Source organism: Acidicapsa dinghuensis (assembly GCF_025685685.1).
In the GTDB taxonomy this organism is placed as follows: domain Bacteria; phylum Acidobacteriota; class Terriglobia; order Terriglobales; family Acidobacteriaceae; genus Acidicapsa; species Acidicapsa dinghuensis.
On record NZ_JAGSYH010000002.1, the window covers coordinates 1,036,837 to 1,094,507 of the forward strand.

42 protein-coding genes (2 of these 42 only partly in view) are annotated in these 57,671 nt (G+C 57.7%); 20 read left to right on the forward strand and 22 right to left on the reverse strand.

Going from position 1 to position 57,671, the window contains the following annotated elements; genetic code table 11:
* Positions 1-923 carry the 3' portion of a PP2C family protein-serine/threonine phosphatase gene (locus OHL22_RS07985; RefSeq protein WP_263335192.1) on the forward strand. Its footprint begins 280 nt before the window's first position, so 923 of the gene's 1,203 nt are visible here — the last part of the coding sequence; its start codon lies beyond the left edge, outside the window; its stop codon occupies positions 921-923.
* Between the two features lie 13 nt (positions 924-936).
* Here the strand turns inward: OHL22_RS07985 and OHL22_RS07990 are convergent, their stop codons facing one another.
* Positions 937-3,924 (reverse strand): ligand-binding sensor domain-containing diguanylate cyclase, encoded by a 2,988-nt coding sequence (locus OHL22_RS07990; RefSeq protein WP_263335195.1) that lies wholly within the window; start codon positions 3,922-3,924, stop codon positions 937-939.
* A 353-nt stretch (positions 3,925-4,277) separates the two neighbouring features.
* Between OHL22_RS07990 and OHL22_RS07995 the strand changes: the two genes are divergently transcribed.
* Positions 4,278-5,360, forward strand: a complete 1,083-nt coding sequence (locus OHL22_RS07995) for an alpha/beta hydrolase (protein WP_263335199.1) — start codon at positions 4,278-4,280, stop codon at positions 5,358-5,360.
* Between the two features lie 192 nt (positions 5,361-5,552).
* On the opposite strand, the gene OHL22_RS08000 is transcribed toward OHL22_RS07995, so the two are convergent.
* Positions 5,553-7,673, reverse strand: a complete 2,121-nt coding sequence (locus tag OHL22_RS08000) for a beta-N-acetylhexosaminidase (RefSeq protein WP_263335203.1) — start codon at positions 7,671-7,673, stop codon at positions 5,553-5,555.
* 80 nt (positions 7,674-7,753) lie between these two features.
* Between OHL22_RS08000 and OHL22_RS08005 the strand changes: the two genes are divergently transcribed.
* Positions 7,754-9,538, forward strand: coding sequence for a sugar porter family MFS transporter (locus tag OHL22_RS08005; RefSeq protein ID WP_263335206.1), 1,785 nt, complete (start codon positions 7,754-7,756; stop codon positions 9,536-9,538).
* 168 nt (positions 9,539-9,706) lie between these two features.
* On the opposite strand, the gene OHL22_RS08010 is transcribed toward OHL22_RS08005, so the two are convergent.
* The gene (locus tag OHL22_RS08010; protein WP_263335209.1) at positions 9,707-10,834 is read right to left on the reverse strand and encodes a hypothetical protein; all 1,128 of its coding nucleotides are present in this window, start codon (positions 10,832-10,834) and stop codon (positions 9,707-9,709) included.
* A 186-nt stretch (positions 10,835-11,020) separates the two neighbouring features.
* Between OHL22_RS08010 and OHL22_RS08015 the strand changes: the two genes are divergently transcribed.
* The 3 genes from OHL22_RS08015 (at position 11,021) to OHL22_RS08025 (ending at position 12,863) form a co-directional block, all read left to right on the forward strand.
* Positions 11,021-11,515, forward strand: coding sequence for a MarR family winged helix-turn-helix transcriptional regulator (locus tag OHL22_RS08015; RefSeq protein WP_263335212.1), 495 nt, complete (start codon positions 11,021-11,023; stop codon positions 11,513-11,515).
* 2 nt (positions 11,516-11,517) lie between these two features.
* Positions 11,518-12,228: a pirin family protein gene (locus OHL22_RS08020; RefSeq protein WP_263335214.1), complete on the forward strand. Its 711-nt coding sequence runs from the start codon at positions 11,518-11,520 to the stop codon at positions 12,226-12,228.
* 80 nt (positions 12,229-12,308) lie between these two features.
* The gene (locus tag OHL22_RS08025) at positions 12,309-12,863 is read left to right on the forward strand and encodes a YceI family protein (protein ID WP_263335216.1); all 555 of its coding nucleotides are present in this window, start codon (positions 12,309-12,311) and stop codon (positions 12,861-12,863) included.
* A 76-nt stretch (positions 12,864-12,939) separates the two neighbouring features.
* Here the strand turns inward: OHL22_RS08025 and OHL22_RS08030 are convergent, their stop codons facing one another.
* The 3 genes from OHL22_RS08030 to OHL22_RS08040 all read right to left on the reverse strand — a co-directional run bounded on the left by OHL22_RS08030 (position 12,940) and on the right by OHL22_RS08040 (position 14,835).
* Positions 12,940-13,365 (reverse strand): PIN domain-containing protein, encoded by a 426-nt coding sequence (locus OHL22_RS08030; RefSeq protein WP_263335219.1) that lies wholly within the window; start codon positions 13,363-13,365, stop codon positions 12,940-12,942.
* Positions 13,362-13,631 carry a prevent-host-death protein gene (locus OHL22_RS08035; RefSeq protein ID WP_263335221.1) on the reverse strand — a complete coding sequence of 90 codons (270 nt, stop codon included), beginning with the start codon at positions 13,629-13,631 and terminating at the stop codon, positions 13,362-13,364. Before OHL22_RS08035 ends, OHL22_RS08030 begins: the two co-directional genes overlap by 4 nt.
* 64 nt (positions 13,632-13,695) lie before the next feature.
* Positions 13,696-14,835 (reverse strand): SIS domain-containing protein, encoded by a 1,140-nt coding sequence (locus OHL22_RS08040; protein ID WP_263335223.1) that lies wholly within the window; start codon positions 14,833-14,835, stop codon positions 13,696-13,698.
* A gap of 171 nt (positions 14,836-15,006) precedes the next feature.
* Here OHL22_RS08040 and OHL22_RS08045 point away from each other — a divergent pair, with 171 nt between their 5' ends.
* The 11 genes from OHL22_RS08045 to OHL22_RS08095 all read left to right on the forward strand — a co-directional run bounded on the left by OHL22_RS08045 (position 15,007) and on the right by OHL22_RS08095 (position 29,453).
* The gene (locus OHL22_RS08045; RefSeq protein ID WP_263335225.1) at positions 15,007-15,789 is read left to right on the forward strand and encodes a DeoR/GlpR family DNA-binding transcription regulator; all 783 of its coding nucleotides are present in this window, start codon (positions 15,007-15,009) and stop codon (positions 15,787-15,789) included.
* A 313-nt stretch (positions 15,790-16,102) separates the two neighbouring features.
* Positions 16,103-17,779, forward strand: a complete 1,677-nt coding sequence (locus OHL22_RS08050; protein WP_263335227.1) for an alpha,alpha-trehalase — start codon at positions 16,103-16,105, stop codon at positions 17,777-17,779.
* Positions 17,780-17,819: 40 nt separating this feature from the next.
* Positions 17,820-18,077, forward strand: coding sequence for a type II toxin-antitoxin system prevent-host-death family antitoxin (locus OHL22_RS08055; protein WP_263335229.1), 258 nt, complete (start codon positions 17,820-17,822; stop codon positions 18,075-18,077).
* Positions 18,074-18,493, forward strand: coding sequence for a type II toxin-antitoxin system VapC family toxin (locus OHL22_RS08060; protein ID WP_263335231.1), 420 nt, complete (start codon positions 18,074-18,076; stop codon positions 18,491-18,493). The genes OHL22_RS08055 and OHL22_RS08060 overlap by 4 nt, the downstream gene beginning before the upstream one ends.
* A 93-nt stretch (positions 18,494-18,586) precedes the next feature.
* Positions 18,587-19,297, forward strand: coding sequence for an MgtC/SapB family protein (locus OHL22_RS08065; RefSeq protein WP_263335233.1), 711 nt, complete (start codon positions 18,587-18,589; stop codon positions 19,295-19,297).
* A 307-nt stretch (positions 19,298-19,604) separates the two neighbouring features.
* On the forward strand, positions 19,605-21,803 hold the full coding sequence (locus OHL22_RS08070) for an alpha-galactosidase D (RefSeq protein ID WP_263335235.1): 2,199 nt from the start codon (positions 19,605-19,607) through the stop codon (positions 21,801-21,803).
* A 591-nt stretch (positions 21,804-22,394) separates the two neighbouring features.
* Positions 22,395-24,635, forward strand: coding sequence for a transferrin receptor-like dimerization domain-containing protein (locus tag OHL22_RS08075; RefSeq protein ID WP_263335237.1), 2,241 nt, complete (start codon positions 22,395-22,397; stop codon positions 24,633-24,635).
* Between the two features lie 159 nt (positions 24,636-24,794).
* Entirely contained in the window at positions 24,795-26,300 is a 1,506-nt protein-coding gene (locus OHL22_RS08080; RefSeq protein WP_263335239.1) for an anti-phage dCTP deaminase, read from the forward strand.
* A gap of 628 nt (positions 26,301-26,928) precedes the next feature.
* Positions 26,929-27,681, forward strand: coding sequence for an FkbM family methyltransferase (locus OHL22_RS08085; protein ID WP_263335241.1), 753 nt, complete (start codon positions 26,929-26,931; stop codon positions 27,679-27,681).
* 264 nt (positions 27,682-27,945) lie between these two features.
* The gene (locus OHL22_RS08090) at positions 27,946-28,914 is read left to right on the forward strand and encodes a heme-binding domain-containing protein (protein ID WP_263335243.1); all 969 of its coding nucleotides are present in this window, start codon (positions 27,946-27,948) and stop codon (positions 28,912-28,914) included.
* A gap of 107 nt (positions 28,915-29,021) precedes the next feature.
* Positions 29,022-29,453, forward strand: coding sequence for a cytochrome P460 family protein (locus OHL22_RS08095; protein WP_263335246.1), 432 nt, complete (start codon positions 29,022-29,024; stop codon positions 29,451-29,453).
* Here OHL22_RS08095 and OHL22_RS08100 read toward each other — a convergent pair.
* The 8 genes from OHL22_RS08100 to OHL22_RS08135 all read right to left on the reverse strand — a co-directional run bounded on the left by OHL22_RS08100 (position 29,417) and on the right by OHL22_RS08135 (position 42,733).
* Complete coding sequence (locus tag OHL22_RS08100) at positions 29,417-31,453, reverse strand: putative bifunctional diguanylate cyclase/phosphodiesterase (RefSeq protein ID WP_263335248.1); 2,037 nt, start codon at positions 31,451-31,453, stop codon at positions 29,417-29,419. The genes OHL22_RS08095 and OHL22_RS08100 overlap by 37 nt on opposite strands.
* 559 nt (positions 31,454-32,012) lie before the next feature.
* The gene (locus tag OHL22_RS08105; protein WP_263335250.1) at positions 32,013-34,781 is read right to left on the reverse strand and encodes an ABC transporter permease; all 2,769 of its coding nucleotides are present in this window, start codon (positions 34,779-34,781) and stop codon (positions 32,013-32,015) included.
* A gap of 2 nt (positions 34,782-34,783) precedes the next feature.
* A complete protein-coding gene (locus tag OHL22_RS08110) occupies positions 34,784-35,137 on the reverse strand; it encodes a PadR family transcriptional regulator (protein WP_263335251.1) in 354 nt (117 codons plus the stop codon).
* 117 nt (positions 35,138-35,254) lie between these two features.
* Positions 35,255-36,376: an alpha/beta fold hydrolase gene (locus OHL22_RS08115; RefSeq protein ID WP_263335253.1), complete on the reverse strand. Its 1,122-nt coding sequence runs from the start codon at positions 36,374-36,376 to the stop codon at positions 35,255-35,257.
* Complete coding sequence (locus OHL22_RS08120; protein ID WP_263335255.1) at positions 36,373-36,735, reverse strand: PadR family transcriptional regulator; 363 nt, start codon at positions 36,733-36,735, stop codon at positions 36,373-36,375. The genes OHL22_RS08115 and OHL22_RS08120 overlap by 4 nt, the downstream gene beginning before the upstream one ends.
* An 87-nt stretch (positions 36,736-36,822) precedes the next feature.
* Positions 36,823-37,623, reverse strand: a complete 801-nt coding sequence (locus OHL22_RS08125; RefSeq protein WP_263335257.1) for a lysophospholipid acyltransferase family protein — start codon at positions 37,621-37,623, stop codon at positions 36,823-36,825.
* Positions 37,620-38,993 (reverse strand): bifunctional folylpolyglutamate synthase/dihydrofolate synthase, encoded by a 1,374-nt coding sequence (locus tag OHL22_RS08130; protein WP_263335259.1) that lies wholly within the window; start codon positions 38,991-38,993, stop codon positions 37,620-37,622. Before OHL22_RS08130 ends, OHL22_RS08125 begins: the two co-directional genes overlap by 4 nt.
* Positions 38,994-39,100: 107 nt before the next feature.
* The gene (locus OHL22_RS08135; protein WP_263335262.1) at positions 39,101-42,733 is read right to left on the reverse strand and encodes a carboxypeptidase-like regulatory domain-containing protein; all 3,633 of its coding nucleotides are present in this window, start codon (positions 42,731-42,733) and stop codon (positions 39,101-39,103) included.
* Positions 42,734-43,423: 690 nt separating this feature from the next.
* Between OHL22_RS08135 and OHL22_RS08140 the strand changes: the two genes are divergently transcribed.
* Positions 43,424-47,224, forward strand: a complete 3,801-nt coding sequence (locus OHL22_RS08140) for a carboxypeptidase-like regulatory domain-containing protein (RefSeq protein WP_263335264.1) — start codon at positions 43,424-43,426, stop codon at positions 47,222-47,224.
* A gap of 424 nt (positions 47,225-47,648) precedes the next feature.
* Here OHL22_RS08140 and OHL22_RS08145 read toward each other — a convergent pair whose 3' ends face one another.
* The 4 genes from OHL22_RS08145 to OHL22_RS08160 all read right to left on the reverse strand — a co-directional run bounded on the left by OHL22_RS08145 (position 47,649) and on the right by OHL22_RS08160 (position 50,172).
* Positions 47,649-48,086 (reverse strand): hypothetical protein, encoded by a 438-nt coding sequence (locus tag OHL22_RS08145; protein WP_263335266.1) that lies wholly within the window; start codon positions 48,084-48,086, stop codon positions 47,649-47,651.
* A gap of 79 nt (positions 48,087-48,165) precedes the next feature.
* Positions 48,166-49,089: an acetyl-CoA carboxylase, carboxyltransferase subunit beta gene (accD, locus tag OHL22_RS08150; RefSeq protein WP_263335268.1), complete on the reverse strand. Its 924-nt coding sequence runs from the start codon at positions 49,087-49,089 to the stop codon at positions 48,166-48,168.
* A 116-nt stretch (positions 49,090-49,205) separates the two neighbouring features.
* A complete protein-coding gene (locus OHL22_RS08155; RefSeq protein ID WP_263335270.1) occupies positions 49,206-49,598 on the reverse strand; it encodes a cupin domain-containing protein in 393 nt (130 codons plus the stop codon).
* 91 nt (positions 49,599-49,689) lie between these two features.
* Complete coding sequence (locus OHL22_RS08160; RefSeq protein WP_263335272.1) at positions 49,690-50,172, reverse strand: HNH endonuclease; 483 nt, start codon at positions 50,170-50,172, stop codon at positions 49,690-49,692.
* 218 nt (positions 50,173-50,390) lie between these two features.
* On the opposite strand from OHL22_RS08160, the gene OHL22_RS08165 reads away from it, so the two are divergent.
* Together OHL22_RS08165 and OHL22_RS08170 are read left to right on the forward strand one after the other, a co-directional pair.
* Positions 50,391-50,669, forward strand: coding sequence for a DUF3303 domain-containing protein (locus OHL22_RS08165; RefSeq protein WP_263335274.1), 279 nt, complete (start codon positions 50,391-50,393; stop codon positions 50,667-50,669).
* Positions 50,670-50,861: 192 nt separating this feature from the next.
* Positions 50,862-51,779, forward strand: a complete 918-nt coding sequence (locus OHL22_RS08170) for a hypothetical protein (protein WP_263335276.1) — start codon at positions 50,862-50,864, stop codon at positions 51,777-51,779.
* 3 nt (positions 51,780-51,782) lie between these two features.
* On the opposite strand, the gene OHL22_RS08175 is transcribed toward OHL22_RS08170, so the two are convergent.
* The 4 genes from OHL22_RS08175 to OHL22_RS08190 all read right to left on the reverse strand — a co-directional run.
* Positions 51,783-52,580: a TIGR03435 family protein gene (locus OHL22_RS08175; protein WP_263335279.1), complete on the reverse strand. Its 798-nt coding sequence runs from the start codon at positions 52,578-52,580 to the stop codon at positions 51,783-51,785.
* A 106-nt stretch (positions 52,581-52,686) separates the two neighbouring features.
* Positions 52,687-53,241, reverse strand: coding sequence for a cob(I)yrinic acid a,c-diamide adenosyltransferase (gene cobO / locus OHL22_RS08180; RefSeq protein ID WP_263335281.1), 555 nt, complete (start codon positions 53,239-53,241; stop codon positions 52,687-52,689).
* A gap of 289 nt (positions 53,242-53,530) precedes the next feature.
* Positions 53,531-55,612 carry a PP2C family protein-serine/threonine phosphatase gene (locus tag OHL22_RS08185; RefSeq protein ID WP_263335284.1) on the reverse strand — a complete coding sequence of 694 codons (2,082 nt, stop codon included), beginning with the start codon at positions 55,610-55,612 and terminating at the stop codon, positions 53,531-53,533.
* 476 nt (positions 55,613-56,088) lie between these two features.
* Positions 56,089-57,671, reverse strand: partial view of a PP2C family protein-serine/threonine phosphatase gene (locus OHL22_RS08190; RefSeq protein ID WP_263335286.1) — the 3' portion only. The gene runs 406 nt beyond the window's last position; 1,583 of the gene's 1,989 nt are visible here — the last part of the coding sequence; its start codon lies beyond the right edge, outside the window; it ends in the stop codon at positions 56,089-56,091.

Here is a 57,671-nt window from a genome sequence, read left to right on the forward strand (position 1 = left end):
AATCCTGGAAAGCCGTCATCCCCATCTTTGCTGTCCAATACCTCGTCGCGTGGCTGCTCGGTTCGCATTACCATGACCTTCCGCAGCATTTGCCCATAGGCATTGCAGAAATCGCGCAGCTTCACTCGCGCCTCTCTCTCGACGCCACCGCCATCATCATTGCCGTGTCCCTGGGGTACACAGGCTTCGTCTGGGTCTCCGTCAGCGAAGGCCGCCGCTACGCCCGCGCCCGCATGGAGATGGCCGTTCTGGAAGCGGAAATGGCTGCTGCGCGCGAGATCCAGCAGGTCATGCTTCCCGAACACGGCGAATCCTTTCCCGGCTTCACCATCGACTCCATCTACAAACCGGCCCGCGAAGTCGGCGGCGATTTTTTCCAGATCCTTCCCGCTTCCGGCGGTCTTCTGATCGTCTTCGGCGATGTCGCTGGCAAAGGCCTTCCCGCCGCGATGCTGGTCTCCATGCTAGTCGGCTCCATCCGCTCCATCGCCGAAGACACAACCGATCCAGTTATCATCCTGCGCAAGCTGCATGACCGCCTGCTCGGCCGCGCCTCCGGCGGCTTTTCGACTGCCGTCGCCGCGCGCATCACCCCCGACGGAGCCATCACCATCGCCAACGCCGGCCACCTGTCACCTTATCTTGACGGCGGCGATCTCAACCTTCCCGGCGCATTGCCTCTCGGCATTCCCAACGCCGGGCAGTACGAGAACATCACAATGCAGCTTTATCCGGGCAGCAGGCTCACCTTTGTCTCCGATGGAGTCGTGGAAGCGCAAACCGCAACCGGCGAACTCTATGGCTTCGACCGCACCCGCGCCATCTCGATGAAGCCGGCTGCTGCTATAGCGCAAACTGCCATCGACTTCGGTCAAGCCGACGACATCACCGTCGTTACAATTCAACGCTTGCTGCAAGAGTAGCCCGGACGAGCGCTTATCCGCGCCTCACATCCTTGCTTCCATCCGATGCAGGCGCCTCCATCACCGTCAGCTTCTTCGACCGCACCGAAGCCCGCATCTCAAAGCTCGCCCGGTTGCGTCCCGCATTCTTCGCCGCGTACAGCTCGGCATCGGCGCGCCGCAGTATTTCAGTAGCATCGTGCGCATCGCGCTCCGGCAAAAAGTTCGCCACTCCAATGCTGCACGTCAGAAGGATTTCCGCTTCCTTCGTCTGCAACGCTCGCCCACTGATTGTGTGCAGCAGGTCTTCGATCCGGCCTGCACCCGTAGCCGCCTCCCATCCAGGAAAAAGCAATAGGAATTCTTCGCCGCCATAGCGTCCCACCATATCGTACCCACGCAGGCTGGCGCGCAGACGAGCCGCGCTCTCCTTCAGCACCGCGTCACCACACAGATGCCCATGCTCGTCGTTGACATTCTTGAAGTGGTCCAAATCTATCAGCACGACGCCCAACGGAGACCGGTCGCGCACAGCACGAGACAGCTCACGCTCCAGATGCTCCAGAATCGCTCCCCGGTTGGCAATCCCCGTCAGCGAATCGTGCGTAGCCTGTATCTGCAACTCGCGTCGCGCCGCCTCCAGCGCAGCCTTTTCTTTTTCGAGCTGCTGCGTCCGCTCTTCCACCATGCGCGCCAGCTCATACTGCCGCCGCACCAGCACACGCGTGCGCAAAGCCACAAATCCCCATCCCGCCAGCACGACAACAATGACGTACAGCCCATACGCCAGCGGCGTACCCGTCAACGGTGGCGCCACCGAAAACTCCAGTGACGATCCACTCTTGCTCCACAACTCGTCACTGTTCTCGGCCATCACTTCAAACCGGTAGCGGCCCGCCGGCAGGTTCGTGTACCAGGCTGTCCGTCGCCGTCCCGCATCCACCCAGGCCGAGTCGAACCCTACCAGCCTGTATCGATAACTCACCTGCTGCCCCGCATAAAAACTGGGTGCGGCAAACGAAATCTCCAGGTTCCCCGAGCCAGGCCCAAGCTGGATTCCATTGGTAAAGTCCACAGCATGCGAATCAAAGAGCACCCGCTCAATCCATGCCTTCGGCAGAATGCTGTCCATCCGCATGTCTGCGGGGTTCACAACCGCTGCGCCGTGGATCGTTGCGAACCAAAGCCGTCCGTCGCGTCCCTTCCACACGCACGGCGAGCTGCCATACAGCGTCTCCCGCGTCCGCAGTCCATCCGACAGGCCATACATCTGCGGATCGACTTTCATCCTCGGATCACCCGCGGAGCGATTCAAATCTGCCTTCGAGATCTGGAAGATTCCGTCATCGGTTCCAAACCATAGATAGCCCAGGTTGTCTTCTACAATCGATCCGATCGTGGTCTGCCGCAGCCCCTGGTAGCGTGTCCACGAAACCACCTGGTCGCCTCGAATCCGGCTCAACCCGCCACTCCCCGCTCCGACCCACAGATCACCGTCGGGGTCGGCATAAAGGGCCAGCGCGTGGTTGCTGGGCAATCCGTTTTTCGTATAAAAGCGCGTCATCTGGCCATTCCGGTAGCGCTCCACGCCATTGCCGTCCGTCGCTACCCACATCGCGCCATCCGGCGACTGCGTTATCTGCGAGACCCGTGTGGCTCCGTCCACATGCCGGAACTGGCCACTCGCAAGCTCCGCCAGACCTTTCCCCCAGTACCCCACCCACATGCGCCCATCGCGATCCTCAAACAGGGCGTTCAGTGAAACTTCTTTCACCGTCGGGTCGCTGTACAGCTTCACTTTGCCGTCGAAAATCCGCGCCAGCTCTCCGCTGCGATACCCCACCCACATCGCGCCATCCCGGGTCTGCAGTAGCGAATACACCGCATCGGCCGGCAATCCCTTGCTCTGGTTCCAGATCTCGACATGACCGTCTGGCAGCAGATGATTCAGCCCATTACTATCTGCGCCAAACCACATCGTCCCGTCCTTCGCCTCAAGAACGTTGCCGATATAATCGCCGCTCAGTCCCTCCGGCTTACCGAAAACTGCAAGCTTGTCGTCCCGCAGTTGCGCCACGCCCCCATCCACCAGCCCGAACCACAGGTCGCCTTCGCGATCCTCAAAAATGGCCTTGGTGCAACGTTCGCTGGGGAATCCATGCGCTGTATCCTGCAATTCCAGCCGCCCATTCGAGAGCCTTCCAATCCCCTGCCGGTCCAGCGCCATCCACAGATTGCCGTCGCGGTCTGAGAGCAGCCCAAGCACCGTCTTTGCCGGCAGCTTTACATCCGGCTTGATCAAATGCCCATCTGCGATCTTCACCAGCCCGCCAACCGGAAATCCAGCCCAGATCGAGCCATCCCGCGCCGCCGCGACGCTTGCCACCGAATCGTTCGGCAGCCCGTTTTGCGCCGTCCACCGCGCCTCTATTTCACCGCCTCGAATGGCGAACAGTCCGCTGGCCGTGGCCGCCCAGATAGTGCCGCTTCCATCCCGCGCGAGCGCATGAACCTCGACCTTGTCCAGAGACTCTGGCCTCAGCCACGTGCGCACTTCTCCGTTCTCGATGCGAAAAAGCCCCTGCGTCGTGCCAACCCACAACACGCCTGCGTCCATCCGGAGTGCCGTTACGTTCTTGCCCGTCAGTGCATCAATACGCGCAATCGTTTTCGGGTTATCGCTGGCGCCTCCGTCCGCTCTTGGACGAACCATCGCCAGGCCGCTGTCTGTACCCACCCACAGCACGCCATCTTTGCCGGCTTCCAGTGCCTGTATGAAATCCGAGGGAAGCCCCGGAAAATCTCCGTGGTTATATGTCTTGAAAGCTACGCCATCAAAGCGCGTCAGGCCCTCTTCGGTTCCCAGCCAGACATAGCCATTTGCCGTCTGTGCCACCGCATGCACTGAGTTCTGCGGAAGCCCCGACTCTGAATTCCAGGAGTTCTCAATATATTGGGTGATCGCACGATGCGGATCGAGCGCCCTTGCGCGCGTCCCAGACAGAATGCCGCACAGTAGCATAACTGCGCATAGCATCCTGCGAAGCGGGATTGCGTGCTCTCCGGTCATCATCTCCTGTGCATTAGACCCGGCTCGATGAGTGCCACACCTCTCCCGTCCCGATGGGGCTTGCGCAATCATGTCTCGTCAGAAAGAGGTATCCCTTATCTTATCGGCCTTCTTGTGAATTTCTGCTTCCACTTTGGTCGCAGACACAAAAAACTATGGTCCGTCATTTCGGTATCACCCGCCCCGGAAGGTGCTAACCACAGGCCCACTCTCGCCGTTCACGGTCTACTCGCCTCGTTCTGCTATCGTTGTCCCGTCCGACCCACGACCAGCAAGCGCATCCCAAAATCACTCCGGAGCCCATTATGCGCCGCATCGTTCTTGCCTTCCTGCTCTCTGCCGCAACCGCCAGTATTCCGCTCTTCGCCCAGCAGTCCGCGCCCCAGCCCACCACCGCAGCCAACGCAGCCCAGCGCGACTCCAGCTTCATCGATTCCGACGGCCGCGCCCACGTCACCCGCATCATCCCTGTTCCCAAAGATTTAAGCCGTCAATCGCAGTTTTGGCTCTCCGAGCCGGTTCCCGACGCAGGCCCGCCCGAATCCCTCGAGCACCGCCGCTCCGCCACCGACGCCTGGGCCGTCACCGCCCGCGATCAGTGGCTCCAGCTCTACCCCGCCAAAATCACTGAAGACAAAATCGCCGGCGTCCCCGTCCGTCTGGTCGTGCCCGACGGCATGCCCGACAGCAATAAAGACAAAGTCCTGCTCAATCTCCACGGCGGCGGCTTCAACTCCGATTCCGGCTCCTACACCGAATCCATCCCCACGGCCGGCATGACCAGGATCAAGTGCGTCGCCGTCCTCTACCGCCTCGCGCCGGAATACCCATTCCCAGCCGCCCTAGATGACTCCATCGCCGTCTACAAAGAGCTGCTCAAGACCTACAAACCCGACCACATCGTCATCTACGGCACCTCCGCCGGAGCCATCCTCACCGCCGAAGTCGCCGCCCAGATCAAGCACCTCGCCCTGCCCATGCCCGCCGCCTTCGGCGTCTTCTCCGGCATGGGAGACTTCGCCCGCGATGGCGACTCCACCGCCATGTATGCGCTCAAAGGCCTTTCCGGCCATCTCGACCTGCCCGACGAGTCCGGCCATCACGACCCCTACTACACCGGCAAAACCGACCCCGCCGATCCCATCCTCTCGCCCATCTACTCAGACCTGCACGGCATGCCGCCAACGCTCTTCGTCACCAGCGGCCGCGACCTGCTCCTCAGCGGCACCGTCAATCTCCAGCGCGCCTTCTACAACGCCGGCGACGACGCTCAGCTCCTCGTCTACGACGCCCTCCCGCATGCCTTCTGGTACAGCACCAAACTCCCCGAAGCCCTCGAAGCCAACCACGCCATGGCCAACTTCTTCCTGAAACACCTCTCAAAATGAGCCAGACAAAAAAGTAGGCCGGGGATTTATCCCCGGCACAGATCGATGACAAACCTCGGTTTTGAAAGGGCACGGATTTATCCGTCCCGTTAAGCAGTCTGGAATGAATACGGCTTTAGCCGCCGAGGGATGTATTTCTACTCCCACTAAACTTTGTCAGCAGCCCGACGGCAGCTTCCGGCTCGCCGTCAACTATGGATGCGTTCCTTGCTCCACATACCCCAGATCCCGCAGCGAAGGCAGATCCTTCTTCTGATCCATCGCGTGAATCGTCTCGTCTGAGAACTTCCATCCCCGCTCCTGCCACATCTGCGTCGCCAGGTCATAGCGCACCGTCACGTTGTCCAGCCAATAAGGCCGGTTCTCGCTCAGCCACACCTGCTTGAACTCATTCTTCGTCGCAGAATACGCATCGCGCAGATCCTGAATCAGCCCATTATTGCTGCTGATCTCATACATCAGCCCATACGCCTCATCGCGCTGCGTCTTGTCATACTGCATCGATACGGCACGGCGATAGTCGCTCACCATCTGCTGCGTCAGCTCCCACTTCATGCCGATCAGGTCCAGCCGCCGCGCGCCCAGATCCATCGCATCCAGCGCTTCCGGCTCTTTCAGATGCTTATTCTCGGCCCGCGCCTGTTCGATCAGCACAATTGCCTTCTCCGCATGCAACCTCAGCTCTTCCACATACGGCTGCAGCTTCGCGCCCACCGCCTGTCCGCGACCGCTCCACGGATCAAGCCAGAACAGCTCATCGCTGTTCATATTCGTCTTTGCCTTGCCCAGCGTCTGATGCGCCTGCATCAGCTCCTGCTCAGCCTGATCGATCTTGCCGCTCGTGTCTCCATGAAAGACCGTGCCATATGCAGCCTGGTATGCCGGAATGCTGCTCTCACCCTGCTGCCATGCAGCCGTAGCGCCAAACAACACACCATACCAGTCTTCGTTGAAGAGCCCTTCGCCATCATCGTTCCAAACCGTGATGTACACGCCCTTCGCGCCCATCTGCTGCCCCTCGCGAATGAATCCCTGAATATTGCCAAAGAAAACATTCGCGTCCGGATACACCTCATTCCAGTTCGCATCGCCCGGCGCAACCCACACTTCCATCCCCGCGTCGGTAAACGGCTTGATCATCTTCTCGAAGCCCTTGGTCTTGCCATACTCCCACGGCACCGCGATCATGTCCTTCGGCAACCCCGGCACAGCCTTGGGATCGGACCACGAAATATCGCCCCAGAAAAGCAGCTTCTTGTTCAGAGGCTCCAGCGCATCGTGAATCTGCTTCATGAACCCCACATACACCGGCCCATAACCCTGCTGCTTGACTGCATCCTTTGTGCGCCCGCGTCCAAGATCCGAAGTCTCATCCGCGCCCAAATGCACATACGGAGAAGGGAACTCCTTCGCAATCTGCGTAAACCAGTCCTTCACCAGCGGCAGGCTACCCGGCTGTCCCGGAGCCAGCACATTCCCATGCGGCGTCTCCGCCACATCGGAATAAATGTCGTACTTCAGCACGTGGTGCAGATGCCCAAACGCCTCCTGCTCCGGCAATATCGTCACGTGATACTTCGCCGCGAACTTCACCAGCTCCGCCACGTCATCCGGCGTCATTGCCGACCCCGGCGGCGCAGCCAGCGGCTCATTCGGATACTGCAGCGTGTGCTCGAAATACGGCGCATAGATATTCGCCTTGAACGATGCAATCACCTCAACCTGGTGCTCCTGAAACTTCAGCGTCGGAAAAGGCCCCCGCGAAAGATCGTCGTCAATCGCCCGATGCGGCATCGCCGGCCAGTCGCGAATCGTGCCCGTCGGAATCGCCTTTTTTTCACCCTCCAGCGGCAGCAACTGCTTAAAGGTCTGCACACCGTAGAAGATGCCCGCCCCAGACTCCGCCACAATCTCAGCGCGCTTCTCGCCGACAATCAGCACATATCCTTCGTCCGCCATCTCCGGCGTCAGCGTAAGATCGTGGTCTTTCAGCGCAGCCTTGCCCTCTGCTGAGGTCGCGCGCAACAGCACAACGGTATAGGTCCGCGCCGTGTGCTCACCCGCCGCATCATCCAGATCCTTCGCAGCAAACTCGTCCTCGGCATTATGTCCCGGCGCAACTGCATGAACACCACCGGAAATCTCCACCTGACCACTGAGCTTTACTTCGCGCGGCTGCGGCAGCAGATGCACATTGCTCTGCGCCTGCGCCGTCATTCCCGGCGTCAGCAGCGCTAACGCGGCTAATCCCGCTCCACTACAAATCGCTCCCGCAATGCGGCTCATGCCGCGTACCCCGACGCCCCGCACCATCGCAATCTCCCATTCACAAAAATGATCGTTTCAATTCAATACGCTCATTGTATGCTGATCCTGCGCAGCCCTTACCTGATATGACTTCGAACGCAACCACACCTTCCGCCCTCCGCCGCTACAATCTCTTCCTGCAACTCGTCGCCGGACTCGGCGGTCTGCTCTACGGCGTGGACGTAGGCATCATTGGCGGCGCGCTGCCGTACCTCAACGCGACCTCGCACCTCACACCCGGCCAGCTCTCCGCCATCGTCGCCGCGGTATTGCTGGGCAGCGTCTTCTCTACTCTCTTCGCAGGCATCATCGCAGACTTCATCGGCCGCAAGCCATTCATGATTCTCTGCGGCCTCTGTTTCATCGTCAGCATCCCCGTCATCGCGCTCTCGCAGAGCTATGAAGCGCTATTTCTCGGCCGCCTGCTGCAAGGCGTCAGCGCCGGATTCATCGGCATCGTAGTCCCCCTTTACCTCGCCGAATGCCTCTCCGCCTCCACGCGCGGAAAGGGAACTGCCATCTTCCAGTGGTTCCTCACCCTTGGCATCGTAGCCGCCGCGCTCGTCGGCATGTACTACAGCTACCGCGTGCAAGCTGTCACCGCCAGCTCCGATGCAACCACCATCTTCCACTTCAAAGACCAGGCATGGCGTCGCATCTTCTGGCTTTCGCTGCCCCCTGGCATCCTCTTCGTCCTCGGCGGCCTCATGGTCACCGAATCGCCGCGCTGGCTCTTCCGTCGCGGTAAAAAGGACGCGGCGTATCAGGCGCTCCTGCGTTCGCGTACTACCGAACAGGCCACCTCTGAGCTGCGCGAGATGGAAGAGACCGCCCGCGTCGCTCCCGGCTCGGGCGACAAGCCAAAGGACTCGCTCTTCAGCCGCAAGTACGTCATCCCCTTCATCCTCACCTGCGTTATCCTCTCCTGCAACACCGCCACTGGCATCAATTCCGTCGTCGGCTACTGTACCGCCACGCTGCTGCAGAGCGGTCTCAGCGATCTCGCCGCGCATTGGGGATATGTCATCCTCACCGCCACCAATTTCAGCATGACCATGATCGGCATGCTGCTCGTCGACCGCAAAGGACGCCGCTTCCTCCTCACCCTCGGCACCGCCGGCATCGTTCTGTCGATGATCTCCGTCGGCAGCCTCTTCCTCACCACCGAGAAGTACAACATCGATACCGCAAGTCTGCTGCAATCGCAGATCACGCCAACCCAGGAGCTGACGTATAAGTTCGACTCAGACTCCGCCGCAAAGCTCCTCGCCACCTCCGGCTACACCGGCCACGACATCGATGCGTCACGCGCCTCCCTCGGCATCATCTACGCCTATGGCGACTACCCATGCTCTACCAGCTTCGTCCGCTCCGACGACACAGCGGCCGCACCCCTGCACATCTCACGCGAAGACTGCGTACCGTCCAGCGCCGTCGAGTCTTTTTTTAAAAATCCCTTCGCCAATCTTGAGGCAGCCCGCACCGCACCGCTGCGCATCACCAAAGCGCCACTCGCTCGCGTCCCTGACGCCAGCCACGGATGGCTCGTCGCCATCGGTCTCTATGCCTTTATCGCCTTTTATGCCATGGGCCCCGGCGTCGTCGTCTGGATAGCTCTCTCTGAGCTGATGCCCACCCGCATCCGCTCAAACGGCATGAGCATCGCGCTGGTTCTCAACCAGTCGGTCTCCACGGCGCTCGCAGCCGTCTTCCTGCCCTTTGTCAGCCGCTACGGCTACTCGCGCATGTTCTTCCTCTTCGCCGCTTTCGCTCTCATCTATTTCCTGGCAGCCGCCTTGTTCCTGCCCGAAACCAAAGGCAAAACCCTCGAAGAAATCGAAGCCCACTTCGCCGGCAAAGCCAAAGCCTAACCAGAAAGGTAAGGCAAGGCTTCAGCCTTGCCTTACACCAGCAGTCGCAATTCGCTGCAACTTCTCTTCAATCCTCCACAAAAATTTGCCATTCTGAGCGCAGCGAAGGATGACAACCCTCAATCGTCCCCTGCACCAAAATCAAAGCCAGCCTTAACACCCCAATTCTTAATCGACAAACAACAAGAACTCAGGCGTATCCGCAAACCCGCTAGCCACCACCGTCCCCGCGCCAAACACCGGAGGCAAGACCGCCTTAGTTCCCAATCCATAGCTATAGATCGACCCGGTTCCTGTCGTCCCTGTGCCTTGTTGAAACGCCACATAGGCCGTGTTCGTCTTCTCATCAAACGTCACGCCCCCCACCTTGAATCCCGCTGGGGCGGTTAACACGCTCGCGAATACCAATCCCCCGGGCGTCACTGGGTTCGCCAGCGCACTCCAGTAAAGCTGATCACCCGCGCTCACAAACAGTCCGCCATTAAAAATCGCCAGATGCGTCGGACCCGCCGCCAACGCCTTGCTCGCGCCCTGGTACGTCCCATCCGCCAGCGAATATATCCGGATCACCTTAGCCGGCTCATCGCACACCAGCAGCACTCCGTTCGACACCGCAAGATCACGCACCGAGTTCTGCACCTTCGGCTTCGATTTCCCCGTCACATCCGCATCCGTTCCAGTCGCTTTCGCAAATTCCACCGCGAGTCCGCCATTCGCCTCGGGAACATTCGTCGCTGCCGTCGCTACATCCGGCAAAGCCCCATTCTGCGAAGCAGCAAACGTCCCATCCAGAAACACGCATCCGTTTTTCGGGCAAATCCCCGTCAACCCTTTCAGATACGCCGAAACCCAACCCTTCGCAATCTTTGCCGATTTCCCTTTGCCCGACACTGCAGCCTGCGCCACCACATTCGTATCCTGGTTGGCTACATAGCAGTTCGTGCCAGATCCATCCTGCGACGCCGCAAACAGCAGCGCATACGGATGCCCAATCGCGTTCTGAAATTTGCCCTTCGCATCAAGCGACGGCCCAAGAAACTCACCCACATATCCGAAGTGATATTTCTGGTCCGTCTTCCCCGGCAGCGTAAAGCAGACAATGTTGCTCGCCCCCTTCGCTCCGTTCACTACATACAGCATTGAATTGGCAGACACCAATCCCCGCAGCTCAGGATTCGTGAGCGTCACGCCCTGCAGCGCCTTCTTCGAATTCAACGTCGGCGGAGCGCTCGACGTGTCATAGGCATACACATTTCCAATCCCGCCCGCACCCCCATGAAAACTGACCAGCAGCATCGCAACCTCCCCGGATACAACGCAAAACACCTGTTGTCTGGAAAGCCGCAAGCATACCACATTCTCAGATTCAAACGACTTACGTCTCACGCAATAAATATCCTTACAAAAAGAATCCTTATATAAGGATATTTATCTCATATGTAACTGCCCGCCAAACCGGCGGAGATGTTGAAGGAAAGCGCGATGGCCAAACAAACCGAAATCACGCCCCCCCACTTGTGGCCCCCCCATCTATGGATCGTCCTGTCGCGCTGCCATCACGCACTCCGGCAGGCAGCCGAGTGCAGTATCTCGGGCACCGGCCTGGTCCTCACCGACTTCATGGTCCTCGAAGCCTTGCTCCATAAAGGCCCGCTGACCATCACCGAAATCCAGAAAAAGGCGCTGCTCGCCACCGGCTCCATGACAGCGGCTGTTGACCGCGTCGAGCGCAAAGGGCTGATCGTGCGCCGTACGACATCCACCGACCGCCGTGCCCGCGTGCTTGAGCTCACCGATGCAGGCCGCACGCTCATCGAAAAGGCATTCGCACAACACGCCAGCGACCTCGAATCCATCATGTCCGTTCTTTCCAATACAGAGAAAGAGCAACTCTACCGCCTCACCAGGAAACTCGGCCTCGCGGCAGCCGAGGCAAAGGCAGAGCGGGAAACCGCACAAGCCGCCACAGGAGATTGAAATTGATTACCGTACGCAAAAGTGAAGAACGCGGCCACGCCGATCATGGCTGGCTCGATTCCCATCACAGCTTTTCCTTCGCCAACTACTATGACCCCAAACACATGGGTTTCCGCAGCCTTCGCGTCATCAATGAAGACCGCGTCGCACCGGGCCAGGGCTTCGGATCCCACCCCCACCGCGATATGGAGATCCTCAGCTACGTACTCTCCGGCAGCCTCGCGCACAAAGACAGCATGGGCCACGAAGAAGTCCTCGGACCCAACGAGATCCAGCGCATGTCCGCAGGTACCGGCATCAGACACAGCGAGTACAACCCATCCCCGACCACCCCGGTCCACTTCTTCCAGATCTGGATCGAGCCGGCCACATTCGGCACCCCATCGAGCTACGAGCAGTTCAAGTTCGATCCTGCCGAAAAACGCGACCGCATGAAACTCATCGCCAGCCGCGAAGGCGGCAATGGCATCGCCACCATCAATCAGGACGCGAAAGTTTACGTCTCTGAAATCACCAACGGAACACCGCTCGACTATGCTCTCGGCGAGAACCGCCACGCCTGGCTGCATGTCATCAAAGGCAATATCGTCGTCAACGGCGCCTCGCTCAAGACTGGCGACGCCGCAGCCGTCTCCAACGAGAACCGGCTTCAAATCGCAAAATCCGGCATCGAAAGCGAGCCGGCTGAAATCCTACTTTTCGACCTCGCATAACCTCTGCGCTCTCGGGCCGCGCTCCCATGCGGCCCAGCCCAGACCCAACCAGAATCAACCGCATCCAAGGAGACACACCCATGGCCACCACATCCGTATCCGCCCCTACCATCAGTTGGAAAATCGACCCTGCCCACTCGCATGCCGAGTTCAAGGTCAAGCACATGATGATCTCCAACGTAAAAGGCAGCTTCAGCGGCCTCAGCGGCACCCTCACCGAACACACCGTAGACGCCTCGCTCTCGAGCATCGACGCATCCATCGACGTCAGTACCGTCAACACCGGCGATGCACAGCGTGACGGCCATCTCAAGAGCGCCGACTTCTTCGAAGTGGAGAAGTACCCCACCATGACCTTCCAGTCCACCACGGTTGAGAAGTCCGGCGACGAAGAGTACTCCGTGACCGGCAACCTCACTCTGCACGGCGTAACCAAAGAAGTGACTTTCGCCGTCGAAGGCCCAAGCGCGCCTGCCGTCGATCCGTGGGGCAATACCCGCATCGGCCTCTCCGCCACCACCAAGATCAACCGCAAAGACTTTGGCCTCAACTGGAACGCCACCCTCGAAGCAGGCGGCATCCTCGTCGGCGAAACCGTCCAGATCACCATCGACGCCCAGTTCATCAAAGCGTAAAACAGCCCAGTCCCATACCCGAATGAGTGCAAAGAGAAAGGGCGAGGTCTATCCTCGCCCAAACCTGTTGAGATCGTCAGGCTTTGCTTTGCGTCTTCAGGAATAGCTCTACACGATTCGTCGTCCACACGGCGATACCGCTTCCGAAAAAATCCATATCCTCGGTCCAGATAGGACAGTTGAGAGCAAGTGCGGAAGCGAGAATCGGCCAGTCGTCTTCATCGCGGCGCCGTAGCCTTAGTCGAGCATCGCCTTCAAATGGTTTATACGCATCCACATCAATTTTTCGTACGAATGCTTCGAGGTAAGCAATGGAACTCGCACCATCGGTACCCGAAATCCCTTTCTTGTTCAGAAGAACCGGCAGATATTCGGCAGCTTCTTCGAAAGCCAGATCTGGCGCATAGAAGCGCACACCGGCAGCACTATAGTCCTCAAGTATCTGCCGAACGCGCCTGCCCAGAATCGCCCGGATGAGAATATTGGCATCCAGAACGATCATTTCGCCGTGGGGGTCTTTCGCAGCCTGCGCCAGCGCTTGAAATCTGCGATGACCTCTTCTTCATCCTCGCCGGAAAGCGCCCGCGCAATCCGGTCGGCCGCGGCCTTCAGCTCATTAAGATCAGCCGTCTTCGCACCCTTATGCGGGGTCGGCACGTACACTCCCAAAGTCTCGCCACGCCGCGTTACCGCGACCGGCGTTTCCGACTCCAGATACCGCGCCATTTGCTCCCGAAACTCCCTCACGCCAACCTTGATTGCAGGCATTGAAATCTCCTGTGCGTACACATAAGTGTACACCTGTCAGGATTTCTAAGATATTCTTAATGCGCTACACCCGCTCAATCACAGCCTTATTCAAATTTCGCGGATGATCCACATCCACACCATGCTCCAGCGCCATGTAGTACGAGAACATCTGCAGCGGCACCACCTCTGAAATCGGCAGCAGATGCTCCGGCGCAGGGTCCACATACACGCAATCTGAAACCAGCCCCGGCACCACTTCATCTCCACGATTCGCCAGCGCAATCACCCGCGCTCCCTGTGCCTTCATATCCGCCAGCAACTGCAGCGTCTTCTCATACCGCAGCACTGAGCCCTCCAGCGCATGATCCACCGTCGCAATCACCACCAGCGGCACACTCTCGCTCACCAGCGCATTCGGCCCATGCTTCAGCTCGCCCGTCGGATACCCCTCCGCGTGAATGTACGAGGACTCCTTCAGCTTCAGCGCACCCTCGCGCGCCATCGCGTAGTGAATCCCGCGCCCCAGATACAGGAACGTCTTCGCCTCGCGATACTTCACCGCCAGCCCCTGCATCTGCTCGGCCCATCCGTCCAGTTGCGCCTCGATCGCGTCCGGCACCGCCCACAGCTCGCGCAGCCGCTGCGCTAATCCGCCCTCAGCCACGTTCATCCGGTTCAGCGCCACCGACTCATACAGCCCCAACACTGCCAGCACCGTAAGCTGGCAGGTAAAACTCTTCGTCGCCGGAATAGCCTTTTCCCGCCCCGCAGCCAGCGGCATCGAGACGTCTGCCTCCCGCGCCATCGTCGATTCCTCGACATTTGTAATCGCCAGCGTCTTGTGCCCGCGTTCCCGTGCCTCGCGCAGCGCCGCCAGCGTATCCGTCGTCTCGCCCGACTGCGATAGCACAATCACGCTCGGGCTGCGCAGATCCTTGCCGCCCCGCAGACTGTATTCACTGGCATACTCCACATCCACCGCCAGCCCGCACTCGTCTTCCAGCAGAATCTCGCCAAACAACCCGCTATGCCGGCTCGATCCGCTCGCCGTAATCAACACCTCGCCATGCGGATTGCCCCACGCAGCCAGCGGCGGAAAATACTCCGCATTCAGCTCATACCCGTCCGCCGTTTCGCTTGAGTACAGCGCCAGCGTCCGCCGGATGGCCTCCGGCTGCTCAAAAATCTCCCGCAGCATCGCATGCTGAAACTCGCGTTCCAAATCTCACCCCCGGTCCATCTTTTACGATTTCGGGCCCAAATTGATAAATTTTTCGTTGCATTGATCATTTTAGAGGTATTCAATCAAAACATGCTTCGATTTTCTACCGTTTCCTCTATACCCATTGGGATAGAGTGAATGGAATCCCATTTGCAGGAACTTTGTACGTCTATGTCCACGCTAAACTCCCGCTCGGAGCAGATCATGAAATTCCTGCTCCGCTCCGGCACCGCCAGCATAGAAGAGATCCTCGCTGAAGTTGGCTCCTCGGCTCCTTCCATCCGCCGCGACCTTACCCAGCTTGAGGGCCGCGGCCTCATCCGCCGCACCCACGGCGGCGCCACGCTTGTCGAACCGCTTCTCTACGAGCCCTTCCGTTACGACCGCTCCTTTCAGGCTCGCGAAGAGCGCTTCGCCAGTGAAAAGCGCCGCATAGGTCTTGCCGCCGCTGAGCTCGTTCTGGCCAACGAAACCATCGGCCTCACCGCCGGAACCACCACCACCCACATCGGCCGCAGCCTGCGCCATCGCGAGCACATCCAGGTCGTCACCAACGCCATCAACATCGGCATGGAGCTCTGCAACCAGCCCGGCATCCGCACCTTCCTCACCGGCGGAGCTGTCCCGTGGGCCTGGTCCTTCTCTCTCACCGGTAACGCGGCACTCAACTATCTCAACGACGTCTATCTCGACAAGGTCTTCTTCAGCGTCACCGGCCTCGATCCCGCGCGCGGCTGCACCACCCTCGAAGCCGACGAAGCACTCGTCTTCCGTAAGATGCTCAAGCAGTCCAAACGTGTCATCTTAGTTGCCGATTCAAGCAAGCTGGGCCGCGTCAGCCCCGCCTTCATCTGCACCCTCAACGAGATTCACCACATCATCACCGACACCAGTGCCACCGACGCCCAGCTCATTCCCTACCGCGACCTCGGCATCGAAGTCACCCGCGTCTAACGAGATCTGTCTTTGAGCAAATCCGGCAAGGAACAGATCTTGTCTAGGGAAGCTCTGATTAAGTTCGCGTTTTGAAAGGGCACGGCTTTAGCTGTGCCACAAATACCGCAAGTTCAGCAGGGCTTTAGCCCCTGAGGGATGCGGTATCTTCACAGAACAACGTAATCAAAGCCTCCCTAAACCATTCGGAATCCGCCGGATTATCATCCTCAATGTGGTGACGGATCGCAAGCTTTGTGTGAAAAGGCACGAACGATTGTTCTGAATTCTCCCCAAGCCTCGATGCTTTAGACTCGTTGGCACTATGAGAATCATGACGCAAGGCCCGCTGCGCGTACTCCTACGCGTAGCTGCCTCGTGCACATTGACGCTGTTGCCATTGGGGAGCATCGCGCAGCAGCCATCGGCCTCGACCACAACCGCCGCAACTCCCGATCCTGCGACAACCCTCGATTACATTCACAAGACATGGGATGTGCTGACACGCTCGATGACCGACTGCCACTCACTTGTCGATGTGAAGGTGACCACGCATCCGGTACTGTATCTGCCCGCAGGCATGACCGCCCCGGCAGAGATAAAAGCCCTGACGGAGAAATGCGGCGTGCGCATTGCATCGTTGCCACGCGCAATCGAGAAGATCGGCGACCTCATGCCGGAAGACGCAGGCGCGCCAGGACTCCTGTATCTGCCCAAACCCTATGTGGTGCCCGGCGGCCGATTCAACGAGATGTATGGATGGGACAGCTACTTCATTGTGCTTGGGCTGATCGCCGATCATCACGAAGCGTTGGCCAGGGACATGGTGGAGAACTTCTTCTTCGAGATCGATCATTACGGCGGCGTGCTCAACGCCAACCGCACCTACTATCTCACCCGGTCGCAGCCACCGTTTCTTACCTCAATGATCCGCTCGGTATACGAAGACCCAGCCAGCTTTGCAAATCGCGCGGAGGCGGACGCATGGCTTGCACACGCCTATGCCATGGCGTCAAAGGACTACCAGACCTGGATGCGCCCCGAGCACCACGCCGGAACCACAGGACTGGCGCGGTACTACGACTACGGCGAGGGGCCGGTGCCGGAGATGGAAGACGACTCGACCTACTATGCCGATGTAATTCGCTGGCTGGTCGCTCATCCAAAGGAGAATCCTGGCTTCCTGCTCAAAGGTTCTGACAGTCCCGACGAGGCAGAAGCGGCGCGGCTAAAGAAGACAAGCTGCGATGTGACGAAATCAAAAGTGTGCCTGCGCGCCTATGCGGATGGCTACCGGCTGACGCGTGATTTCTACAAAGGCGACCGCGCTATGCGCGAGTCGGGCTTCGACCCCAGCTTTCGCTTCGAGGCGTTTTCAGGCGCGACGCATCACTATGCACCGGTGTGCCTCAACAGCCTGCTCTTCCGCTATGAGCGCGACATGGCGCACTTCGCGCATCTGCTCGGCAAGGCCAACGACGCACATCAGTGGGAGATGCGGGCCAAGCGGCGCGACATCGATATGCACCGTTTTCTATGGCAGCCCAAAGCAGGCGCCTTTGGTGACTTCGACTTCACGCGCGGACGCGCTTCGAGCTACGTGTACATCTCTTCGCTGTATCCGCTGTGGGCAGGCGTAGCGACACGCGAGGAGGCCGGGAAAATGGAGTCCACGCTTGGCCTGATCGAGCGCAAGGGTGGCCTGATGATGAGTGCGACCAACACCGGCCTCCAATGGGACGATCCCTACGGCTGGGCGCCGACGAACTGGATTGCTGTTTCAGGACTGGACACCTACCAGTTCCACGACGATGCCAAGCGGATCTCGACAGAATTCACCGCAACCGTGGATCGCGGGCTGGCCACGGATGGCACGATTCGCGAGAAGTACAACATGGAGGGCGCAGGCGAGAAGGTGCAGGTTGCCATCGGCTACAAGTCGAACGAAGTAGGCTTCGGCTGGACCAACTCCGTTTATCTGAAGATGAAAGAACTCATCGGAGGAAATTGAGCTAAAATTAGCTAGATTGGCTAGATTATGGAGAGTGAAGATGGAATGGCAACTTGCCGACGCCAAGAATCGATTCAGTGAGCTCGTTTCGCGGGCGCTCAGCGAGGGACCGCAGCGCGTCAAGCGGCGAAACGATGCTGTTGTGGTATTGGCTGACGCCGAGTATGAGCGGTTGACTGGCAACAGACCCGGATTCAAGCATTTCCTGCTGCACGGGCCTGACCTTTCCGGCCTGGATCTCTCCAGAGACCGCAGCCCGATGCGCGACGTGAACATGGAAGGCGACAAAGGCGAATGAGGGCACTCCTGGATACCTGCGTCCTCTCTGAGCTAAATCGAAAAGGCGGCAGTTCCCAGGTGCGGACGGCCGTGGACGCTCTCGAAGACGAGGATCTCTATATCAGCGCGATCACCGTTGGAGAGCTTACGAAGGGCGTGCTTCGGTTGCCGCCAGGGAAGCGCCGATCGGAGCTTACTACATGGCTGCTTGCCCTCAGACAGCACTATTCGGGCCGGATTCTCGCTGTGGACGAAGACACTGCAGAGTTGTGGGGAGAAATTGCCGCGCATGCCGAGGCGCGAGGAAAAATCATTCCCGCACTGGATGGGCTGATCGCCGCTACGGCCATGCAACACGGGCTGCATATCCTCACTCGCAATACGGACGACTTTCTTGCCACGGGCGCAATGCTCTCCAATCCCTGGGAGTCGTGAGCAGAGACTCATGCTCCGCGGCAGCGCCGAGCAAAACAGCATAGGTCAGTGGCAGTTTGCATCCTAATTCTTCGAGAGTTAGGAGGAACCGCCATGACTGTCGGCATCACCTGGCAGCAGATTGCTCTGCGTCTCATCCTCGCAAGTCTGGCCGGTCTGGTCATCGGTTACAACCGCGACGAGCATGGCCGTCCCGCAGGCATGCGCACCGTGATGCTGGTAACGCTGACGGCCACACTAGCGATGTTGCAGGTGAATCTGCTGCTGCCGCTGCGCGGCAAGGTATACGACTCCTTCAACGTGATGGATCTGATGCGTCTGCCGCTTGGCATTCTAAGTGGCATCGGATTCATCGGCGCGGGCGCCATCATCAAGCGCAAAAACGATGCTGTCGGAGTAACGACGGCGGCCACGCTCTGGTACTCGACGATGCTTGGTCTGCTGTTTGGAGGCGGTCAACTCTGGCTCGGCTCCGCCGCAACCATCCTCGCTTTGATTGTGCTTGGCGTCATGCGGCATGTAGAGGACTTCGTGCCTCGCGCGCATCGCGGCACACTGACTTTGCGCTTTGCAGATGATTATTTCCAGGGACAGGAATTGGAACGGGAAATACTGAAGCTGATCCAGGCCTTGCACTGCGACATTCACGGCGTCTCGGTACGCTATGAGCCAGCCAAACGGCTCGATATGCTGCGGTGCGAGCTTAAATGGAAGGCCAAGGGCCGCCAGGCGGCGGGCATGCCGCACGCGCTCGAACAACTGCGAAGCATGACCGGGGTGCGCGAGTTCTTGTGGAAAGAATAGCTGCGTGTATCTGCCGATGTAGAGTAAGTTTTTTTTGCTAAAACAATTTACTGAAACGCCTAACTCGCGCGTTTTTCCCGCGTAAAGACGCTATTAATTTCATTGAAAAAATACGAATCAAGTTATGCCTCGCCCGCATCTGGCCTCGCTGCTGAATTAGTTTGCGATCACACCAACTCTATATCGCAAGTTACCTTGACAATGGTTTTCCGGGGTCAATACCTTTCGATTGCTCGCTTATTGAGCGAAAAAGTAAACGTTAACAAAATTACCGGCAACCCACCGCAAGCCAAGGAGACCCCGCCCTATGACGAACCGGCTCGTTCGCTCGTCCTCGCAACTCTCCCACCCCCTATCCGAACCTTCGCAACGCAGCCAGCATCTGCTGACCCTGCTCTTCACGCTTGCCCTGCTCGTGGCGTGCGCTCCCGGCACACAGGCACAGGCCAACTCCACGGGCTATCGCCCATACTCTGGCTGGAGCACCTTCAGCGAGCAAACCATCACCTCGAACTTTCTTACGCAGGCCAACATGACTGCGCAGTCGGATGCGCTAAAGGCCTCGGGACTGGAAGCGCATGGCTTCCAGTACATCAACATCGATTCCGGCTGGCAGGGCAGCTTCGACGCAAACGGCAGGCCGATTCCCAATACGACTACCTTCCCCAATATCCAGGCGCTCGTCGCTCACATTCACCAGAACGGACAGAAAGCCGGCATCTATTGGATTCCCGGCGTCGAGTATCCAGCGGTCGCGGCTAACTCGCCGATTCTCGGCACGCAGTATCACATTCAGGACATCCTCACAGTTCCATACACCGCAGGAAATGCCTTTGGCGGCTCCGGCACCTCGCCCTATCACTACAAGATCGATTACACCAAGCCCGGCGCACAGGAGTACACGAACTCCGTTGTCGCCCTGTTCGCTTCGTGGGGTATCGATTACATCAAGCTCGATGGCGTAACGCCAGGCTCTGACAGCTATGGCACGTCGATCGATAATCGCCTCGACGTAGCCGCGTGGTCCAAAGCGATTGCAGCAAGCGGCCGCACGATGTGGCTCACCATCTCCTGGGATCTCGATGAAGACTATCTCAGCGTATGGCAGCAGTACGCCAACGCACGGCGCATCGACCAGGATGTGGAGTGCGAAGGCGATTGCAACACGCTGACCAACTGGCCGCGCATCTATGAGCGCTTCCGCGATCTGCCCGGATGGGAAAACGCAGCAGGTGAGACGGTTGGATGGAATGATCTCGACTCACTCGACATCATCAATACCAACGCAACCGACGGGCTCTCGAATGAAGAACGTCGCAGCGCGCTGAATCTGTGGTCGCTGGCCAATGCGCCGCTGGTGCTCGGCGGCGATCTGACGGCAATCGACAGCTTTGGCACGCAACTGCTCAGCAATGACGAAGCGCTGGCTGTCGATCGCACCGGCCATCCCGCCGTACAGGTGCTCGATGGCGACATCGAAGTGTGGGTAAGCAACCTCGGACATGGCCAATACTACGTCGGCATCTTCAACATGAATGCGGCGGTGACGCATGCGCAGATACCGTGGTCGCTGCTTGGCTTCCGCAATGCCGTAAGCGTGCGTGACCTCTGGACGCACAGCGATCTTGGGCCAATGCCCGGAGGCTTTTCGACGCTGCTCGGATCGCATGCCTCGCGACTGCTCAAGGTAACAGGCGTAGGCAGCCCGGAGGCATCACCTTCAACCGCGTATGAGGCAGCATCGGCCATCCTCGGCGGCAATGCTTCAATTGCCGATTGCCCACTCTGCGCAGGAGGAGAGAAGGTCGGCAATCTTGGTCTGGGCACGCAGAACACGGCGACATTCAACGCCGTATACGCACCGCGCGCAGGTGAATACCTGATGGAAGTCGACTCGATGACCATCGGCCTCCGCTCGTATCTCTTCAGCGTCAACGGAGGACCCTATCAGACGCTCAACTGCAGCGGCGGCAGCTTCCTTGTTCCCGCAAGCACCACGGTGCCCGTCCATCTTGAGAAGGGCATGAACTCCATTCAATTCGGAAGCCCGGTAAGCTATCCGCCGGATCTCGATGAGATCGTGATTCACGGCAACGGCGATTTCCCTGTTCCTGACTCCACCACCTATGAGGCTGAGGTCGCAACTCTCGCCGGGTCAGTCACCGGCGGATTCAGCAACTACTCCTCTGGCCTCGCAAAAGCCGGAAACATCGGCGGCGGCGCAGGCAATACCGTGACCTTCACAAACGTCACAGTGCCAAGCGATGGAACATATCAGCTTGAGATCGACTACCAGACCAGCGGCGAGCGCTCCTTCTTCGTTTCCATCAACGGCGCAACACCAATAGAGCTCGATCTGAACAGCAACACCTTCAGCGATCCCGCTCCAACGGTAATCCAGGCCCAGCTAAAGGCCGGGGTAAACACGATCCAATTCAGCAACCCCAGCAACTACGCGCCCGATCTCGATCGCATCGTCGTAGCGCCCTGGTACGGCACGCACTAAGTTGTTCCTGATCGATGTAACGCATTGTTTTGAAAGGGCACGGTTTCAACCGCGCCACAAAAACGAACAAAGTCAGCCGGGCTTCAGCCCCTGAAGGATGGATTTCACTCTCTTTGGACTTTGCCCGCAATCGTTGGCCCTGGGCATCTTGCCCAGGGCCAACGATACCAACAAACTGTTCAAAAGCTAGGCCCGAGAATCAAAAGCTAGACCGAGAATCAAAAGCTAGGCCGAGGAAAGGTAGGCCGGGGATAGATCCCCGGCACAGAGAAGATGCCATCATCGGGGCTTCAGCCCCTGAGGCGAGTTTGTGATCTTAGCCAGCAATCGAGACCCTGGGCATCCCAGCCCAGGGCTCTCTTTTTGCCCCGGCCTCGCTCTTGACAGGTGGGCGGACCCAAATCCATAGTTCAATTCCCGGTTTGCGGTGTTACTGTTAATTCTCAATAGAAATTTGAGGCACTCCGCAGTACGCCGTCCCGCGTGTACGACTGCGGCATATTCAAATCCCAGTTCAGCAAACGACAACATCGCCTGACCCAACCAGACCTGCTTCGTGCAGGTCCACTTTCTATTCGAGGTCCGTCCCGCATGCGCTTGTTTGTAGCTGCTGTATCTCTCTTTGCACTCACCGCCCAGGCCGCCGACACAGGCCGTCCCCTGCGCGGATACACCGCCGAAACCTCCGCCACCGAAGTCCAGTGGGAACAGAAATTCCGCGAGATTCCCGACCGCGACCGTCTGCGCGAAAACATGCGCCGCCTCAGCGCACGCCCGCACCACGTCGGCTCGCCCTATGACAAGGACAACGCCGAGTGGCTCCTCGCCCAGCTCAAATCCTACGGTCTCGACGCCAACATCGAAGAGTTCACCACACTCTTCCCCACTCCCAAGTCACGCCTGCTTGAGCTCGAAGGCCCCAAGCCCTTCAAAGCCACTCTCCAGGAACCGGTAATCCCCGAAGACCCCACCTCCAATCAGACCTCCGAACAACTACCCACCTACAACGCCTTCTCGCACGACGGCGACGTCACCGCCCCGCTCGTCTACGTCAACTACGGCCGCCCCGAAGACTACGAAGTCCTCGATCAGATGGGCGTTTCCGTCAAGGGAGCCATCGTAATCGCCCGCTACGGCGCAAGCTGGCGCGGCATCAAGCCTAAGGTCGCCGCCGAACACGGCGCAGTCGGCTGCATCATCTACTCCGACCCGCATGACGACGGCTACTCCCAGGGCGACACCTACCCTGCCGGTCCTACGCGTCCGCCTGAGGGCGTCCAGCGGGGCTCCGTCATGGATATGCCGGTCTATCCCGGCGATCCGCAGACCCCCGGCGTTGGAGCGAAGCCGGGTGTGAAGCTCATCCCGCTCGACGAAGTAAAGACCATCACCAAGATCCCCGTCCTGCCCATCTCCTACGCCGACGCGACGCCATTTCTCGAGTCGCTCAAGGGACAGACCGTGCCCATTCCCTGGCGCGGCAGCCTGCCACTCACCTATCACTCCGGCCCCAGCATCGTGAAGGCGCATCTAGCCCTCGCCTTCAACTGGGACCGCAAGACCCTCTACGATGTCGTCGCCAAAATCCCCGGCAGCAAATATCCCGATCAGTGGGTCATCCGCGGCAACCATCATGACGGCTGGGTCAACGGCGCGGAAGACCCAATCTCCGGAGCCAGCCCTGAGCTCGAAGAAGCACGCTCTCTCGGCGAACTCGTCAAGCAGGGCTGGAAACCCTCCCGCACCATCATCTACTGCTTCTGGGATGGCGAAGAGCCCGCGCTCCTCGGCTCAACCGAGTGGGCTGAGTATCACGCCGATGAGCTGAAGCAGCACGCCGTCGCCTACTTCAACACCGACGGCAACGGACGCGGCTACTTCGGCGCCGAGGGCTCCCATACCCTTGAGAACTTCGTCAACGACGTCGCCAAAGACATCAAGGACCCCGAAACCGGCATGTCCGTCTGGAAGCGCGCCCGTCTCGTCGATATCTCCCGCGCCACTCCCAAAGACCGCGCCGAGATTCGCAGCCGCGCCGACATGCGCATTCCGGCCCTCGGCTCCGGCTCCGACTACACCGTCTTCATCGACCACCTCGGCGTAGCCAGCGTCAACCTCGGCTACGGCGGCGAAGACACCGGCGGCCAGTACCACTCCATCTACGATGATTTCTACTGGTACACCCACTACTCCGATACCGACTTCAGCTACGGCCGCGCCCTCGCGCAGACCGCCGGCACCATGATCCTGCGCATGGCTGACGCCGACGTCCTTCCCTTCCAGTTCACCGACCTCGCCGACACCGTCCACATGTACCTGACGCAGCTCAAGGAGCTCGACACAGAAGAGCGCGATAAAGCCAAAGAGCGCGACAAGGAAATCTCCGAAGGCGTCTACGATGCACTCAAAGACCCCAAGAAGACCCTAGTCCCACCGCCCACGGAAACCATCCCACCCTACCTCAACTTCGCCCCGCTCGAGCAGGCCTCCGACGACCTGACCGAAGCCGCGCAAGCCTACGACAAGGCCTACAGCGCAGCCGCCGCAGCCAACCCCGACCCCAAACTCAATGAAGACCTCATGCGCAGCGAGCGCCTGCTCACCGATAGCCGCGGCCTTCCCAACCGCCCGTGGTTCGAGCACCTGCTCTACGCCCCCGGTTTCTACACCGGCTATGGCGTCAAAACCATCCCCGGCGTCCGCGAAGCCATCGAGCAGAAGCAATGGTCCGAAGCCAACGAGCAGATCAACCACGTCTCCGAAGCCCTGGAGCACGAGGTAGACCTGCTAAAACAAGCCACCAAGCTCCTGCCCGCCAAACCCAGCGAATAGAAGAACAGTATCTAGCTCGACCTTTTGAAACAAACTCACAAAGAACTCATGGCCGGGCACAAGCCGAATCTATGCCCGGCTATTTTTTACTTTTCCATCTAGATCCACTGTTCTCATTCTTCTGGACGGAAAACTATCTCCAGCTTATTCTTGTGAGTCATGGCACCTATCAAACCTGTTCAAGTTGTCGGCCCAATCGAGCCGTTTGAGTTTTGTGAATCTGAATTGGTGATTGGATTTACTTATGCGGTCGGAACAAACTATAGACCAGTCCAAGAATTTATCATCGAGATACTCAAGCAGTATCACTATAAGCCAAATGTAATACGCGTCAGCGATCTTATAGGCAATCTCTCGCGCTTGGATCTGGATGACAAATCTGAGGTCGGCAGAGTTTCTACGCTGATGGACGCTGGAAATAGTCTCTGCAGAACATCCGGCCACCGTGATATTTGGGCGCTTGCTTCAATAGTAGAGATCAATAAAAAACGTGGCAGCAACGCAGCTGATCAAAAACCTCTTGAGAGAACTGCCCATCTTATATTTTCCTTAAAGAGGCCCGAGGAAGTCTCGACTCTTCGGAAGGTGTATGCTGCAGGTTTTTTTGTTATTGGCGTATTCGCTACCGAAACTGAACGGCTGGAGTATTTAATCGATGGCAATGCGCCAAAGATATCTGCGAGAGAGTTGATCAAACGTGATGAAGATGAACTCGCAGATGATGATGGCCAAAAAACAAGCAAAACATTTCAATTAGCAGACGTATTTGTACAACTGAAAAATCAGGCATATAGAGCTGAACTCTCTCGGTTTTTTTCGCTCATTTTTTCTGATCCGTACCAGACACCTACACAACACGAACAGGCTATGTTTCTAGCCTATGCCTCTTCATTGCGTTCGGGACAACTCGGGCGACAAGTAGGCGCGGTAATCACATCAAAAACAGGCGATGTGCTTGCGGTTGGATGCAATGACGTTCCGAAACCTGGCGGAGGCCTTTACTGGCCAGGGCAAGATGATAATCGTGATCACGTCCTCGGCGAAGATACAAATGACAAAAGAAAGGCACAGATCATCGATCAGTTGATTTCGAAGCTCCCTGAAAATTTAGAGGAATCTCTTGCGGTGGCTCTTCGAAAGAGCTTCCGTGAAGTCTTGGACATCACAGAATACGGACGAGCTGTACATGCCGAAATGGATGCACTCCTTACCTGTGCAAGATCGGGAGTCAGTCCCCAAGGTGCTCTTTTATACACAACAACATTTCCTTGCCACAATTGTGCTCGACACATCATCGCAGCAGGAATCGAGCGCGTTATTTACATTGAACCTTATGCAAAGAGTAAGGCTCAGGAACTCCATGAAGATGCTATCGTAGTGGAGGAGAAAGCTGAAAAGAGCGCACGAGGACCCAAAAGAAAACTGCCTTTTACGCATTTTGTAGGGATTGGTCCGCGTCGATATTTTGATCTCTTTTCTTTGAACCAAAGCACCGGTCATGAGCTCGAACGAAAAGAGAACGGGAAGAAGTTCAATATCCAAACGGTGAAGTCGTGGCCGCGAATTCCACTTTCGCCATATACCTACATGGAACGAGAGAGAATGGCAATAGAGGTACTGTCTTCAATTCCGAAACAACTGGACATGTTCGAGCCAGAAGAGTAAGAATCGCGGGCAACACTGGAGGATTTTATGAACGTCGTAAAAAACAAGAGCACAGATAATGGGCGACAGTTCTGGTCGCACGTTGAATCCATTGTGCGGCAGGTCCGTAATCTTGATACGACGTCCGATACAGATAATGCCGAAGAAAGGCGATGTGCCGAGAGTGATTCCAACATGAATCATGAGCCGGTACATCCTGCGCATTGCGACAACTCGGAGGATTAGATTGCGCAGGCTTATTCGGTGCAAGATTTGCAAGATGCAACCGAATTTGTCTTTGAGATCTGGCGGCTCATAGCCGAGCGCATGACTTTGGTCATTTCGGTGACCTTTTAGCTTTCCTCTGCCTGCCACAGAAACCATCCCAGACCGCTTCCTCCTCCCCGGCAATCACGCCTACAGGGCATTTCCTCAAACCAGCCCGTCATCTGTATTGAATTGAACTCCCGCGAAAAAATTTATCGCCGTGGACGACCCGGCACGGATTTCGGGCCTACAATCCCCTGTAGCCATCGGCCACTTCTGCGGACGGCAGCCAAGCCTGTCTGCAGGATCTGCTCACCGCTTGAGCGAGAAGACTGAATAAGACCTGGGCCCCCGTCAAATCAATCTGACCAGGAGATTCCCCATGACCTTGCAGAAGACCGCTCGCGAAGGAATCAAGCTCTACGCTCAAAAAATGGGCATCGCCGTGGACTTCTATCCACCGCCGGGAAGTTACGCGCGCCAGTTGCGTGAACTGCTCACAAAAATGGAAATCAATGTCGTGCTGGATGTCGGTGCGTTTATCGGCAACTATGCAACGCTCCTGCGCGAATCAGGATACAAAGGGCACATCATAAGCTTCGAGCCCGTTCCCGACTCCTATGACAAGCTGCACGCGAGAATGCACCACGATCCTCTTTGGTCCGGCCAGCCCTTTGGATTGAGTGATGAAAACCGTGAAGCGCAGATCAATACCTTCAGCCGCGGCGATTTCAACTCTTTGTTGCATCTGCGTACGGACGCCGAGGCAGCTTACGCGCTCGATCCCGCGGATCATCACCAAACCACAATCCAACTCCGCAGGCTGGATTCAGTTCTCATGGAACTCATTCAGGGAATCCAGTCTCCTCGCATCTTCATGAAGATCGACACGCAAGGCCATGATGTCAGCGTCGTCAAGGGAGCCACCGGCGTACTCAATCACATCCTCGGCCTTCAAAGTGAACTACCGGCAGTTCAGCTCTACGACGGCATGACCTCCATGCCCACTGCGCTGGAGTTCTACGCCTCCTGCGGGTTCGTTCCTATCGGATTCCACCCGGTAAATACCTTGCGCAACACCCAGATTTCCCCTGAGTTTGACGTGCTGTTCAATCGGCTCGAAACGCAACACTGAGTCCTGATTCGCGCATGTAGAGGCCGCCTCAAACGGCTTGATATTCATCGCGCGCGAATCACTCCTGAGCTCTCACCGTCTGTCCACTGGATCAAGTGGCCTCGCCTTTGTTGTCTGTCCGCAATCGCCTTCAGCTTTGGATAGCGTGTGGAAAAAGCCCTCGAACTGCAAGAGAAACGTAAGAATAAAGACGATACCCCGCGTTTTTGAAAATGCTCCTATAAGTGCTTACACACATGTGTATCGTTGCAGCAAGGAGATGGAATGCGGGCTGTATGGAAGTGGATTGGCATAGTTGCCGTGATAGGGATTGCAATGCAGTTGGTGCGGCCGCGGATCGGAAATCCGCCGGTGACGGCAGAGCTGCAAGCGCCACCCGAGGTGCAGTCAATCCTGAAGAATTCATGCTACGACTGCCACTCCAACGAGACCCGGCTGAAGTGGTTTGACCAGGTTGCGCCGGGGTACTGGCTCGTCGCGCATGACGTGAAAGAAGCGCGCCGGCATTTAAACTTCTCCGAGATTGCAAAACTGCCTGCCGCACAGCAACGAGGCGCGCTCTTCGAGGCCGTGAACATGATCCGGCTGGGCGCGATGCCGCTGCCGCAGTATCAGGCAATGCATCCGGGCACAGCAGTCACACCCGAACAGTTGGCAGTGCTCGAGAAATATCTCGCTCCCTTTGCAGAAACGGACTCCGTCAGCGCCGCACCAACACCCAACGCGACGCAGGCGCCTGCTCCAGAAAACACAGTGCGTCTCGTCAATGATGCTCCGCAGCCGGCGTCAGGAAAGATGTCGATACAGACGATTCTTCCCGAGTTGAATGGGTTCGCCTATCCTGCGGGATGGGAGACTTGGAAGACAATATCGGCAACGGATCGCGGCGATAACCACACGCTGCGCATGATCCTCGGCAACGAGATCGCAGTAAAGGCGATCGCTGAGAAGAAGATCAACCCATGGCCCGATGGAGCAGCGTTTGCGAAGGTCGCGTGGCAGGCTGCTCCTGACGACAACGGTGGGCTGAAGCCGGGTAAGTTCATTCAGGTGGAATTCATGGCAAAAGACGCCAGCCGGTATGCGAAGACCGATGGCTGGGGCTGGGGTCGATGGCGCGGAATGGATCTGAAGCCCTACGGAAAAGATGCGCACTTCGTCGAGGAATGCACGAATTGCCACGCGCCCGTAAAAGGCAATGACTTTGTATACACGATGCCGCTGGAGAAGTAGAGCAAGTGTGGAGTGTAGAGATGAAGCGCGAGATAAAGAGCCAGATGAAAAGTAGAACCAGTTGGATTGTTGCAGCGGCCGTTGTTGCACTCCTGAGTGGCTGCGGAATGAAAAAGCCGCAGGAGGCAGATGTATTGAATGTCGAAGCGCGGACGCCATCAGGGCTGCCAGTCGCGGCGCTGGAGTGGCGCATGATTACCTCAGGCATTGACCGGCATGACCGTGAGCATGGCACCATGACCATGCTGACCGGCAACGATGTGGCCGTGAAGTACGCAGGGTCCGGGATCTATCCGGCTGGATCGGAATTGGCATTGACGACGTGGCTCGAACGTGACGATCCGCATTGGTTCGGCGCGCGTATACCGGGCACGTTTGTCTCTCTGGAAACCGTAGAGGTAAAGAATGGCCCCGACGGCAAACCCGCTGCGGAGTATCACCGCTACGAAGGAAATCCTGCCCACGAAGTGAAAGATGCGACAAACGCCAACAGCCGAAAAACTTATCTGCTCGGAATGACAGCTTCCGAGATGCCGTAAAGCGGGTCTTCGTTCTCCTTCGATGCGATCACATGCCTGCTAAGCAAAAACTCAGCCTGATCTTTAGGCACAGGCCGGGAAAAAAGAAAACCCTGAAGCTGATCGCACGCGAGAGCACGCAGTGCGACAAGCTGGTTTTCTGTTTCGACGCCTTCAGCAACAACCTCAAGCCCCAGCGTATGAGCCATGGAGATGATAAGGCCAACGACAGTGCGATCGGGACCTTCCGTAGCCACGCCCTCGACGAAGATGCGATCAATCTTGAGAGTATCGAGCGTAAGCTGGCGCAGGCGGCCAAGCGACGAATAGCCCGTGCCGAAATCATCAATGGAGATGCGAATACCGTATTCGTGAAGACGTCGCAGGTGGTGCTCGGCAAGCTGAAAATCATGCAGCAGCGCGGACTCGGTAACTTCCAGCTCAATAGCCTGCGGCGGCGTTTGGTACTGCTGCAAAGTAAAGATAACCACATCGGCAAAGTCCTGCCGAGCCAGCTCGATACTCGAAACATTGACCGCAATATGTCCACGAAACAAGCCGCGGCGATGCCAGTCCGAGGCCTGCCGGCACGCCTCATGCAAAACGAAGCTGCCAATCTGCACAATCAGCCCAGTCTCCTCGGCAAGCGGAATGAATTGATTCGGAGGAATGTTGCCGCGCAGCGGATCGGTCCAGCGAATGAGCGCTTCAAACCCAACAATGGAGCAGCCGCCTGAATAGATAGGTTGATAGTGAACCTGAAATTCGCGATGCTCGATCGCGCGATGCAAACTGCGCTCGCTCTCGATACGCTCGTTTTCAGGATCAGGCAGAGCTGCGGAATGCATCTGGCATCCATTGCGGCCCGATCGCTTCACATGAAACATCGCGCGATTGCTCTTAACGAGGAGCTCACTTTCGTCCAGGCCATCCTGCGGATAGCGGCTGATACCAATGCTGGCTCCCAGATGGAGCGTACGGTCCACGGCGTGAAAAGGCTGCAGTAGCGCACCCAGAATGGCGCGTGCGGCCTCTTCGGCGCGGTGCGGTTGGTTCTTGATTTGAGGCACGAGCGCAACAAACTCATCGCCACCGAGACGGGCAAGAAAGCAGTCCGCATCGAGGCATTGCTGGATGCGCTTTGCCGCCTGGGCAAGAAGAGCATCGCCAGTCAGATGACCGAGATCTTTATTGATCGATTCGAAGCTATCAAGATCGATGTAGAGACAGCAGAATCCATCGGGAAGGACCGGTGTCTCAGAGGCGAAGGATCGGTTCGCGGGGTCGGCTACGTCGGCAGTTTGCGCCGGGTTGCGGATGGCGGCATTGCATTTCTCGCTGAGAAAGCTGCGATTCGGGAGGCCTGTCAACGCGTCGTAATGCGCATGACGCAGCAACTGGTCGCGCTCCAGATCATGACGAATCAGGCGTCGCAGGCTGCGCAGGCGATCCCGCGCGGCAATAAGAAGAAATGTGTCGCAAAAGGCGATCCATCCGCAGAGTTCAACCCAGTGCCATGGTCGATCGGCATGATAAAAGAACACGGAAAGCGGAAAGTAGCTGGCGTGAAGGACATGATCGACAACGATCGTAATCGAAGCGACAAGCAGCACCTGGTAGTCGAGATAAAAGGCCAGAAAAGCCAGCGAGCCAAAGATGTGGAAGTGTGCTTCGGCATGACCGCCCATGAGATGAATGAGCAGCGACGACATCAGCATCTGCATCGCGGCAATGGTCAGGCGCGTGCTTTGGTGGCCCGGAAAGAAGCGGATCAGCAAAACAGGAATGATAGTGAGAAATGCGCCATAGGCGACGGCTGTCACAACACGCGTCTGCAACGAAACTGCGCCGCTAAGAGGAACGTACAACCAGCCGATAGCGATAGCTGCCACCCATTGCAGGATCATCAGCCAGCCAAAATAGCCATCGACGCTCGCGCAAAGGGCCGTACGCTGCTTGCGAAACCGCGATTCCGCGACCGCATTGCGGTGAACACGAGCGGCATATTTATCTACAGGCAATTCGGACGAGGCGGAAGCAGAAGTGGGAATGCCTTGCGCTGGCTTTGAGCATTTTTCCGCGCCTGAACACGTGCCCGAATACGAGTCCGAGGATGAGTTTGGACACGTGGAAGACACGGAATGAGCCGAGGGCGAGACGCTGCTCGAATAAAGTGGATCAGACACGGCAGCTCTACTCAGTCTGCCCGTCAATCGGCGGGCCCAGGTGTGAAACATAGCGGCTCCGATAAACCGCATAGAAAACAGAGACAGAACCGCTGGCTGCAATTGCCAAAGACACTCCGCCCGCCAATAGTGTGCTTTCCCTCATGCTTTTTGGCTTCTTACTGCCTGTTATCGGCAGAAGATTGGGTTTGCCCAACAAAAAGCGAGACGCTGCCGCAAAGGTTGCAGCAGAACGCCCGGGCATAAAACTGCCCACCGAGGAGAGTTTTATCTAACCTGTTATGTCGCAGCCGTTTGCAGGGCAGATATCTCGTTGTCCATCCCTGCGTTTTGATTTCTGCGTTCCTGCCTCGAATCCTTTTAACCCCTCAACCCACGACAAGTTAGTCGCGAGTTACTCATGGCGCAACGCCTGGTTGGGATCGATGTGCGCAGCGCGGCGTGCCGGACCAAAGGCCGCAAGTAGCGAGATCACAATCAGCAGCATGGCAACGAAACCCAGCGTGATTGGATCGGAAGGTGTCAGCCCATACAGCATCGAGCGGATAAACCGGGCCAGCCAGAGAGTAGCCACAAGACCGCAGAAGACCCCGGCAAGCGACATCCACGTGGCCTGCCGCAGGATAAGCACAAGCACCTGGCGCGATTGCGCCCCAAGAGCCATCCGGATGCCGATTTCGCTCGTGCGCCGGGAGACGGTGAAAGCCATGATGCCGTAAATACCAATGCACGCGAGGATCAGTGCCAGCACACCAAAGGCAGCCGTGAGACGGGCAAAGATACGCTCGTTCACTAGCGTCGAGCGTACCTGCTCATTCATTGACCGCGCATCAAGCAGCGGCAGGTTAGGGTCGATTGCGGCAACGACAGCGCGAACCTGCGGAAGCACGGTAGCCGGGTCAGCAGCCGTGCGCAGCGTGAAGACGCGACGGCCCGACTCGTTCTGCTGCCGGTAGCTCAGGTAAAAGGTTGGCGGTGTAGGAGCGCGCAGATCGGCATAGCGGGTATTGGCGGCAATTCCAATGATGCGAACCGGAACCGCAATCTCATCCGCATCGATCTCGAAGGTGAGGCCGATAGGATTCGTGTGCGGGAAGAAGCTTTGCGCAAGCGCCTGATTGATGACCGCGACGGGCGGCGAGGCTGGAGTATCAGTGGAGTCGAAGCGGCGGCCCTGAAGCAGCGGAATACCGAGCGTGGAAAAGAAATCGTCCGTAATACTGTTTTCCTGAACGCGAATCTCGGGATTATGGTGCGGCGTACCGGGAATGTGGAAGCTTGAGCCGGAATGTCCGTCACCGATAATCGCGATATTGCTCATCGAAACAGAGCGAACACCAGGAATAGCGGCAAGATTTTCCTGCAGCCGGCGGAAAAGTGCCACGCCTTTTGCGTCATCGTAGAGCGAGCGCGGCGGGTTGAGCCGGAAGAGCAGGATGTGATTCGACTCGAAACCCAGCGAAACATGGCTCAGATTGATAAGGGTGCGCACAAAGAGCGCCGCGCCCGCGAGAAGAATCGTGGAGAGAGCAATCTGAAGGACAACCAGCGATGCCCCAAGTCCGAGGCGTGCCGAACCAGAAAGTGAGGGGCTGCTTGCCGCGTACGGCGAATCTTTAAGAGCCGCAGCGCCCTGCGCGGCACGAATAGCGGTCAGCGCCGGAAGCAAGCCCGTAAGCATTCCGCAGAGAAGTGAGATGGCTGCGGCAAACGCGAGAATGCGGAGATCAAACGCGCTGGTAAGCGCGGAAGGTATTTCTGAGCCGCCAGAGCGCGCAAGCATGGCCGGTATAGCGTTGCGAGCGAAAAACGCAAGACCGAGCCCGGCAAAGCCGCCAAGAAGCGCAAGCAGTACAGTTTCCGTGAGAAGCTGGCGCAGAATATGAGAGCGCCGAGCACCGAGTGCCAGGCGTGTAGCGATTTCACGACGTCGGCTCGCCGCACGCGCCAGCAGCAGATTGGCAAGATTAACGCAGGCCAGCAATAAAACAAGCCCGGAAAGCGAAAGCAGAATCCAAGCCGATTCAGCATATTGGCCATGAAGATCATCGACGCCGCGGCTCCCCGGCTGTAACGCCAGATGAAGCGAAGCAAAGGCATGCGCCGAGGTCGCAGCTGGCTGCGCGGCCTGACGCAGCGCAGAGTCGAGTTGTGCCTGAATCTGCGCATCGGAGACACCGGGCCGAACACGCAGCATGAGCTGAAGCCACCAGGATTGCGGATTGTCCAGCACCGATATGCTGCTGTTCTGCGGGCGTGGAATAAGCACCGGCTGCAGGCTCACTGGAACAAAGAGATCGATAGGTGTCGCAGTATCCAGTCCCGTAAAACGCTGAGGCGCAATGCCGACAATGGTGACGGGAACTCCGTTGAGCGCGATCGTCTGGCCGATCACGCCTGGAGCGCGGCCAAAGCGCCGCGACCAGTACGCATCCGAAAGAACAACGGCTGGCGCGGCGGAGACCGTGTCGTCGGCAGGAGTGAGCACACGACCCAGCGACGCTGAAAGGCCAAGTGCGTCGAAAGCGTTTCCGCTCACGAGCTCCGCACTCGCAGGCGCAGCATTGTTGTCAGCCGTAGCGGTGAGCGAAATATCTTTAAACGCGAAGAGCGCCGAGTAAGCTTCCGGATGCTGCTGGAGCGCTTGGTAGGCCGGATAGGAGAAGCTCGGACTAACAAGACCCCCGCTGTCCGATTGATAGATATCGCCCCAGACAGGCGGGACGGGCAGCTGGGGACCGCTGGTCCAGGTCAGAAGCCGAAGCTGCTGCGGCTCGCGCACCGGAAGCGGATCGAGAAGCACGCCGCGGGCAACCGAAACAATCGCTGTGTTGGCTCCGATACCCAGGCCAAGCGAAAGAATCGCGATGACGGCCAGCAGCGGATTGCGCAGCAGCCGCCGAACAGCGAACCGCAGGTCGCGACCAAGCGCCAGGAGCCCGGAGAACGTACGGGAATCGCGTCTCTGCTGGTGCTGCAGGTCTGCATTGCCGAACTGGCGGCGAGCAGCCCGTGTCGCCTGCTTTGGCGTCATCCCCTGCTGGATAAATCGTTCGCTGAGCAGCGCGATGTGCGTCTCAATCTCAGCTTCGAAGCGCGCGTCGTCGCGGCTCCCGGTAACGAGGTTGCGCATGCGGGCGAGAAATGCAATCACGGCGCGCATCGTTAACCGCGCCCTTCCTGCGCCAGCACGCGACCAATCACACCTGCGATGCGCTGCCAGTTTTCGGTTTCGGCTTCAAGCTGCTTCATGCCGCGCTTGGTGATTGCGTAGTAGCGCGCCTTGCGGTTGTTTTCTGATAAGCCCCATTCGGAGCTGATCCAGCCGTTCAGCTCCAGCCGCAACAGCGCCGTATACACAGTTCCTTCATTCAGCGTAAGGACATCCTCACTCACCTGCTCGATGCGCCGCGCAATGCCAAATCCATGCTGCGCGCCCATCGATTGCAGCGTCTTCAGAATCATCAGATCCAGCGTTCCTTGAAGGACTTCCGATTTTTCCTCACTTTTACGCGGCATTTCTCACTCCTATGGGCATTGCAAAGGAGAGTAGCAAAATTCCTTTGCAATGTCCATAGGAGAAAAGACAGCAACGGAAAATACGGATCGGAGAGTTTAAAACTGATCGGGATGAGATCAGTGCGCGTTAGCTTGCCGGACTACATCCTGAATTGCCTCCGCAATCGCATCCGGCCTCTGCTGGTGCATAAAATGCCCCGCACCGGCAACTGCCCGAAGCTGCCCATACTTGGACCGGCTGGCGAGATCCACCTGATGGTTATGCCATTCCGCGTTCAATGCGTCGAATTGCTGCTCGTTAAGCGATGGAAAAGCAGAGCGCGGAGGCTTCTCCGTGCGCTCCAGAACGATCAGTGGAATATCCGCGTGCCAGGTAAGCTTCTGGCTATCGGGAAGAAAGCCATTCGCCCGTAGAGATTCAGGATTATTCCAGTTCGGATCAAGGTCTTTCGAGATCGCAGCAATGCGCCACACTTGCTCCTCATGCGCCGAGTCTACAAACACGAGCCCGGCGACCTCACGCGGATACTGCTGCTGATAGCGCCGAATCAGGATGCCTCCCGCCGAAGCCCCGGCAAGCACATAAGGCTGCTTAAGATGTGCAGCCTCGAAAAGCTCGTGCATTTCCGCAACCACCTGATCGATAGGACTCAACTCCGGATGGGGCTCCTGAATGTGATCGCTGCGTCCCGCCCCGATCGCATCGTAACTGCACGTTCGAATCGACAAGGGCACCAGTTGCTGAACCTTCACCCACGCATCGGCAGTGCCCAGCCCCTTCCCATTAGCGAGAATCACGGTTGGCCGTGCATTGGGATCTCCCGAACACTCGAGATACATGTGATGCCCATCGGGAAGCGGAACCACGCTGCCGGATGACGCGAGTTGAGCGCTGCTTTGAGCACTCGACAATCCCTGCACGCTGGCGTGGACTACAGGAGTCGGCCCAAGCGTACAGAAGCCGAAAGCAGAGCCGACAGTAATCGCGGTTGCCAGCGCGCTGGCAGCAAACAACAACCGCACTCGCGCAACATAGCGCGGCATAATCAGCGTAATGGTTTCCGCCAGTATCTCCAGCCAGACGCGAATAATCGCTACTGTGCCTTGCTGCCACGCGTCACTCAGCTCATCTTCAAAGACCGACCGCATCTCCTCTCCGTATCGAGCAAAGAGCTCATCGCTCTGCAACGTCAGCAGGCAGTCGAAGAGATAGCAGTGAGCACGGTATGCGCGATTCATTTCTGCTCTCCGATCCGCAGAATCCGCTTCCTGCGTGCAAGATCCAGCAGTTGCTGCTGACGGCGAAACTCCGCATCCAGAAGACGCTTTCCCGTCCGCGTCAGAGCGTAGATTCTGCGTCTGTCTTCGCCCGAATCGGTCGTTTCACCAATGAAACCCTGATCCGACAGCTTCTTGATCGTCGTGTACAGCGTCGCAGGCCCTACCGAAAAAGTGCCTCCGGAAAGCTCGCGAATATCCTGCATGATGCGGTATCCATGCTTCTCTCCTTCGGCAAGCGCGAAAAGCACAAAGAAAGCTGCGGTTGGCAAAGGGAGATTTTCCAGCAAGTCGTCATCAATCTGTCGCTCTCTGCTCATGAAGTGCTCCTCTATATCGGTTTATGATATATCCAAAATCGATATTGTCAAGCACATCGCAACCGCTCACTTTTTGAGCGCAGTCTATTAACTCCGATGCTGCTGAATCAGGTCGTCGATCGCATTCCGCAGTTCTTCCGTCAGCGCTTCACTTTCGCGCGGACTGTGGCCCTCGGTAGAGATGGGCCGCCCGAAGACTAGCTTGATCGGCGTTCGCGACGGGTAGAAATGCCTGGTGTGAATCGGCAGCAGATCGTACACGCCGATCAGCGCGATCGGCACCAGCGGCGCCTTCGCCCGAATCGCCAGAAACGCAGCGCCATTCAGAAAGGACTGCAGCTCGCCCGTTGGTGTACGCGCACCCTCCGGAAAAACAAACACACTCAGACCTGCACGAAGTGTCCGCACCCCCGCCGCAAAGCTCGAAAGCGTAGCCCGCGGATTGGCCGTATCGATCGGCAGTTGTCCCGAGCGCGTGAGATACCAGCCGATAAAGGGCAACCCGAAAAGCTCTTTTTTCGCGAGGATGCGAAACTGCACCGGCAGCGAAGAGAAGACAACCGGCGTATCCATGTACGACGTATGGTTCGCGGCGAACACGCATGGCTGCGCGCATGGAATGCAGTCACCCGGTTTGCTGCCCGGTGGTTGCGGCGGAAAAAGACTCGCCAGATTCTCCACCCCGATAACCCGCACCCGCGATAGCGAACATGCAACCGAAAAGCGCGCCCAGAGCTGCGCAACGCGATGCTGCACACGCCCGGATTTATCAAACAGTGACGCGACAAGAGCGATGCTGCCGAAAAAAGCCGTACCCAGAAAAAAGACAGGGGCCAGCATGATGTTGCTGCGTATCCGAAGCATGAGGGGTAGCGTGCGGGGTCTCACCGTACGAGATCCTGTGGCGCGGCAAGCGTCAGCAGATGATGCCGCGCTTCGCCGACAAGATAGACGCTGCCGCTAATCACAATGCGGGCAGGCTTAAGGCTGAGCGCTGCTTCGATTGCGTCCGGTACTGAATTCGTTGCACTATGAGCAACGCCAACCGCTTCCGCCGCAGCAACGAGATCCTCAATCGGCGTAGCCCGCGGCGAATGGATCGGCGCCAGGATGACATGGTCGAAGATCGGGAACAGAATCTGCGTCATCTCAGCCAGCGGTTTGTCACGCAGGCAGCCAAAGATGAGGACTTGCGGAGAACCCGCATCCGCGGCATTGAGAGCGGCGCGCAGAGCCCACGCGCCCGCAGGATTGTGAGCCACATCGATCACAATCTCCGGATACCCGGCCACGACAACCGGCTCAAGACGTCCCGGCCAGCTAGTCGCGTGAATGCCGCGTTCAATCGAACCGGCAGTAATGGGAAAGTGATAGGTCCCCGCCAGCTCAACCGCAGTAGCAATGGCCAGCGCGATATTGCGATGCTGATGCGCTCCCTTGAGCGGCGAATCGACGACGATCTCGCTGCCCATCACCTCCAACGGGTACGACGCTGTCGGGCCAGTTCCGATCGGCGGCGTATAGACCGCCGCATTGATGCCGCGAACATTCAGCTCTGTCGCAATTTCTCCGAGTGCCTGATTCGCTTCAGGATGTTGCGGCAGCGTGACCAGCGTGCCATTGGCGCGGAGAATGCCCGCCTTCTCGCGAGCGATCAAAGTGATCGTAGAACCAAGCCACTCCTGGTGGTCCAGCGAGATATCCGTGATAACCGAGATAAGCGGAGAGACAATGTTGGTTGCGTCAAGGCGTCCTCCCAGGCCCACTTCAAGAACCGCCAGATCCACCGGAGCCGCGCCAGCCGCAGGCTCGGCGAAATACACAAACGCAACAGCGGTCAGCAGTTCAAAGTAAGAAGGGTAGTGAGCAAGCCCGCCCTCGGCCACAAGCTTGCGCGCAGTGTCGTCGACACGAAAGTAGGCGCGCGCAAAATCATCATCTGTAATCTCGTGAATAGCTCCCTCTGGACCGGGAGTTCCGATACGGATGCGCTCATTCACACGATCCAGATGCGGCGATGTGTACAAGCCAACCCGCAGACCCGACTCGCGCGCAATGGCAGCAAGTGTTGAAGCCGTAGAGCCTTTACCGTTCGTGCCCGCAATCAGCACCGACGGAAATTTCTTCTGCGGATCGCCAAGAGCCGCGCAGAGCGTACCGATCTCATCCAAAGAAAACTTGCGGCGCGGCTGGCTCGGATTGGGTGCCAGTTCAGGCACCAGCGCGCTGAGATGATCGATGGCTTCGGCGTAAGACATGTCTTTTTATTCTAAGGGAGCAACGACCCCAGCCGGCCCATAAGCGAAACACAGAAAAGCAAAAGGGCATCCCGCAGGACGCCCTTTCTCTTCGGCTGAGAGCCGGCTTAGAACACGAATTTTGCTTCGAGTTCGGTGTTGCGGTTGCCGCTCTTGAATGCAAACATGCCCGGAACCTCCGAGACATCCGCGTCAAAGCCGCCATTCACAAAGGTGTTGGCGTGGTTGAAGACGTTGATGAAGGTAGCGCTGAGGTTGATTCCATAACGCTCACGGAACTTGAACGCCTTGGCAACACGCAGATCTTCATCCCAGGTACCGGGGCCGTAGTAGGAGTTGCGGTTATCCATGCCAGTGACGAAGCCGCCATTTGCGAGACCAGAGCCGCCAGGAAGCGGGGTGTCTGAGCAGCAGATCGGCGTACCTGCCGGGGCGCCTTCAATCTCATCCCAGTAAGCGTTGAGTGCAGGATTGACCCACTCGTTGTAGGCAGAAAGATTGTTGCTGCCGTCCGCGTTGAAGTAGGCCGGAAAGTCCTGATAGGAGTAGGTATTCGGACCGTACGTGCTGCTGATGTCCCTGAGCGTGCTGTTCTTCTTAGGACGCTGCCCCACGAAGCTGGCGCGAACGCACTCGGTGTAACCGAAGTAGCAGTCGTAGAGACTGTACGGGTTGCCGGTTTGGGCCGTGAAGATCGTGCTGGCGACGAAACCGCCTAGTACTGACTTCAGGATTCCGTTGCTGCTGTGCTCAAAGAACGGCAGGTTATAGGTAAGGCTAGCCGCGACGCGATGGCGGATGTCGAAATCCGAGTTACCGAGATCGAGACCATGGTTGAAGGGATCGAGATAGCCCAGAACAGTGCCACCACCGTCGGTGTTCGCGCCGTCGCTGAAGGTGGAGCTGGTGTTATCGAGCGAATGACCGTAGGTGTAGTTCGCCGTCACGGAAAGGCCCGTTTTGCGAACGTTATTGGAACGAACACTAAGGTTGACTGCTTCGTAGTAACTGTCGCCGTCCGCACCACGCCAGTTGATGTTGGAGTACTGCGGATTGAGGCGGTTCTGTGTAAAGCCCGTTACCGTCGTTGGCGCGTCGTCCAGGTAATTGATACCCGAGAAGGAGCGGTTGAAGTTGGAAATTGAGTAGTTGTGAATACCGCGCGTACCGATGTAGCCGATGGAGACCAGCGTGTCGGTTCCGAGCTGATGCTCCAGCGTCAGGTTCCAGTTATGCGCGTATGCGGGCTTGATGTTCGGGTCCACGGCGCGAAGAGTGACGGGCGGCAGCGGTTGCGGTCCGATGGCCGTGCCGAAAGCGCCGAGATTGTTCGTGCTGATCGGCGTCGGGTTGGTCGTGCTCGTCAGTGCAATGACGCCGTAGTTCGGCGGGTTCTGGATGACGTTGTAGGTTACGTTGTTAAAGTTGCGCTCGTAAGAGATGCTGTAGCCGCCACGGATTACAGTCTTGCCATTACCGGCGACATCATAGGCAAAGCCGAAACGAGGTCCGAACTGCTTGAGGTTAAGGTTCCAGAGGCGTCCATTCGGCGCAGTCGCACGAGTCTGCACGATGCCATTGCGAATGTCGTCGAACTCATTGCTGCCACTGGCCATGAAAAAGTTCGCGTCGTAAGCGGCACGCTGAGAGTGCTGCGGACCATAGACTTCCCAGCGCAGGCCTGCAGTCAGTGAGAGCTGCGGGGATGCGTGCCAGGTGTCCTGAACGTAGAGAGATGAATCGTCGTAACGATTGCTGCGGGAGAAGTTCGGCGACGTCGCCGGAGTCTGAATCTGGCACGCAGTGGTTTCGTTTAACACACCGGTCGTCAGATCACGAGAGCAGGGAAAGGCCCCGTTGGGGTTGAGAGCAACCTGAACCTCATCGAGTGAACCGCTGAGGAAATTGACAAGAGCTCCACTGCTCCCGGTGGTGACAAGAGCATCGACGGCATTCTCATATGCGCCGAAGACACGGTTGTCCTTGATGTACAGGAACGAACCGCCGAACTTGATGTTGTGCTTGCCGTGGGTCCAGCTAAGGTCTTCGCCGACCTGAATGAAGTTCTGTGGACCACCGAACGGAATGGCTGCACCGGGAGAAGTCGGCAGATAGCCGGGGAAGTAGACTGAGCCGGAACCGACAGTCACCGATCCGCCTGGATTGGTATAGAGCGTGGGGCTAACCGGCACCGCACCTAGAGGCTGCTGGTTGTTGAAGCGAGTCAGCAGGATCTTCGTATTCTCGGCGAAGTTTGAGGTAAAAACGTGCGTGACCGAAGCCAGCAGGGAATGGTTGTACTGGGTGATGCCGGTGTTGTAACCAGCATAGGGGCTGGTGTTGTTGCTGCCTGCGGGGTTGACGGTGCTCTGCTGGATATAGCGGCCATAGAGCGAAGTCTTCGGGGTCAGAGTCCAGTCAACACGATCGAAGTTGATCCACTGGTTGACAGGAGTACCGCCGCCGGAGTCACCGGGGGTCTGGTAGGTGACGGTTCCAAACAGCGCGGTAGTGCAGATTGGGGCGTTTGCGATCCTTGGATCACTGCAGCTCGTGATCGGATCGGCTTTTGTACTCACAGCGCCTGTCTCAGATTCGGCGATCGTAAGTACGTCCGTTCCGAAGACACCTTCTTGCAGGATGTCCGCACCAGTATAGGTACGGCCGTTGATCGGGTCGGCAAGGGTACCGTACTGAGCGAAGTAGGCCTGCATATTTGTCGAGGACATGCCGATGAGCTGCGGCGTCGGAACCTCGGAGACGACAGTGGCTTCGCTGCGGATGCGGGTCCACTCCGTCGCAGACGAGAAGAAGAGCTTGTCGCGGACGATCGGCCCCCCCGCGTAGTAGCCGAACTGGTTGTGCGTGTAGCGTGACTTAGGGTTCGCCAGGTCGCCGGCAGCGTAAAGGGCGTTGTTGTTGAATCCATCCGAAGCGAAGGTCGAGATACGGTTGTAATCGTAGACATCGCCATGGAACTGATTGGTGCCGGACTTTGTCGAGACGTTCACAGCGCCACTGGAGGAGCGGCCGAGCTCAGCGCCCTCACCGGAGACGACGACAGAGAACTCCTGCATTGCGTCCTGCGGGATAGTCTGGCCGACGCCGACAGCATAGACATCCGTATTCTCAGCGCCATCGAGAAGGATATCGACCGAAGCAGAACGGCCTCCGGCAAGGTTATAGCCAACGCCACGGTTGCCGCCCATCGTCATGGTCGAGGCGTTTCCCGCGAGATCCACCAAGCCGTATGGATCACGGTCAGCCAGAGGCAGGCTCTGGATCTGCTGATTCGTAATGACGGTGGAAACTTCAGCGTTCTCGGAATTCGGAGTCGTGGTGTCATCGGCAGAGACGCTGACCTGGGTCTGAGCACCGGCGACAGCGAGCTGGATGCTGATGGCTCGCTCGGAGCCGACCGTAAGCGTGAAATCCTGAGTGGTGGTGCCAAAGCCCGAAGAGGTCACGCTGATCGTATAGTCACCCGGATTGATCTGCGTGATGGAGTACTCGCCTTTGCCGTTAGAGGTCGTGACCCGTTGTGCGCCCGTGGCCTTGTTGGTTATTGTGATATTGGCGTTAGCGATCACAGCGCCGGATGCATCGGTGACGGTACCGGAGATGGAGCCGAGATCAGCCTGAGCCAAAGCAACTGGAGCAATAGAATTAACTACGATCAGCCCAGTCGCGAGCGCAAAGGCGCAAACGAGCGAGGCCAGATACTTCTTTGAGTACAGCATTCAGGATTTCCTCCCAAGGGACGGTTATGGGTTGGGAATGGCGGCAGCTTTGAATCCATCTGAATCCTTCCCCAGAGGATCTTCGGTCTTGCCTTGAGTCAGTTCAAAACTTGCAAAAACTGCATGTTGCAATACAAATGAATTAAATCTAATAACTGCATTTTCGGGGCCATTCTGACCACCCACATAACTATTTAGGAGTCTTTAACTTAGCGCAATGGAATGCGCAAACGCGGTTATGGTTTTTTGTAGAAACCCGAAAAACATATGAATTTTCGTGGAAAATCAGTTTTCGCGGCTTTCCTAACTATAAAAACCTGCGAATCACCCAAAATCGATATGCGATTTTGTATAGATGGTATCGATTTCAATAGATCGAGTCGTCAGGTTATCCACACCGATCCGAGGGTGCGCGCAATAACATCCTTATAATGTGCGACTTAGAGCTTAAGCCTGTTAGGTCGGCAGTTTGGTCATAAAGTTGCGTAATATGGTGAGTCCCTTTGGATTTTCGTCCCATACCGACAATATTCCGTCCGCACTAACAGAGGCACATTTCGCGGGGTGTCACGCACTAAAAACCGCACGATATCCCGCAATATAGATGCCCACACATATATGAATCAGATTCCGTGTGCTTGCGGAAAATTTGTAAGTGCATAAACACAACGGATTTGTTGGAGGTAAAGAATGCCTTTTAAAGGTATGTTGGCGAAGACTTGGCTCTTCGTTGCCTTGTTGCTCTGCTGCGGAGTGACCTACGCTCAGGATGCATCGTCCATTACTGGCACAGTTACAGATACGAGTGGCGCCGTAATTCCAGGTGCGGCCATTGAACTCACAAACACAGCCACCGGGGCGAGTTTCAAAGCAACATCCAATGCTGAGGGCTCCTATACGATCACAAGCCTTCCCCCCGGAAACTCATATAAGTTGACGGTGTCGCTCCAGGGCTTTGAGACATTCACGGTTTCAGACTTGGCTCTGAACGTCGGTGTGACTCGTACCCAGAATGTTCATCTGGCGCCCGGCAACGTCGTGCAGACCGTTGCCATCTCTGCGGAGAATGCAAATGTAACGCTGGACACAACCGACGCATCGATCGGCAACAACCTCAGCATTGAACAGCTAAATGAGCTTCCGGTTTATGACCGTACCGCCGGAATCCAGACCCTCTTTGTACAGCAGCCGGGCGTCGATTCCTTTCAGGGCTCTGTCACTGGCGCACGTATCGATCAGAGTTCGGTTACAGTGGACGGCCTGGATGTGAACGACATCGCAGCGGCGAATGGGACCTTTGCCATCGTTGCCACGGCTCCAGTTGACTCAGTGCAGCAATTCACGGGAACCGTCGCCGGACTGACCCCTTCCATCGGAACCGGAAGCGGCGCGCAGTTTCAACTGGTGACGAAGAGCGGCACCAACCAATTTCACGGCAACGTCAATGAGTACCATCGCGATACGACGACCGTGGCGAATACATGGTTCAACAATCTCAACGGACTTCCGCGCACGCCCCTGATCCGCAACCAGTTCGGCGGCAATCTCGGCGGACCGATCAAGCGGGACAAACTCTTCTTTTTCTTTGATTTCGCCGACTCACGCATCATCCAGTCGAGCACGGACGAACGAACCGTTCCTCTCGATGTTTTCCGCAACGGAGAGCTCAATTACATCAACAGCGGCGCAGGATGCGGCGATAGCAGCCGCCTCAGTACGCAGCCACAGTGCATCACGACCTTGACGCCAGGACAAATCGCTACCCTTGACCCGGCAGGTATCGGTTTCAATCCCAACGTGCAGTCCCTGATCACCTCCCGCTATCCGGAAGCCAATGACCTGAGCCGGGGCGACGGCGTCAACACCGGCGGCTATCGTTTCACCTACCCGACACCCGATATCGACACCACCTACGTCGGCCGCGTCGACTATACCCTGACCTCCAAACAGAGAATCTTCGGACGCTTCACCATCAACCGTGAGAATGCCGTGGAAAACCTCCCCGAGTTCGCAACGGACCCGTCCACGCATCCTTATACCGATCGCAGCTACGCCTATGTCATAAGCCACACCTGGGCGATCGGCGCCAACAAGGTCAACCAGTTCTACTATGGCGATACCATCTCCAAGTACAGCTTTCCGGATCTCTACAATCCAACCGGACCCGACCAGTACAGCTTTTCCAATATAGATGGACCCTACACGTCCTTTGACGGACAGCAGCGCCGCGTTCCCATTCCGGTCGTCCGCGATGACTTCAACTGGCAGATCGGCGCGCACAGCCTGACCTTCGGTGGAACCTTCAAGTTCATCAAGACGAACAGCAACCTGATCAACAACTTCAACTTTGTCGGCGTCGGTTTGCAGGGCTCGGCGCTTAGCGGTGGCCTCAATGCATCCCTTCGTCCCGCCGACATCAACCAGGGCCCGAACAACGTTGCAATCAATGACTACGACAATCTGTTTGCCAGCGCTCTCGGTGTAATCGGAGACATCTCTACCAATTTCGTCTACAACAACCAGGGCCAGGCACAGGCGCTGGGCGGCGGCAGCCCAAGAGCTTATCGCTATTACCAGACCGAGGCTTATGTCGGCGACACCTGGAGAGTGAACAAAAAGCTGACGCTTTCCTATGGCCTGCGCTACCAGTTCTACACCGTGCCGTACGAGGCGCATGGAAGCGAATCAGTTCCAACCCCCATTAACCTGAACACGTTCATCAATGATCGCTTGGCTCAGAGCACGGCGGGCGATACCAGCAGCACAGGACTGCCCATCTATAGCTTCGTACTGGGTGGCAAGGTCAACCACGGACCGGACATGTACCAGCCGTCCTACAAGGACTTTGCACCCCGCATCGCCTTTGCTTACACTCCGTACGGCTCAGGCAAGACGGTGATCAACGGCAGCGCTGCCATTGTCTATGACCGCGCCGTGATCAACTCGGTCAACTTCCTGCAGGACCAGGTTCCCAACATGTTCGCGAATACGGTCACGAACCAGTTTGGCGGCTCCACAGTCCGCGCATCGCTCGCAACCGACCCCCGCGTCGGCGCCAACCTGGCGTACGATTCAACTCTGAATCCAGCGCCTCTGCCTGTCACCACGCCATACGTTCCATGGATAGACAGCACAGGAACCCCATTCGGACTGGCGGCTGGAGAAACCGGTTTTGTCATCAGCCCCAACCTCAAGGATCCCTATTCGATTGCTCTCAACGCTGGAATCCAGCAGGAGTTTCCGGGCCATCTGATCATGAAGCTGAATTATGTCGGCAGACTCGGACGTCGGCTGCTCACGGATGCCGATGCGAACCAGGTCATCAACGTTCCCGATTACACAGGCCAATCGAACCAGACAATGGTCCAGGCCTTCGCCGGCTTGACAACCGATTTGCGGGCGGGCGGAAACCTGAGGACTGAGCCATGGTTTGAGGATGTTCTGGCTCCTGGCACTGGCGCGGCGGTAGGACCACTTCCCGGCTGCCCCAACATCACCAATAACACCACCCTGGTGGCTTGCCTGGCCGGCCAATTAGCCGTCCGCGGAGACATATCCGATTCCCTCCAGACGTTGGCCTTTTATACCTACTATGAAGGGCTGACGGGATTTCTACCCACGAACATCGGAATTCCGTCTCAGTTCGGCACCAACGCCTACCTGACCAACATGGGCAACTCAAACTACCACGGCCTGCTGCTCACGTTGGACAAGAACCTGTCACAGGGTCTGCAGTTCGAGTTCAACTACACCTGGTCGCACTCCATCGACAACAGCTCGTTGAGCTCCGCCAACAACTCGCTGTACAACAACAGCGGCTTCATCTGCGACGTCCTGCAGCCGCGCGCATGCCGTGGCAGCTCCGACTTCGACGTCCGGCAGGAGATCACCTCTAACTTTGTGTATGCCCTGCCCTTCGGGCGCGGCAGAACATTCGCAAGCTCAACTCCGCGATGGGTCGATGAGACCATCGGCGGATGGAGCTTATCCGGCCTGCCCAGTTATCGCACGGGCCTTGCCGTCACTCCCTTCGCCGACGCCTTCCTGGCTTCGTTTGACAATAACGATCCGGCTATCTTTACCGGTAACAGCACAAGCGACCTGAAGACCAAGGTAAATGTGGACCACTCCAGCAACACCGTCTACGCCTTCGCTGGCGGAGCCGATGGTGCAGCCAAAGTGCTCTCCGAGTTCCGCGGACCGATCGGCTTGGAATACGGACAGCGCAACCTGGTACGCGGTCCTGGTGCCTTCTACTTCGATGCAGGACTCGCGAAGACCTTCCCCATCATTGGGGACAGGGTCAACCTGAAATTCCGCGCGGATGCATTCAACCTCTTCAACCACCCCAACTTCGGCACGCCAAACATGAACATCGTCACCAACGCTTCCAACTTCGGTCAGATCACAGGCGTCGCTTCCACAGTGGCGAATGCACTGACCAGCGACGACGCGCGCGTGGCGCAGTTCTCGCTGCGGCTGGAATTCTAGAAAACCTTCGGTGGCATTCATCAAGGGCTCCTTCGGGAGCCCTTTTTTATTGCAAAGAAACCCGCTGTTTTGAGGCAAACCCGCCGTCTTGAAAAGGCACGAGTTTACTCGCGCCGTAAAAGCTGCAAATCGAAACGGCTTCAGCCGCCAAGAGATGCAACTCCTGCCGGACTTTGTCAGCAGTATGAAAATGCGCCAAAGGCGCATCTCATACCAGCCCAGGGCAAAGCCAGCCTGACAAAGTCAGGCGCGACGCCCTGGGTTAGCATCCCCGACGACCCACGCGGGCTGAAGGCCCGCCTCATGCCTATGCTTCAATCCCACGCATACCGCTCATCAAACTCCCTGCCAAACCACGCTCTCACCAACTCACTCCACCAATCCTGTACCGTCAACTCTGAACGCAAACAGCGAACAAAACCGGCTATCGAAGATGTTTCGCTGGAGTTTTCACGACATCCATATGGTCGCAACCTAGTTCCGACGCGATCTGACTGGGAGAGACAGAGGTTGTGCCGAGGCTGGTCATCTGCTCCTCCCGAAACTTCAGTAGGTTCGGGTACGCAAAGAGCTGGCACGTATGCGCATCGGCGATGTCGCCCGTTTGTATCCGGATCGAGTAGGAGTGAACAACCTGGCCGTCGCTGTACAGGACGATGGTTTTGTAACCAGCGTGAAGCGGCTGGCCATTGGAATTGCGCATCTCGTCAAGAAACGTGCCCGGCGTATTCGGCTGATAGCCTTCATCCCGCGCCGCCATCGTCGCGGCCATCACTTCTTCCGAGGTGGGCAGAGAGTAAAGCCGCACATCCCCCACCTGAGGCATAAGCAGAAACGGAGTCAAAGCAATAAGGGGAAGCATCACACTCCAGGATCGCCAGTATAACGCCGCAGGCACGCTGCCATCAGGCCCACTCGCGCCAGACTCGACCGCTCGCCACTCAGGCTGGCGTCTTCAGAAAATCCAGCGCCCGAATCAGATAAGCCTTCAGCTCCTGCCGATTCACCACCGCATCCAGAAATCCATGTTCCAGCAGAAACTCACTCCGCTGAAAACCCTCCGGCAGCTTCTGGCGTATCGTCTGCTCAATCACGCGCGGCCCGGCAAACCCGATGTGCGCGCCCGGTTCGGCGATGTTGAGGTCACCCAGCATGGCAAAGCTGGCGGTGATGCCCCCCATCGTCGGGTCGGTAAGGATGCAGATATAGGGAATGCGAGCTTCATCGAGCTCGGCGAGACCAGTGGCGATCTTCGCCAGTTGCATCAGGCTCACAACCCCCTCCATCATGCGCGCCCCACCCGAAGTAGTGACGATGATGAGCGGTCTGCGCGTGGAAAGAGAGCGGTCGATGGCGCGGGCAATCAGCTCGCCGACGACGGCACCCATGCTGCCGCCGATGAAAGTGAACTCCATGGCCGACAGCACCACTTCGTGCGGACCGATGTTGCCGAGAGCGGTAACAAGGGCGTCGTTCAGGCCGGTTTCGGCCTGTGCCTTCATCAGCCTCGATTTGTAGCTCTTGACGTCCTGGAAATTGAGCGGGTCGTTGGAACGGAGGTTGCCGTCGACAATCTCGTAGCCGGGATCAAGCAGCAGTTCGATGCGCTTGTTCGCGCCGATCTTGAAGTGATGGTTGCACTTGGGGCAGACCATCTGTTTGGCTTCCAGCTCGGCCTTGAAGAGGATCGTTCGGCAGCCCGGGCATTTGATCCATAGACCTTCAGTGCGCACGCGGCTTGGTTCTCCATCATCGGATACAGGCGCAAAGGTGGATTCAGCAGCGAAGTCCTGATCGGGATCGAAATCGCCGTTGTCAGTGGGAACAGCGGCAAGGTTTGCGGACGGGCGCTTGAACCAGGACATACCTCGGCTATTGTACAGGGACCAGGGGGCAAAGTTCAGGTGTCAGGGATTCGGCTTGATGCCGCGCGCGGGACGGCCTGCACCGGGGCCTCCCTGGCAAAGAGCAAGATTTGCAACTATTTCTGCTCAGAGTTTTGCGGAGGAGCATTGCGCAGGTACGCATCATCCCCCGAAATCCAATCCTGCCGCGGCGGCGCAAAGATATCGATGTCGATCGTGTCTTCAAGCGCCAGCGCTTCATGAGGCACATTCGCCGCGATGATCAGGATCTCGCCCGGAGTGACAACCACTTCTCGGGGCGCAGGCTCATAGAGCACAAATTTAAGCGCACCCGACAGAATGCAGACCGCCTGTTCATTCGGATGAGTATGTGTCGGAACATGCGCACCCTTCGCAAGCGTAATGCGGCCCACCGTGAGCTTCTCACTCGAAACAAACTGCCGCCCCAGCAGCGGGTTCATCGGCTCAAGCGGAACATCGGACCAGCGTGTAAAGACAGTTTCAGACATGGGCAGCTCCAGATCGGAATGCTTGCGTTACCACGATAGCGGATAAGAGCGCTGAGCGTGAAAAGCGGTACACAAAACCCCTGCTTTCTATTCAGGACGACGGCTGCTGACGGTCAAGCAGCGCCTTGACCGCAGCACTTCGAATACGCAAACGAAGCTGCTTCGTCGCCTCGCGATGACAACGCAGACACAGCGTGCGAATGTTGCCAAGGTCGCATTCCCCGCCGCCCTCGGCCACTGGCAGAATATGATCCGCATCCCAGAGCGTGCGGCGCACACGTGTTTTCAGTCCCCAGTGCGCAAGCAAGGCCTTGCGATTGCCGCCACGCGATGCGCGAAGCCGGCGCGCAGCGGCAAGCGTGTCGATATGGCAGGCCGCACAGCGTCCCCTGTCCCGCAGAAAAACCTGCTCGCGCAGATAGGCAGGCTGTGTCCGCAACTTCCACTCGTGAACGCAGTACTCCGAGCAAAAGGTATAGCGCCCGCGCGGAACCTCAAGCGAGCACCAGCGGCACAGGCCGCGGCCATTCGGTCCGCGCGGTATGGATTTACGGTCGACCCAGCCGCCGCTCATGACGCGGCTCCGGCTGATGGAAACAGCAAGCATGAGTAGGTTGTATCGCATGAACGTGCCACGGTGGTTGACCGGCGAGGTTCGTCGTCATTTCACAGGGTGATTCCAATGAATAGCGCTCGAGACCGCGCAATTATCTTGCCGTCGCGGCAAAGTGCTAGTAGCTTTGCGGAGTGCTGGAAGTTGCTGAAAAATCGGGGAGTAAAAGGAGAAACATAATGAAAGTGATGTCGACATGGTCGGCACGACCGGGAGCATTTGACGACGCAATCGAGCGATTCCTCAAGGGCGAAGCAGCGCCCGTCGAGGGAGTAAAACTGCTGGGGCGATGGCACAGCGTGGATCTGTCAACCGGATTCAGCCTGTATGAGACGGACGATCCAGCGGCGCTCCACCGGGGTGCACTGCGGTGGGTCGATCTGCTTGAGTTACAGACCTACGTCGTAATCGAGGACGCCGAAGCTGGAGCCAACTTCGCTCAATTCGCCGGCAAGTAACACAGGCAGCAGCACGAGACGCGCCGGGGATCCTCCATCCGGCGCATTTGATTTTCAGGCTCGCGTCTAATTCGCGTATGTGATTGGCTATGAGGACCGTGTTCGATGTGGCTATGGGCTGAGACCGAGGGACGTTGTCATGCTCCGTAAGGAGAGGTTGTGCGCTGAAATCAGCGCTATGTGGAGGTTGCGATGTTGCAGACAGTAGCGACGATGAGCACGACAGGGTTGGCTATCTTTGGTGCAGGAATGGCCCTAAGCTGGGGCGCACTGGTTCGTTGGCGCGGACTAAACCGGTTGATCGCGCTCGGCCCCGTGTTCGTAGCGGCTCCACTGGCTACCTTTGGATCCATGCACTTTTCAGCCACCAAAGGCGTAGCGCAAATGGTTCCTTCCTACATGCCGTGGCACATCTTCTGCACCTATCTCGCAGGCACCGGCCTGATCGCCACCGCAGTAAGCCTCGTAACGAAAAAATTCACGCGGTGGTCCGGCCTGCTCTGCGGATGCATGATGTTGGCGTTCGTAGCCATGATTTTCGTGCCAGGCACCATCAAACATCCCGAGAACCGATTCCTCTGGACAGTGGACATGCGCGAAGGCTGCTTCGGCCTGGGACTGCTCTCACTCGCGGCAATCTCCACTGGCGCCCCGCGAAGCTGGCGATGGCTCGTCACAGCCGCCCGCATCTGGCTCGGAGCAACATGCATCTTCTACGGAGTGGAGCACTTCCTGCATCCGATGAACACGCCGGGGCTGCCCCTGGAGCAGATAACGCCGGCTTGGTTTCCCGTACCCTGGCTCTGGAGCTACCTCACCGGCATAGTCCTGTTGGCCACTGGCGCGCTGCTCCTGGCCAACAAATGGGCCTACGAAGCAGCCGTCTGGCTCGGCGTAGCGGAAACGCTGGTGACCGTAGGCATCTACGTGCCGCTCCTGATAGCCTGCCGCGGAACCGCACAGATCGTAGAAGGCATCGACTACGTAGCCGACACACTATTATTCGCCGGAGCGGCATTCCTCGTGGCCGGAGCACTCAGAGCGGATGAATCCTCGCAGGTCGTCAAACGGCTGGAGCTTGTTCGCGAAGACAGCTTACGAGCAAGCTGACAACTAATTTGCCGTGGGCTGTTCCACGTGATCGATGACGAGGGTCTGAATCGGGGCGCGACCGTGTTTTATCTTGAGGCCAAGACGGTCGACTACGCCGAGGATATCGGTGACAGCGTCTTGGTTCTCTGGATCGTTGGGCGGCAGATAGTAGTCGTATGAGCCGGTGATGTTGGTCTGATTCAGCACAGGCAGTCGGAGGTACCGGCTCAGCATCTTCGCGAGATAATCGGTCGTAGTGTTCGTGCCCTCCGCTTCTCCATCGGCGATTCCGCCCTGCTTCAACACCACGATAGCGCGGGGATCTGCTGTCGGGTCTTTTGGCGGTTTCAGTTGGAGAGGTTTTTTTCCGCGGGTGAGAATGTAGACCTCGCCTTGCTTCGTTTCCATATGAAACTTGAAGGCAAAACGATCGCGCAGGAGACTCTGCAGCATAAGGCGTTGGTCTGCGCTCGGCTCCGCATTACCCACCCTGATGTTGCGCGAGGGCGAGGTTTCCGGGGGCACGGCGTTGATCTCGAACCACTGTGAATCAGCCCGGTCGCGACCGCCAGTAAGCTGGTAGTCCTGAAGATTGAAGGCACATTCAATAAGCATCCTCAGGTTTCCACCAAAGAAAACGCGGCCTCCAGGTTTCCCGTAGAAGCCGGCAATTCGGCCGGCATTGGGATCAGGCGGCTTGATGGTGGCGGCGTCAAAGGCGGGGAGATCGGTGGAAGCGGGAGCTGACTGAGCAGATATTTGTGGCGAGGCGAATGCGAAGGAAGCAGCGAGAATCAGACTAAGTGTGGCCCGGAGCATCGAGTGAGTTCTCCGCTGGAATAATACACGCGGAGAGACGGACTATCGTTCGAGATGCTGGCTCAGCAAAACCGGCGCTCATCTTTCAATAGCTTCCGACGATGCGTCAATACTCAATCCCCCGCTGCGCCTGAATCCCCTTCTGATACGCATGCTTCACCTCACGCATCTCCGTAACGGTATCGGCAATTTCCACCAGCGAAGGATGCGCATTCCTCCCCGTCAGAATGACATGCACCATCTCAGGCCGCGCCAGCAGCGTCTCACGAACCTTCGCCGGATCAAGCATCCCGTATCCAATCGTGTAGTTAATCTCATCGAGAATCACAAGATCCCACTCACCCGAGAGAATAGCCTCGCTCGCCTCGCGCCACGCCTCATCCACCAGCCGCTGATCTTCAGGGTCCGTCTCCGCGCCGCCAATTTTTACAAACCCCCGTCCCATCTGCTTCAGCACAAAGCTCTCGCCAAATGGCTGCACAGCATCCAGCTCACCGTAATGCCACGATCCCTTCAAAAACTGCAGCATCAGCACCCGCATGCCAACACCCACCGCGCGCAGCCCGGTACCAAGCGCAGCGGTAGTCTTGCCCTTCCCAGGGCCAGTGTTGATAAGAATCAGGCCTTTGCGCGATTGTGGCTCAACAGCAACGTCAGACATAAATCACTTCTCCCGGACTGCCTTTGCAGCTTACAGCAAAACCAGAGTCGACGTAGCCCGAACTCATGGCTGTTGCTTCGACGCGACCGGCAGGGAGCGGCCAGTTGCCACCAGGCAAGGAAAGGACATAGTAACTGAGATGGATGACAAACCGCGGTTTTGAAAGGGCACGAGTAAACTCGTGCCGTAAAGGCACGAACGGGGCGCGGCTTTAGCCGCTGAGGGATGTATTTCATCTCTTGTTGGACTTTGTCGGCAGCCTGAGTAACTCTGGTTTTGCTCTGGCAGCTCAGGCAGCAGCGGTTCGCAGCAGCGTGATGACGCTGATGTCATCCTCCTGTCCGAAGTTCTGCGCCGCCTCGGCGATGCTGGCGGCGTTGGCGCTTGCGCGGAGGAGTGTGTGCACGCGTTCGAAGCCAAACAGCTCACGCGCCGGATTTGTGGCTTCGAGGATTCCGTCAGAGATCAGGACAAGGCGGTCATCCGGCTGTAGCTCGAACCGCAGCGTCGTAAACACAGGCGATTCGGTAAGGCCCAGCGGAAACGAGCCATCCAGTTCCATCGCCTCGCCGTTACGGTAGGGCGGCAGATGGCCTGCATTCGCCAGCGTGACGGCTCCTGCCGGTGAGATGTGCAGCACTTGGCACGTAGCGAAAGCGTCGCCTCGGCCCATCAGGCGCTGGTTCAGCGCGCGCAGCACCTGTTCCGGGTCCTGCGTCCACTCCACCGTGCTGCGGATGCCGCCAACCAACAACGCCACAAGCATACCCGCCTTGAGTCCTTTGCCCGCAACGTCTCCCGTAACGATCAACAGGCTGCCGTCCGTCGGGTGTGGAATGATCTGGAAGAAATCACCACCCACCTCGCGCGCCGGGCGGTATTCGCTCTCCACAACAAGGCCAGGAAAGACCGTGCGTGCCTGCGGCAGTATGACGTGCTGCACCTCCTGCGCCTGTTTTACATCCAGCGCCATCAGACGCTGTCGTCGCACGGAATAGACCAGGCGCCGAATCAGAAGAACAGTCAGCACAAGGATCAGCAAAAGCTGCGACGCGACCGGCAGCGTGATCTGGACGCCAAAGGGAAACCAGTTCACCGTGAAGCCGATGTGCGTAAGCTCGCGGGCGAACTCAGCAGCCCCAGCCAGCAGGACAGCAGGCAGAACCAGCCATCCCTCGATGCCATACTCGCGGATGCCGTTGAAGACAATCTGCAGCAGAAAGGCAGACATCGCAAACCGCGTCAACAGAGAGACAGCGTGGGCGTCCGTAATCAGGGTCGGCGAGCTGAACTGGTAAAAGATGTTGCGGCTAAAGGCAGTAGCGGCGATCAGCAGTATCACGAGTGGGATAAGAGCCCACGGCATCCAGACAGGCCGCCGCTGCCGGAACCAGGTACGCCAGACCATCACCCATCCCGCGTACTGGAGCGAGAAAAGAACGATCTCGTGAGAGATCAGGTCGTAGCGCGAGCTGATCCAGGTCGTCCACACCGACATAGAGCCGGAAAAGCCATCGATGGAGAGCAGCAGCAGCAGGCCGCCGATCCAGAGGTATACGCGATCGGAGCGGTCGAAGAGAGCAAGACTGAAGGCCACGATGGCCAGCAGGGCAAAGGTGCCGGCTTCGAAAGGCGACCAGAGATAAGCGCGAATAAGATCGTCGAAAAGCACGCGCTCCAGGTTATGAATAGCATCAGCCTCACCGATCAGTGGCGCGCTCTCGAAGCCCCCGACATCACTGGCCTGGAAGAGAGTCGGCGGGGCCATCCAGAAGCGGAAGGCGATGATGTGGATGGATTCCCCGGCAGCCGCCTGCGGCTGCATCGGAAAGGTCAAAGGCCGCGAGTAATAGTCGGCGATGTGCTTGCCGGAAAAGTCGCCAAAAGACCCGAGCAGCACGCCGTTGTCGAAGACCTGATAGGAATCATCAGCGGCAGCTGGCCCGGCAAGCGCAAGCTGCAAACCGCCGCGCGCGTCCACGTGCACGCGGATGCGATACCACGCATAGCCCGCGTATCCAGCGTGGCCACGCGCGGTCCACCCAGGCACATAGTCAGACAAACCGGTGATGGGGTTCTGCGCGCCCGATTTCGGCGTCAGGTCAACATCTTCCCAGTGAGCATCATCGAAAGCCGGATCGGCCCAGACCGGCTTCCCGGTAGCAGGATCAAGAGGAGAATCCCCGGTCGAAAACTTCCAGGGGCTATTGAGGGCAACCACGCTTTCGCCAAGGTGGATCTCGGCGGTTTTGGGCTGGACCGGTACGGTCTTCGATGAGGCAGGCTGAGCAGCAGCGGCCCGAACCGTGACAGCAGGAGCAGCAACAAGGAAAGCACCAGCGGCCAGTGCCGCAAAGACGAGTCGACGCACGACGAGAGCCCTCGATTGTATGGGGAGACCGCTGAAGGAACTATACCCATTTCGGAAAAGAACGGGAAGAGAGGATGACGTAGGGTAATCGGTAGTTTCAAGGGTGCGGGCTTCAGCCAGTACATCCACAATGCCGCCAATAGGGCTTCGGCGGCTGCATGAGAACTCATTTCGGCGCACTTTCGACGTGCGAGTGGGGAGGAACAGCAGCCTTCAGGCTGCCGGGAATGCTGACAAACCCGCCGTTTTGAAAGGACATGAGTTCACTCGTACCGTAAAAACCTGCAAATAGAACGGGGTTTTAGCCGCTGAGGGATACCTTTCAATTCTTACTGGACTTTGTCAGCAGCCAAAATGCGCCAAAGGCGCATCTCATACCAGCCCAGGGCAAAGCCAGCCTGACAAAGTCAGGCGCGGCGCCCTGGGTTAGCATCCCCAATCACCCACGCGAGCTGAAGGCCCGCCTCATCTCCCTTTTAACCCGCGGAAGCAATGCGGCTAAGCGTGAGAACCGTGATGTCATCCTCCTGGCCAAACTGTTGGGCGTACCGAGCGATAGTCTCCGCCGACTGACGCGAAAGAGCCGATGTGCGGTCAAAGCCGAAGAGCTCCCCCGAGGGATTGCGCGCTTCGACCACTCCGTCTGTCAGCAGCGTAAGCTGCAGTCCGGATTCCAGCTCAAAGCTTGACTCGGAGTATTGGCAATTGGCGACCAGACCCAGAGGAAAGCTCGAGTCGATTTCGACTTCATGGCCATTGAGATAGGGCGAAAGGTGCCCGGCGTTGGCTACAGAAACCACACCCTGAAGATCTGCCCGAAGAATAAGGCAACTGGCAAAGCCCTCCTGCTGACGCGACAGCATGCTGTTGTTCATTCCCGCGAGGATTTTCGCGGGCTCGTGCGTGAATTCGGTCAAGGTGCGAAATGCTCCGACGAGAAGCGAAACCGTCATGGCGGCGGGCAGCCCCTTGCCGCTTACGTCGCCGATGGCGACCAGCAGAGAGCCTGCATAGCTGCCGGATTGGATGGGGAAAATCTGGAAGAAGTCGCCACCTACTTCGCTGGCAGGGCGATAGACATTCTGAATGGAATAGCCCGGAGTATCCGGCAGCTTGTCGGCAATAAGAACCTGTTGAACAGAACGGGCGGCCTCCCGCTCACGCTCGTAAAACTCTTCGCGCGATCGCGTGCGAGAAAAGCGGCGAAGCAGAATCGCAAGCATGCCAATGAGGAACAGCAAGTCGGCTACATCGAGCAGAGAAAAGGAGAACGGCCACGCCGAGATAAAGAAGATGCCGGGGATGTAAACACGGAACCATCCCGTGAGAAAGCCTAGATTGAGGATGCGCGCCGTCGAGTAAACAAGCTGCTGAAGCAGGACCGGAAAGCAAAGCAGACGCGCGTCGGGAACGCCCTCGATGGCGCGCCGTATGAGGAGGGGAATGCTCCAGATCGCCAGCGGAAGGGTAAGAGAAATACCAATGGGGATCCAAAGCGAGACGGAGATTTTCTGCAGGACACCGAGCACAAGCAACGTAAGGTTTGCCGGAATCGCGCCGACCGCAACCCAGAAGAGAAAAGTTGGCCGTCCGCGAAGAAATCGGTAAAAGAAAGTCATCGCCGCGATCAGCGTGCAGTTGTACAGGATCTGATTGAGAAGATCGTGAGTGGTGCGGCCGATAGGGTGAAACCACACGTACGTGGATAGGCAGCGAAGGCTCGAGGAGGCTAAAAGCAGCAAGCCAAACCACAGGTATTCCGCTTCTTCGGTACGAAGAACGAAGAGTGAGATAGCGGCAAGCCCTGCAAGACACTCAAGAATTGCGAGAACGATATTGTGGACCTGACGCCACGCCGTCTCGCGCTCGTCGAGCACGAAGCGCTGCGAAACGAGAGCCCGATTGCCGATAAGAATGCCACCCTGCAATCCTCCACCCATCGCGCGAACCCAGTACGGCGACTGCCAGACGCGAATAGCCAGCACCAGCTCATTGCCGTTACGCGGAGCTGGAATATTGAAGAGCCGTGGCACTGAGCTGTAAAGGATCGATGGGTGCG

Bases quoted from the DNA above. Each gene is read 5' to 3' on its own strand.
- OHL22_RS07990 (WP_263335195.1), bottom strand. From the start codon at position 3,924: ATGCTACTGTGCGGCATTCTGTCTGGGACGCGCGCAAGGGCGCTCGAT.
- OHL22_RS07995 (WP_263335199.1), top strand. From the start codon at position 4,278: ATGCGCCGCATCGTTCTTGCCTTCCTGCTCTCTGCCGCAACCGCCAGT.
- OHL22_RS08000 (WP_263335203.1), bottom strand. From the start codon at position 7,673: ATGGTGCGGGGCGTCGGGGTACGCGGCATGAGCCGCATTGCGGGAGCG.
- OHL22_RS08005 (WP_263335206.1), top strand. From the start codon at position 7,754: ATGACTTCGAACGCAACCACACCTTCCGCCCTCCGCCGCTACAATCTC.
- OHL22_RS08010 (WP_263335209.1), bottom strand. From the start codon at position 10,834: ATGCTGCTGGTCAGTTTTCATGGGGGTGCGGGCGGGATTGGAAATGTG.
- OHL22_RS08015 (WP_263335212.1), top strand. From the start codon at position 11,021: ATGGCCAAACAAACCGAAATCACGCCCCCCCACTTGTGGCCCCCCCAT.
- OHL22_RS08025 (WP_263335216.1), top strand. From the start codon at position 12,309: ATGGCCACCACATCCGTATCCGCCCCTACCATCAGTTGGAAAATCGAC.
- OHL22_RS08030 (WP_263335219.1), bottom strand. From the start codon at position 13,365: ATGATCGTTCTGGATGCCAATATTCTCATCCGGGCGATTCTGGGCAGG.
- OHL22_RS08035 (WP_263335221.1), bottom strand. From the start codon at position 13,631: ATGCCTGCAATCAAGGTTGGCGTGAGGGAGTTTCGGGAGCAAATGGCG.
- OHL22_RS08045 (WP_263335225.1), top strand. From the start codon at position 15,007: ATGTCCACGCTAAACTCCCGCTCGGAGCAGATCATGAAATTCCTGCTC.
- OHL22_RS08050 (WP_263335227.1), top strand. From the start codon at position 16,103: ATGACGCAAGGCCCGCTGCGCGTACTCCTACGCGTAGCTGCCTCGTGC.
- OHL22_RS08055 (WP_263335229.1), top strand. From the start codon at position 17,820: ATGGAATGGCAACTTGCCGACGCCAAGAATCGATTCAGTGAGCTCGTT.
- OHL22_RS08060 (WP_263335231.1), top strand. From the start codon at position 18,074: ATGAGGGCACTCCTGGATACCTGCGTCCTCTCTGAGCTAAATCGAAAA.
- OHL22_RS08065 (WP_263335233.1), top strand. From the start codon at position 18,587: ATGACTGTCGGCATCACCTGGCAGCAGATTGCTCTGCGTCTCATCCTC.
- OHL22_RS08070 (WP_263335235.1), top strand. From the start codon at position 19,605: ATGACGAACCGGCTCGTTCGCTCGTCCTCGCAACTCTCCCACCCCCTA.
- OHL22_RS08075 (WP_263335237.1), top strand. From the start codon at position 22,395: ATGCGCTTGTTTGTAGCTGCTGTATCTCTCTTTGCACTCACCGCCCAG.
- OHL22_RS08080 (WP_263335239.1), top strand. From the start codon at position 24,795: ATGGCACCTATCAAACCTGTTCAAGTTGTCGGCCCAATCGAGCCGTTT.
- OHL22_RS08085 (WP_263335241.1), top strand. From the start codon at position 26,929: ATGACCTTGCAGAAGACCGCTCGCGAAGGAATCAAGCTCTACGCTCAA.
- OHL22_RS08090 (WP_263335243.1), top strand. From the start codon at position 27,946: ATGCGGGCTGTATGGAAGTGGATTGGCATAGTTGCCGTGATAGGGATT.
- OHL22_RS08095 (WP_263335246.1), top strand. From the start codon at position 29,022: ATGAAAAAGCCGCAGGAGGCAGATGTATTGAATGTCGAAGCGCGGACG.
- OHL22_RS08105 (WP_263335250.1), bottom strand. From the start codon at position 34,781: ATGCGCGCCGTGATTGCATTTCTCGCCCGCATGCGCAACCTCGTTACC.
- OHL22_RS08110 (WP_263335251.1), bottom strand. From the start codon at position 35,137: ATGCCGCGTAAAAGTGAGGAAAAATCGGAAGTCCTTCAAGGAACGCTG.
- OHL22_RS08115 (WP_263335253.1), bottom strand. From the start codon at position 36,376: ATGAATCGCGCATACCGTGCTCACTGCTATCTCTTCGACTGCCTGCTG.
- OHL22_RS08120 (WP_263335255.1), bottom strand. From the start codon at position 36,735: ATGAGCAGAGAGCGACAGATTGATGACGACTTGCTGGAAAATCTCCCT.
- OHL22_RS08130 (WP_263335259.1), bottom strand. From the start codon at position 38,993: ATGTCTTACGCCGAAGCCATCGATCATCTCAGCGCGCTGGTGCCTGAA.
- OHL22_RS08135 (WP_263335262.1), bottom strand. From the start codon at position 42,733: ATGCTGTACTCAAAGAAGTATCTGGCCTCGCTCGTTTGCGCCTTTGCG.
- OHL22_RS08140 (WP_263335264.1), top strand. From the start codon at position 43,424: ATGCCTTTTAAAGGTATGTTGGCGAAGACTTGGCTCTTCGTTGCCTTG.
- OHL22_RS08145 (WP_263335266.1), bottom strand. From the start codon at position 48,086: ATGCTTCCCCTTATTGCTTTGACTCCGTTTCTGCTTATGCCTCAGGTG.
- accD (WP_263335268.1), bottom strand. From the start codon at position 49,089: ATGTCCTGGTTCAAGCGCCCGTCCGCAAACCTTGCCGCTGTTCCCACT.
- OHL22_RS08155 (WP_263335270.1), bottom strand. From the start codon at position 49,598: ATGTCTGAAACTGTCTTTACACGCTGGTCCGATGTTCCGCTTGAGCCG.
- OHL22_RS08160 (WP_263335272.1), bottom strand. From the start codon at position 50,172: ATGAGCGGCGGCTGGGTCGACCGTAAATCCATACCGCGCGGACCGAAT.
- OHL22_RS08165 (WP_263335274.1), top strand. From the start codon at position 50,391: ATGAAAGTGATGTCGACATGGTCGGCACGACCGGGAGCATTTGACGAC.
- OHL22_RS08170 (WP_263335276.1), top strand. From the start codon at position 50,862: ATGTTGCAGACAGTAGCGACGATGAGCACGACAGGGTTGGCTATCTTT.
- OHL22_RS08175 (WP_263335279.1), bottom strand. From the start codon at position 52,580: ATGCTCCGGGCCACACTTAGTCTGATTCTCGCTGCTTCCTTCGCATTC.
- cobO (WP_263335281.1), bottom strand. From the start codon at position 53,241: ATGTCTGACGTTGCTGTTGAGCCACAATCGCGCAAAGGCCTGATTCTT.